The 43,922-nt window shown below is 71.0% G+C and carries 42 protein-coding genes and 1 riboswitch; of the genes, 25 read left to right on the top strand and 17 right to left on the bottom strand.

All coding sequences use genetic code 11. The annotated features are described in order from the left end of the window. The 3 genes from AB0O34_RS22035 to thyX form a co-directional block, all read left to right on the top strand. Nucleotides 1-604 (top strand): ATP-binding cassette domain-containing protein (locus tag AB0O34_RS22035; protein ID WP_363918071.1); only part of this gene is annotated, 604 nt, incomplete at its 5' end. Beyond that, nucleotides 601-1,353 (top strand): ABC transporter permease, encoded by a 753-nt coding sequence (locus AB0O34_RS22030; RefSeq protein ID WP_363918069.1) that lies wholly within the window; start codon nt 601-603, stop codon nt 1,351-1,353. The genes AB0O34_RS22035 and AB0O34_RS22030, both read left to right, overlap by 4 nt. A gap of 52 nt (nt 1,354-1,405) precedes the next feature. Continuing rightward, on the top strand, nt 1,406-3,025 hold the full coding sequence (thyX, locus tag AB0O34_RS22025; protein WP_363918067.1) for an FAD-dependent thymidylate synthase: 1,620 nt from the start codon (nt 1,406-1,408) through the stop codon (nt 3,023-3,025). Nucleotides 3,026-3,084: 59 nt separating this feature from the next. Here thyX and AB0O34_RS22020 read toward each other — a convergent pair whose 3' ends face one another. Continuing rightward, nucleotides 3,085-3,390, bottom strand: a complete 306-nt coding sequence (locus AB0O34_RS22020) for a hypothetical protein (RefSeq protein ID WP_363918065.1) — start codon at nt 3,388-3,390, stop codon at nt 3,085-3,087. Nucleotides 3,391-3,581: 191 nt separating this feature from the next. Beyond that, on the bottom strand, nt 3,582-4,751 hold the full coding sequence (locus AB0O34_RS22015; protein WP_363918063.1) for a globin domain-containing protein: 1,170 nt from the start codon (nt 4,749-4,751) through the stop codon (nt 3,582-3,584). Nucleotides 4,752-5,350: 599 nt separating this feature from the next. Here AB0O34_RS22015 and AB0O34_RS22010 point away from each other — a divergent pair. Beyond that, nucleotides 5,351-6,037 carry a gamma-glutamyl-gamma-aminobutyrate hydrolase family protein gene (locus tag AB0O34_RS22010; protein ID WP_363918061.1) on the top strand — a complete coding sequence of 229 codons (687 nt, stop codon included), beginning with the start codon at nt 5,351-5,353 and terminating at the stop codon, nt 6,035-6,037. 19 nt (nt 6,038-6,056) lie between these two features. On the opposite strand, the gene AB0O34_RS22005 is transcribed toward AB0O34_RS22010, so the two are convergent. Together AB0O34_RS22005 and AB0O34_RS22000 are read right to left on the bottom strand one after the other, a co-directional pair. Further along, complete coding sequence (locus AB0O34_RS22005) at nt 6,057-7,238, bottom strand: acyl-CoA dehydrogenase family protein (protein WP_363918059.1); 1,182 nt, start codon at nt 7,236-7,238, stop codon at nt 6,057-6,059. Between the two features lie 60 nt (nt 7,239-7,298). Next, nucleotides 7,299-7,889 carry a methyltransferase domain-containing protein gene (locus AB0O34_RS22000; RefSeq protein WP_363918057.1) on the bottom strand — a complete coding sequence of 197 codons (591 nt, stop codon included), beginning with the start codon at nt 7,887-7,889 and terminating at the stop codon, nt 7,299-7,301. Nucleotides 7,890-8,143: 254 nt separating this feature from the next. Here AB0O34_RS22000 and AB0O34_RS21995 point away from each other — a divergent pair, with 254 nt between their 5' ends. The 8 genes from AB0O34_RS21995 (at nt 8,144) to AB0O34_RS21960 (ending at nt 18,486) form a co-directional block, all read left to right on the top strand. After that, on the top strand, nt 8,144-8,722 hold the full coding sequence (locus AB0O34_RS21995) for a CDP-alcohol phosphatidyltransferase family protein (RefSeq protein WP_363918055.1): 579 nt from the start codon (nt 8,144-8,146) through the stop codon (nt 8,720-8,722). A 96-nt stretch (nt 8,723-8,818) separates the two neighbouring features. Next, nucleotides 8,819-11,320, top strand: coding sequence for a mannose-1-phosphate guanyltransferase (locus tag AB0O34_RS21990; protein ID WP_363918053.1), 2,502 nt, complete (start codon nt 8,819-8,821; stop codon nt 11,318-11,320). 361 nt (nt 11,321-11,681) lie between these two features. Then, entirely contained in the window at nt 11,682-12,185 is a 504-nt protein-coding gene (locus AB0O34_RS21985; protein WP_363918051.1) for an FHA domain-containing protein, read from the top strand. Between the two features lie 12 nt (nt 12,186-12,197). Continuing rightward, complete coding sequence (locus AB0O34_RS21980; RefSeq protein WP_363918049.1) at nt 12,198-12,869, top strand: MerR family transcriptional regulator; 672 nt, start codon at nt 12,198-12,200, stop codon at nt 12,867-12,869. A 131-nt stretch (nt 12,870-13,000) separates the two neighbouring features. Then, nucleotides 13,001-13,471, top strand: coding sequence for a bifunctional nuclease family protein (locus tag AB0O34_RS21975; RefSeq protein WP_248958545.1), 471 nt, complete (start codon nt 13,001-13,003; stop codon nt 13,469-13,471). Nucleotides 13,472-13,617: 146 nt separating this feature from the next. Then, on the top strand, nt 13,618-14,241 hold the full coding sequence (locus AB0O34_RS21970) for a MerR family transcriptional regulator (protein ID WP_363918047.1): 624 nt from the start codon (nt 13,618-13,620) through the stop codon (nt 14,239-14,241). A 166-nt stretch (nt 14,242-14,407) separates the two neighbouring features. Next, nucleotides 14,408-14,533: riboswitch (glycine riboswitch) on the top strand. A gap of 170 nt (nt 14,534-14,703) precedes the next feature. Then, complete coding sequence (gene gcvP / locus AB0O34_RS21965; protein ID WP_363918045.1) at nt 14,704-17,562, top strand: aminomethyl-transferring glycine dehydrogenase; 2,859 nt, start codon at nt 14,704-14,706, stop codon at nt 17,560-17,562. 105 nt (nt 17,563-17,667) lie between these two features. After that, a complete protein-coding gene (locus tag AB0O34_RS21960; protein ID WP_363918043.1) occupies nt 17,668-18,486 on the top strand; it encodes a hypothetical protein in 819 nt (272 codons plus the stop codon). 49 nt (nt 18,487-18,535) lie between these two features. On the opposite strand, the gene AB0O34_RS21955 is transcribed toward AB0O34_RS21960, so the two are convergent. Next, a complete protein-coding gene (locus tag AB0O34_RS21955) occupies nt 18,536-18,934 on the bottom strand; it encodes a hypothetical protein (RefSeq protein ID WP_363918041.1) in 399 nt (132 codons plus the stop codon). 81 nt (nt 18,935-19,015) lie between these two features. Here AB0O34_RS21955 and AB0O34_RS21950 point away from each other — a divergent pair, with 81 nt between their 5' ends. Beyond that, on the top strand, nt 19,016-19,624 hold the full coding sequence (locus AB0O34_RS21950) for an alpha/beta family hydrolase (RefSeq protein WP_363918039.1): 609 nt from the start codon (nt 19,016-19,018) through the stop codon (nt 19,622-19,624). Here AB0O34_RS21950 and AB0O34_RS21945 read toward each other — a convergent pair. After that, nucleotides 19,611-19,811 (bottom strand): DUF5999 family protein, encoded by a 201-nt coding sequence (locus AB0O34_RS21945; protein ID WP_363918037.1) that lies wholly within the window; start codon nt 19,809-19,811, stop codon nt 19,611-19,613. The genes AB0O34_RS21950 and AB0O34_RS21945 overlap by 14 nt on opposite strands. 324 nt (nt 19,812-20,135) lie before the next feature. Beyond that, the gene (locus tag AB0O34_RS21940; RefSeq protein ID WP_363918035.1) at nt 20,136-20,741 is read right to left on the bottom strand and encodes a TetR/AcrR family transcriptional regulator C-terminal domain-containing protein; all 606 of its coding nucleotides are present in this window, start codon (nt 20,739-20,741) and stop codon (nt 20,136-20,138) included. 139 nt (nt 20,742-20,880) lie between these two features. On the opposite strand from AB0O34_RS21940, the gene AB0O34_RS21935 reads away from it, so the two are divergent. Next, complete coding sequence (locus AB0O34_RS21935) at nt 20,881-21,279, top strand: hypothetical protein (RefSeq protein ID WP_363918033.1); 399 nt, start codon at nt 20,881-20,883, stop codon at nt 21,277-21,279. Nucleotides 21,280-21,368: 89 nt separating this feature from the next. On the opposite strand, the gene AB0O34_RS21930 is transcribed toward AB0O34_RS21935, so the two are convergent. From AB0O34_RS21930 to AB0O34_RS21920, 3 genes are all read right to left on the bottom strand, one after another. Next, complete coding sequence (locus AB0O34_RS21930; RefSeq protein ID WP_363918031.1) at nt 21,369-22,793, bottom strand: RNA polymerase sigma factor; 1,425 nt, start codon at nt 22,791-22,793, stop codon at nt 21,369-21,371. Nucleotides 22,794-23,072: 279 nt separating this feature from the next. Next, entirely contained in the window at nt 23,073-23,423 is a 351-nt protein-coding gene (locus AB0O34_RS21925) for a hypothetical protein (RefSeq protein WP_363918029.1), read from the bottom strand. Nucleotides 23,424-23,515: 92 nt separating this feature from the next. Continuing rightward, complete coding sequence (locus tag AB0O34_RS21920) at nt 23,516-24,634, bottom strand: AMP-binding protein (RefSeq protein WP_363918073.1); 1,119 nt, start codon at nt 24,632-24,634, stop codon at nt 23,516-23,518. Between the two features lie 157 nt (nt 24,635-24,791). Here AB0O34_RS21920 and menB point away from each other — a divergent pair, with 157 nt between their 5' ends. From menB to AB0O34_RS21905, 3 genes are all read left to right on the top strand, one after another. Continuing rightward, nucleotides 24,792-25,619: a 1,4-dihydroxy-2-naphthoyl-CoA synthase gene (menB, locus tag AB0O34_RS21915; RefSeq protein ID WP_363918027.1), complete on the top strand. Its 828-nt coding sequence runs from the start codon at nt 24,792-24,794 to the stop codon at nt 25,617-25,619. Nucleotides 25,620-25,681: 62 nt separating this feature from the next. Beyond that, nucleotides 25,682-27,337, top strand: a complete 1,656-nt coding sequence (gene menD, locus AB0O34_RS21910) for a 2-succinyl-5-enolpyruvyl-6-hydroxy-3-cyclohexene-1-carboxylic-acid synthase (RefSeq protein WP_363918025.1) — start codon at nt 25,682-25,684, stop codon at nt 27,335-27,337. 71 nt (nt 27,338-27,408) lie between these two features. Continuing rightward, on the top strand, nt 27,409-28,068 hold the full coding sequence (locus AB0O34_RS21905; RefSeq protein ID WP_363918023.1) for a DedA family protein: 660 nt from the start codon (nt 27,409-27,411) through the stop codon (nt 28,066-28,068). On the opposite strand, the gene AB0O34_RS21900 is transcribed toward AB0O34_RS21905, so the two are convergent. Continuing rightward, nucleotides 28,035-28,775 carry a GntR family transcriptional regulator gene (locus tag AB0O34_RS21900; RefSeq protein ID WP_363918021.1) on the bottom strand — a complete coding sequence of 247 codons (741 nt, stop codon included), beginning with the start codon at nt 28,773-28,775 and terminating at the stop codon, nt 28,035-28,037. The genes AB0O34_RS21905 and AB0O34_RS21900 overlap by 34 nt on opposite strands. A 225-nt stretch (nt 28,776-29,000) precedes the next feature. Between AB0O34_RS21900 and AB0O34_RS21895 the strand changes: the two genes are divergently transcribed. From AB0O34_RS21895 to AB0O34_RS21880, 4 genes are all read left to right on the top strand, one after another. Continuing rightward, nucleotides 29,001-29,606: a hypothetical protein gene (locus AB0O34_RS21895; RefSeq protein ID WP_363918019.1), complete on the top strand. Its 606-nt coding sequence runs from the start codon at nt 29,001-29,003 to the stop codon at nt 29,604-29,606. A 227-nt stretch (nt 29,607-29,833) separates the two neighbouring features. Continuing rightward, nucleotides 29,834-30,820 carry a sugar ABC transporter substrate-binding protein gene (locus tag AB0O34_RS21890; protein WP_363918017.1) on the top strand — a complete coding sequence of 329 codons (987 nt, stop codon included), beginning with the start codon at nt 29,834-29,836 and terminating at the stop codon, nt 30,818-30,820. After that, a complete protein-coding gene (locus AB0O34_RS21885) occupies nt 30,817-31,851 on the top strand; it encodes an ABC transporter permease (RefSeq protein WP_363918015.1) in 1,035 nt (344 codons plus the stop codon). Before AB0O34_RS21890 ends, AB0O34_RS21885 begins: the two co-directional genes overlap by 4 nt. Beyond that, entirely contained in the window at nt 31,848-32,675 is an 828-nt protein-coding gene (locus AB0O34_RS21880; protein WP_363918013.1) for an ATP-binding cassette domain-containing protein, read from the top strand. The genes AB0O34_RS21885 and AB0O34_RS21880 overlap by 4 nt, the downstream gene beginning before the upstream one ends. Before the next feature lie 29 nt (nt 32,676-32,704). On the opposite strand, the gene AB0O34_RS21875 is transcribed toward AB0O34_RS21880, so the two are convergent. Beyond that, nucleotides 32,705-33,934 (bottom strand): isochorismate synthase, encoded by a 1,230-nt coding sequence (locus tag AB0O34_RS21875; RefSeq protein ID WP_363918011.1) that lies wholly within the window; start codon nt 33,932-33,934, stop codon nt 32,705-32,707. 244 nt (nt 33,935-34,178) lie between these two features. Here AB0O34_RS21875 and AB0O34_RS21870 point away from each other — a divergent pair, with 244 nt between their 5' ends. After that, the gene (locus AB0O34_RS21870) at nt 34,179-35,030 is read left to right on the top strand and encodes a GDSL-type esterase/lipase family protein (RefSeq protein ID WP_363918009.1); all 852 of its coding nucleotides are present in this window, start codon (nt 34,179-34,181) and stop codon (nt 35,028-35,030) included. 215 nt (nt 35,031-35,245) lie between these two features. Here the strand turns inward: AB0O34_RS21870 and AB0O34_RS21865 are convergent, their stop codons facing one another. Next, nucleotides 35,246-35,386: a hypothetical protein gene (locus tag AB0O34_RS21865; protein ID WP_363918007.1), complete on the bottom strand. Its 141-nt coding sequence runs from the start codon at nt 35,384-35,386 to the stop codon at nt 35,246-35,248. A 297-nt stretch (nt 35,387-35,683) separates the two neighbouring features. Between AB0O34_RS21865 and AB0O34_RS21860 the strand changes: the two genes are divergently transcribed. Further along, the gene (locus AB0O34_RS21860; RefSeq protein ID WP_363918005.1) at nt 35,684-36,319 is read left to right on the top strand and encodes a WYL domain-containing protein; all 636 of its coding nucleotides are present in this window, start codon (nt 35,684-35,686) and stop codon (nt 36,317-36,319) included. Between the two features lie 216 nt (nt 36,320-36,535). On the opposite strand, the gene AB0O34_RS21855 is transcribed toward AB0O34_RS21860, so the two are convergent. Next, nucleotides 36,536-37,117 carry a TetR family transcriptional regulator gene (locus AB0O34_RS21855; protein ID WP_363918003.1) on the bottom strand — a complete coding sequence of 194 codons (582 nt, stop codon included), beginning with the start codon at nt 37,115-37,117 and terminating at the stop codon, nt 36,536-36,538. Between the two features lie 55 nt (nt 37,118-37,172). Between AB0O34_RS21855 and AB0O34_RS21850 the strand changes: the two genes are divergently transcribed. Next, the gene (locus AB0O34_RS21850; protein ID WP_363918001.1) at nt 37,173-38,315 is read left to right on the top strand and encodes an FAD-dependent monooxygenase; all 1,143 of its coding nucleotides are present in this window, start codon (nt 37,173-37,175) and stop codon (nt 38,313-38,315) included. Nucleotides 38,316-38,378: 63 nt separating this feature from the next. On the opposite strand, the gene AB0O34_RS21845 is transcribed toward AB0O34_RS21850, so the two are convergent. The 3 genes from AB0O34_RS21845 to AB0O34_RS21835 all read right to left on the bottom strand — a co-directional run bounded on the left by AB0O34_RS21845 (nt 38,379) and on the right by AB0O34_RS21835 (nt 43,348). Continuing rightward, nucleotides 38,379-41,720 carry a PDZ domain-containing protein gene (locus tag AB0O34_RS21845; protein WP_363917999.1) on the bottom strand — a complete coding sequence of 1,114 codons (3,342 nt, stop codon included), beginning with the start codon at nt 41,718-41,720 and terminating at the stop codon, nt 38,379-38,381. Nucleotides 41,721-42,052: 332 nt separating this feature from the next. After that, nucleotides 42,053-42,193: a hypothetical protein gene (locus tag AB0O34_RS21840; RefSeq protein WP_363917997.1), complete on the bottom strand. Its 141-nt coding sequence runs from the start codon at nt 42,191-42,193 to the stop codon at nt 42,053-42,055. A gap of 111 nt (nt 42,194-42,304) precedes the next feature. Beyond that, entirely contained in the window at nt 42,305-43,348 is a 1,044-nt protein-coding gene (locus AB0O34_RS21835) for an Rv2578c family radical SAM protein (protein WP_363917995.1), read from the bottom strand. Nucleotides 43,349-43,436: 88 nt separating this feature from the next. Here AB0O34_RS21835 and AB0O34_RS21830 point away from each other — a divergent pair, with 88 nt between their 5' ends. Beyond that, complete coding sequence (locus tag AB0O34_RS21830; RefSeq protein ID WP_363917992.1) at nt 43,437-43,763, top strand: DUF3040 domain-containing protein; 327 nt, start codon at nt 43,437-43,439, stop codon at nt 43,761-43,763. The last annotated feature ends 159 nt before the right edge of the window (nt 43,764-43,922 follow it).

Raw genomic sequence — 43,922 nt, 5'->3', positions numbered from 1 at the left:
CGAGGCGCTCGGCCAGGTCGGCCTCGCCGACGTGGCGGGCAAGCGGGTGGCCGGCTTCTCCCTCGGCATGCGCCAGCGCCTCGCCCTGGCGACCGCGCTGCTCGGACAGCCCAAGGTCCTCATCCTGGACGAGCCCGCCAACGGCCTGGACCCGGCGGGCATCCAGTGGCTGCGCGGCTTCCTGAGGTTCCTCGCCGACGACCAGGGCTGCGCCGTGCTGGTCTCCAGCCACGTCCTGGCCGAGGTCGAACAGACGGTCGACGACATCGTCATCATCGCCAGGGGCCGCATGATCCGGCAGGGCACGCTGGCCGAGCTGACCTCGGGAGGCGACCGGGGAGTGCGGGTCGCCGGGGCGGAGGTCGAGCGGCTGCGCCCACGGCTGGAGGAGGCGGGCGGCGTGATCGAATCCCCGGCGAGCGGCGTGCTGCTGGTTCGCGGCGTCCCGCCCGAGACGGTGGGCCAGGCGGCGCTGGACGAGCAGGTGGTGCTGTCGGAGCTGGTCAGGCAGCGCTCCGATCTCGAACAAGTCTTCCTCGAACTCACCGGGGAGCCGTCCGCGCCACCGGCCGCCGCCGACGCGATCTCGGGGAGGGTGTCATGATCCGGCTGGTCAGGGCGGAGCTGCTGAAGGTCTTCACCACCCGCATGGTCTGGGGCATGCTCGCGCTCTCGCTGTGCTTCACCGCCATCGGGCTGGCCGCGCTGAGCTTCCTGTCGGGAAGCCCGGGCGCGCCCTCCCTCACCGAACACGACGGGGTGCGCAACCTCTTCAGCCAGGCGGGCTCCGGGCTCGTCTTCGCCTTCGTCGTCGGCACCCTCGTGATCACCGGGGAGTACCGCTTCCAGACGATCACCTACACCTTCCTGGCGACGCCGCGCCGTGAACGGGTGGTGGCCGCCAAGCTCGTCGCCTGCGCGGTCGTGGGCCTGCTGTTCGGCCTCGCCGGGATCGTGCTGTCGTTCGCCGTCGGGGTCCCGGCGCTCGTGATCAAGGGCGGGAGCCTGTCGCTGATCGGCGGCGACGTGGCGCGGGTCTGCGCCGGGGTGGTCGCCGTGATGGCCCTGTACGCGATCCTCGGCCTCGCCCTCGGGTCGCTGCTGCGCAACCAGGTGGCCGCCATCGTCGTCGGCGTCGCCTGGGTCTACGTCCTCGAAAGCCTGCTGGTGGTGTTGCTGCCGAGCGTCGGAAAGTGGCTCCCCGGCGGGGCCGCCCAGGCGGTGTACGGGGTGTCCTCGCCCATCGGCGGCGGCTACCTGCCGGCCTGGGCGGGCGCCGCGCTGCTCGTGGGGTACGCGGCGGTCTTCGCGACCGTGGCGTCGGCCACCACGATCAGGCGCGACATCACTTGAGCGGGCTCGCTCCACTACGATGTGGGCGGCCGAGACGAGGGGGAGCCGAGGCGTGGAATTCTTGAGCGATGTGACGGTGGAGCTGGTCAGGCACAGCGCGGCCGACTCCGACGTGGTCTGGGCCGCCCGGGTGTCCACCGCCGGCGAGCAGTCCCTGGAGGCGGTCGACCAGGATGCCGAGCGCTCCAAGGGCCTGATCAACTACCTCATGCGCGACCGGCACGGCAGCCCGTTCGAGCACAACTCGATGACCTTCTTCATCAGCGCGCCGATCCTGGTCTTCCGCGAGTTCCACCGCCACAGGGTCGGCTGGTGCCTCGCAGGCGATTCGGAGATCACGCTGGTGAGCGAGAAAGGGCATGTTCGCCGTCGCACTATCGCGGAGCTCTACCAGCTCTGGCATCACGGCGTTGAAGACATGTCGCCCCGCTCGGGTGGGGGAGTGTCGTGGCATGAGAGAGCCGGGAAATGGAACGCGCAGGTCAGGCAGGGAAACCGGTCGCACTACCTGGGACCGCATGACACGCGTGAATCCGCTGAGCGGGCAGTGGCCGCGTTCAGGGCGGAGAATCCATCCAGACGATTGAGGAAACTCGATTCGGTCCGCCGTGACCATGTGCGTTGCCACGACGAGACGACTCTGCTGGCCTCACGCGCCAGGATTCTGGATGTCATGGAGTCCGGGGTCAAGCGGCTGGTCCGTCTCAGCACCGCGAGCGGTCGGTCGCTGAGGTGCTCTGTCGACCACGCGGTTCTCACTCCTGAGGGCTGGCGCAAGGCAGGGGAGTTGGAGGCCGGAGACAGGGTCATGATCGGGGGGACCGGTCCACATCCCTCCGAAGCGCTGGTTCCTCCCTCTCTGCTTAGGGGAATCGGCGTCTGGACCTCCATGCAGCGGCTCCGGCTCATCAAGGAGACCGACACGTGTTATCTGTGCTCTGAGCGTTTCCCGCGCGAGGAACTCGCGCTCGATCATGTGATCCCTGTCGCCGCCGATCTGCTGAAGGCCCTCGATGAGAGCAATCTCGCTCCCGCGTGCTTGCCGTGCCACCGACGAAAGAGTGACTCCGAGCAGGCGCCGGCCAAGCGCGGAGGAAAGGTGGCGGTCGCCAAACCCGACTCGATCGTCTCGATCGATGACGGCGGCGAGGAGATGACCTACGATCTGTCGGTCGAGGGCCCATGGCACAACTTCCTTGCCAACGGCATAGTCGTTCACAATTCGTACAACGAGGAGAGCGGGCGTTATCGCGAGCTTCGTCCGGTCTTCTACGTGCCCGGGCGGGAGCGGAAGCTCGTGCAGGAGGGCAAGCCGGGGCGCTACCGGTTCGTCGAGGGCGACGACGAGCAGCACAAGCTGGTGGCCGACACCATGGAGCGGTCCTACCGGCAGTCGTACGAGGCCTACCAGGAGATGCTGGCGGCGGGCGTCGCCCGCGAGGTCGCGCGTGCGGTGCTGCCCGTCGGCCTGTTCTCCTCGATGTACGCCACCTGCAACGCCCGCTCGCTGATGCACTTCCTGTCCCTGCGCACCAAGGACGAGCGCGCGAGCGTGCCGTCGTTCCCGCAGCGCGAGATCGAGATGGTGGCCGAGAAGATGGAGGCGTTCTGGGCCGGGCTGATGCCGATCACCCACGCCGCCTTCAACGCCGCCGGCCGCGTCGCCCCTTAGACGGGGCGGGCCGCCCGCCGGGCCTCCACCCCCGGCGGCGGGCGATCATCGGGGGCTCTCTACAGGGCGGGAAGGACGTAGACCTCCGCGCCCGGGGGTAAGGCGCAGGCCAGGCCGCCGAGGCGGCGGGCGTTCTCCCCGCACACGAACATGCTGATGTGCCGGCGGATCCCGCCGTACTCGTCGCAGAGCCGCTTTTCCAGCATGGGGTGGGTGCGGCGCAGGGTGTGGAGCGCGGCGCCCAGCGTGGGGCGGCTCTCGTCGGAGTCCGCGACGGCGAAGACGCGGACCTCGGTGGCCCCGCTGCCCCAGTGGCCGAGCGCGCTGGGCAGCACGAATGTCACGAGCGTGACCGGTTTGGCCATGGGAGTCAGAGCACCGCCGGGGCGACATGGCAGGCCCGTGCGACGTGGGGGGAGGATCGCCTCGTGCCGGCGGCGAGCGGCGTGCCCTGCATGGTCGCCCTTCCTTTCGCGGTGTCGGGGCCGCATCGCCTGTCCCCCCGGCTCGGCGTGGTCGCCCGGTCGACATGTCGGCCGCTGCGCGCGGATCGGCATCATCGTGTCACGTTGCCCGGGCACCCGCCGGACTCCGCGTGATTTGGGTGATCAGTTCGCCCGGATAGTCCGCTGATATCTGGTTGTTGGTTGGAATCAGGCCACTGCTCGCCCTGAATGGGGTCGCAGTGGATGCGCGCGGGGGGCACGCCGTCGTTCTGGAGCCGCCGCACGGTCTCGTTCACCATGGACGGGGGTCCGCACACGTACACGTCGTGGTCGGCCCAGGAGTGGAAGCGCCGCACGACGTCCGGGAGGGACCCGCGCATGCCGTCGTAGGCGGGCTCGTCGGACACGACCGGCAGCACCCGCAGCCACGGGAAGGAGGACTCCATGCGGATCAGGTCGCCGAGGTCGTACAGCTCGGCGGCGGTGCGGGCGCCGAACAGCAGGTGGATGTTCGGCCGGTGGCCGGAGGCGATGACGTGCTCGATGATGGCCTTGAGCGGCGCGACGCCGGTGCCCCCCGCGACGCAGATGATGTCGCGCATGGGCTCGCCGTCGGGGGGCGCCATGGTCCCGACCGGGGGGCCGAGGAGCAGGGTGTCCCCGATCCGCGTGTGCGAGACCAGGGCGGTGCTGACCCACCCGCCGCTCACGGCGCGCACGTGCAGCCTGATGGTGTTGTCGGCCCGGGGGGCGTTGGCGATGGAGAACGTGCGCCAGACGCGGGGCCAGCGGGCGACCTGCACGTTGACATACTGCCCCGGGACGAAGTCCATCGGCGTGCCGGGCCGCAGGGTGAGGACGGCGATGCCGGGTGCGCGCAGCTCGTGGTCCACGACCTCCGCCAGCCACCAGGCGGGGGAGACCCCGGCGTCGGCCTCGGCCGCCTCGATCATCAGGTTGGCCGCGACCGTGTAGGCGGCGACCCACGCGGCCTCGACCTCGCTGGTCCAGGCGTCGCCCGCGAAGCGCTTGATGGTCGCCAGCAGCGCGTTGCCCACGGAGGTGTAGTGCTCGGCCAGCACGCCGTACTTGCGGTGGTCCCTGCCGAGCTGGCCCAGGTAGGAGCCGAGGCTGTCAGGGCTGTCCAGGCTCCAGACGATGCGGGTGAGCGCGCCGAAGAGCCGGTCGCGCTGGACGTCCATGGCGGGGGGGAACATGCTCCGGAGGTGTGGGCCCTCAGCGAACAGCCGCCCGTAGAAGTACGCGACGGCCTTGCCCATGACGGGCTGGATGGCCGAGAAACTTTCCTTTACCAGACGTGGATTCAACGACATATATCGACGCCACCCTAATTGATCGGATTTGGTATCCGATCACGTTGTGCACCTCCCTGACGGTCCGGGTAACGAGCGTCCGGCGGCCCCGGCTCAACCGATCGCTCGAATTGGAGTCTTCCATTCCCTCATGAGCCTCACAACCGTTTCACCACAAGGTGCCGGGAAAGCGAACTCTTTGTAATTGCTGAGTGATTCTCCGTAATGGATGCAGGGATGGCGTGGAAACTACGTGAAATAGAATCGCATTCGCCTTTTATGGCGATCCACATTTCCTGGGCACGGTGCCCGCGGCGCCTCGGACGTGCCGAATCCGGGTATATCGGCGGACCGTTCCACGTCGCGCCCGGCGGCCGGGAGGAGGCGGGGGCGGGGCCGGGACGGCTGTGAGGTGGGGGGACGGATGTTGCGGAAGTGACGTGACTGATACCCCGGATACGTGACATACCCGAAATGTTGTGCGCCATGATGGGCTTGCCACTGCTGATGGGCTGGGTGCCGCCGTGTGATCGCGGTACGACCTTGCGCGAGCCCCTGGAGACCGTATGTCCCGACCGTTGATCGGTATCACCACCTACTTCGACGCCGCCCGCTGGGGCACGTGGGTCCGCGAGGCCGTGCTCTCGCCGCCCGCCTACGCGAAGGCGGTGGACAAGGCCGGGGGTTCCCCCGTGCTGATCCCCCCGCTGAGCCTGGGAGCGATCGACGGCTACGTCCGTGGCCTGTCGGGGCTCATCCTGGCCGGAGGCGTGGAGGTCGATCCCGGCGCGTACGGCGAGGAGCGGGACGAGAGGGTCGAGGAGCCGCAGCCGCAGCGCGACAGGTTCGAGCTGGGCCTCGTCAGAGCGGCGGTCCAGGCGGGCGTCCCCGTGCTCGGAGTGGCGCGCGGCATGCACATCCTCAACGTCGCGCTGGGCGGCACCCTGATCCGGTGGCTGCCCGAGGCGGTCCACCACGAGCGGCACGCGGCAAGCACGCCGCATGTGATCCAGGTCAGCGTCTCCAGCAAGGTCGGCAAGGCCGTCGGCGACCGCATCGAGGTCGCCGTGCCCCACCACCAGGCCCTCAAGCGGCTCGGCGAGGGACTGCTCGCCGTGGCGTGGGCCGACGACCAGATCGTCGAGGGCGTGGAGCTCCAGGGCCACCGGTTCTGCGTGGGCGTCCAGTGGCACCCGGAGCGCGGGGACGACAACCGTCTCGTGGACGCTCTGGTCGAGGCCGCCATGCCGTGAGGCGCGGCGGCCCCGCGGCTCAGAAGCTCCGGGGTAGGCCGAGCACCTGGGTCGCCAGGTAGTTGAGCAGCAGCTCCTCGGTCACGGGCGCCACCTTGCCGATGCGGGCGTCCGCCAGCAGGCGGGCGACGGGGTACTCCAGCGAGTACGCCATCCCGCCGTGGGTCTGGAAGGCGTGGTCGGCCGCCTCCCAGGCCACCTGCGAGGCCGTGAGCTTGGCGATATTGGCCTCGGTGCCGCACGGCAGGTGCCGGTCGAACAGCCAGGCCGCCTTGTAGAGCATCAGCCTCGCCAGCTCGATCTTCGCCTTGACCTGCGCGAGCGGGAAGGCGATGGCCTGGTTGGCCCCGATCGGGCGGCCGAACACCTCCCGCTCCTTGGCGTAGGAGACCGCGACCCGCAGCGCCACCTCCGCGCCGCCGAGGGCGCTGGCGCCGAGCAGGATGCGCTCGGGGTTGAGGATGTCCCACAGCACCGCCGCCCCCTGGTCCACCTCGCCTAGCACGCTGGTGGCCGGCACCCGCAGGTCGTCGAAGAAGACCATGTTCGACGGGGTGGTGTTGGCGCCCATCTTCGGGATCGGCCGGTAGGACAGCCGTCCGGCGGCCACCGCCTCGGGCACGTTCACCAGGAAGACGGTGAGGCCGTTGGTGCGCGGCCTGGCCTCGGCCGCAGGGATGGTGCGGGTGACCAGCAGCATCCAGGTGGCCCGCTGAACCCCGGTGATCCAGATCTTCTGCCCGTTGATCACGTACTCGCCGCCGTCGCGGCGGGCGGAGGTGGAGATGGCCAGGGAGTTGGACCCGGCGTCGGGCTCGGTGAGCGCGAAGCAGGTCTCGATCTCGCCGGCGGCGAGCCGGGGGAGCAGCGCCGCCTTCTGCTCGGCCGAGCCGTGGCGGGCGATGGTCAGCGCGCCGAAGCCGGGCGTCAGCACGTATGTGAACGCGGACCCGCCGGCCGAGCCCGAGGCCGACAGGGTCTCGGTCGCCACGGTCAGCTCCAGCAGGCCCTGGCCGCCCCCGCCGTACTCCTCGGGCACCGCGAGGCCGAGCCAGCCGCCCTTGGCCAGCTCGGCCCACACCTCCTCGGGCCAGCGCTTCTCCGCCTCGCACCGCTGCCAGTAGTCCATGTCGTAGCGCGAGCAGATGTCCGCGACGCCGCGCTGTACGTCGCGGGCGCTCTCCGGAAGCGTGAAGTCCACCGTGATCACTCCATTCCCGTTGCCGCGCAATGGTAGAGCGAGTTCGGTGGCCGTGCGAGGTCAGCGACGCGGGCGCCTGGCGTGGTAGACGAAGGCCGGTGGCACGTTGGCCCACACGGTCCTGCTCGGCACGACCTCCTCGAACGCCTCCAGCAGGCGGCGGCGGAAGCGCATCGCCGGCGGCAGCGTGCGGGCGTGCACGTAGGCGAAGGTCGTGAGCGTGCCCTCGGGCGTGAGCGTCTCGCGGATCGCCGTCAGCAGCCTGTCCTGGAGCGCGGCGGGGAAGGTGGCCCAGGGCAGCCCGCTGACCACCACGTCGGCCCGTTCGAGCCCGTGGTTGGCGAGGAGCCGTGGCAGGTTCACGGCGTCGCCGACGATCACCTTGGCGCCCGGGTGCCGATCGGCCAGCCCCGCGGCCAGACGGGGGTTGATCTCGATGGCCAGGTGGTGCCCTCGCTTGCCGAGACGCCGCTGGATCTCCCTGGTGAACACGCCCGTCCCCGGGCCGAGCTCGACGATGACGGGGTCCCCGCGCTCGGGCACCGGAGAGGCGACCACCCTCGCCAGGCGCTGAGAGCTGGGGGCGACCGCCCCGGTGGTGCCGGGCGAGCGCATGAACTGCCCGAAGAAGAGGGCTGCGTCATTGGCCATGGCACCGAACCTTAAAGAATAAAAGGGTCTGCTCGCTTCCACCGTTCGGCCGATCTCGTGGCCCTGCGGGAAACGTCTTCTCCACCTTGAGGAGGATGCCGTCTTTGCCGTTGAAAGACCGGTGATGCGCCGGGCGGGGCCGCACGGAGGTTCGTCCTTTCACGATACGGCCCGTGGCGAGGCTCGCCCCCGCCGCCGCCCGGAGCCTCACACCGGCTAGGGTCGGCACCAGGTTCACGAGGGGAGAGTCACGGGTGAGATCGGCGGAGGACCGGATCTGGACGGTTCCGAACATGCTGAGCCTGCTGCGGCTGCTCGGCGTGCCGGTGTTCCTGTGGCTGGTGCTGGGGCCCAAGGCCGACGGGTGGGCGCTCATCCTGCTCATGGCGGCGGGGTTCTCCGACTGGCTCGACGGCAAGCTGGCGCGGGCCTGGAACCAGACCAGCAAGCTCGGCAGGCTGCTCGACCCGCTCGCCGACCGGCTCTACATCCTGGCCACGCTGATCGGGCTGACGTTGCGCGAGGTCATCCCCTGGTGGCTGACCGCCCTGATCGTCGGCAGGGACGTCCTGCTGCTCCTCGGCGTGCCGATCCTTCGCAGACACGGTTTCGGCCCGGCGCTGCCGGTCCACTTCCTCGGCAAGGCGGCGACCGCCAACCTGCTCTACGCCTTCCCGCTGCTTTTCCTCGCGTCCCACGACGGATGGTACGCCGACATAGCCCGGATCTTGGGATGGGCCTTTGCCATCTGGGGAACAGGTCTGTATTGGTGGGCGGGGGCGCTGTACGTGGTTCAGGGGCGCCGGCTCATCGGAGGGGCGAGCCGGGCATGAGCGATCGTGGGGGCCCGTTCCGGCGAGTCCCCGCGGCTCCTGCCCGCGTGAGCGTGACCGTGTGCCCACCGTGACGAAACAGACGGAGGGTGATCTGTGAAGGCCGTCGTGATGGCGGGCGGGGAGGGGACTCGGCTGCGGCCGATGACCGCCAACCAGCCCAAACCCCTACTTCCCGTAGTCAACCGGCCGATCATGGAGCACGTGCTCCGCCTGCTGAAGCGGCACGGCTTCACCGAGACCGTCGTCACCGTTCAGTTCCTGGCCGCCCTGGTGCGCAACTACTTCGGCGACGGCGACGAGCTCGGCATGAGCCTCCACTACGCCACCGAGGAGATCCCGCTCGGCACGGCGGGAAGCGTGAAGAACGCCGCCGACAAGCTGCGCGACGAGCGCTTCCTGGTGATCTCCGGGGACGCGCTGACCGACATCGACCTGACCGACCTCATCCGGTTCCACGAGGAGAACGGCGCCCTCGTCACCATCGGGCTCAAGCGCGTCCCGAACCCGCTGGAGTTCGGGATCATCATCGTCGACGAGCAGGGCAGGGTGCAGCGCTTCCTGGAGAAGCCCACCTGGGGGCAGGTCTTCTCCGACACGGTCAACACCGGCGTGTACGTGATGGAGCCGGAGGTCCTCGACGAGGTCGCCGCCGGCGTGCCGGTCGACTGGTCGGCCGACGTCTTCCCCAAGCTGCTGGCCCAGGGCGCGCCGCTGTACGGCTACATCACCAGCGGGTACTGGGAGGACGTCGGCACCCACGAGAGCTACCTCAAGGCCCAGGCGGACGCCCTGTCGGGGCGGGTGAAGCTGGACGCCGACGGGTTCGAGCTCTCCCCGGGCGTCTGGGTCGCCGAGGGCGCCTCCGTCGACCCCGACGCCATCTTGAAGGGCCCGCTGTACATCGGCGGCTACGCCAAGGTCGAGGCGGGCGCCGAGCTTCGGGAGTACACCGTCATCGGCGACAACGTCGTGGTCAAGGAGGGCGCGTTCCTGCACCGCGCCGTCGTCCACGACAACGTCTACATCGGGCCGAGCGCCCACCTGCGCGGCTGCGTGATCGGCAAGAACACCGACGTGATGACCGGCGCGCGCGTCGAGGAGAACGCCGTCGTCGGCGACGAGTGCGTGATCGAGTCCGAGGCCTACGTCTCCTCCGGCGTCAAGATCTACCCGTTCAAGACGATCGAGGCGGGCGCGGTCGTCAACACCAGCGTGATCTGGGAGTCGCGCGGCCAGCGCAGCCTGTTCGGCCCGCGCGGGGTCTCCGGCCTGGTCAACGTCGAGATCACCCCGGAGCTGTGCGTGCGCCTGGCGAGCGCGTACGCCACCACGCTGAAGAAGGGCGCGTCGGTCATCACCTCGCGCGACTCCTCCCGCGCGGCCCGCGCCCTCAAGCGGGCCGTGATCAGCGCGCTCACCGCGAGCGCGATCAACGTGCTCGACCTGGAGGCCACCCCGCTGCCCGTCGCGCGCTTCCACACCTCCAACGAGACCGCCTCGGGCGGCATCGCGCTGCGCACCACCCCCGGCGACCCTCAGAGCGTCGACATCATCTTCATGGACGAGAACGGCGCCGACCTGTCCCAGGGCGCGCAGCGCAAGCTGGAGCGCGTCTTCTCCCGGCAGGAGTTCCGGCGCGCCTTCCCCGGCGAGATCGCGGAGCTGAGCTTCCCCGCGAGGGCCGTGGAGGACTACACCCGCGAGCTGCTGCGCTGGGTCGACATGTCCGGCGTGCGGGACGCCGAGATGAAGGTCGTCATCGACTGCGCCGGAGGCACGTCCTCCCTGGTGCTCCCGAGCCTGCTCGGCCGGGTCGGGGTCGACGTGCTCACCGTCAACAACCGCTTGGACGACGCCTCGCCGACCGAGACGCTCGCCGAGCGCCGCAGGGACCTCCAGCGCCTGGCGGAGCTCGTGGGGTCCTCCAGGGCCGCTTTCGGCGTACGTTTCGACCCGGTCGGGGAGCGCATCTCCCTGGTCGACGAGATGGGCCAGCTGATCAGCGAGGAGCGGGCGCAACTGGTCGTCCTCGACCTGGTGGCGGCCGAGCGCCGCGGCGGCCGGGTGGCTCTGCCGGTGACCACCACCCGCGTGGCCGAGCAGGTGTGCCGGTTCCACGGCGCCCAGGTGCAGTGGACCTCCACCGCACTGGACGCGCTCACCTCGGCGGCGGCCGACCCTGAGCTGATCTTCGCGGCGGACGGGCGCGGCGGCTTCATCGTCCCGGAGTTCGCGCCCACGATCGACGGCCTGGCCGCCTTCCTGCGCATCCTCGGCCTGGTGGCCCGCACCCGGCTGTCGCTCAGCCAGATCGACGCCCGCATCCCGCAGGCCAAGATGCTCAAACGCACCGTGCCCACCCCGTGGGCGGCCAAGGGGGCGGTCATGCGGTCGGTCGTCGAGGCGGCCGACGGGTACCACCTCGACACCACCGACGGTGTGCGCGTGGTGGAGGAGGACGGAGGCTGGGCCCTGATCCTCCCCGACCCCGCGGAAGCCGTAACCCATATCTGGGCGGAAGGGGACGACCTGGACGTGGCCCAGGGCCTCCTGGAGCGCTGGGCCCGGGTGGTGGAGCACGCCGTCGGCACCTGACGCTCGCCCATGGAAGAGGTGCGTTCTGCCCCGAACCAGCCCTTTCCAGTCACATTTGAACGGCGCGCCGCATGGACCGGAGGGCGGCGCGGGCGGTAGCTTTGGACCGGCGCGGCGAGCCGAGTCGGAAGGAGCGAGGGGTGAGCGCCGTCAGGAGATACGCGAGCCCCCGTAGCGAGGACCGAGCGAGCCCCACCAGCAGCATGTCCGAACCCGCGAGCCTGCCCTCATCTTGACCTTTGCGACTCATCAGCGTAAGTTGCGGCATTCGCAGTCTGAGCAACTATGAGAAGCGAAGAACCGAGGCACGCCGCCCAGAGCACCGTCGCCGCGACTTCGCGGTAGGAGGCCGAGCCGATCGATGCCGAGCGTCTACTGCACGCAGTGCGGTCATGCCAATCCTGACGACGCCCGTTTCTGCTCACGGTGCGGGTCGCCGCTGAGTCGTGTCGAAAACACGCCGGGGGACACCACCTCCACGATCTCACTCAGTGGGATCGAGGCGATGGACGGCGACGCGACGGGACAGACGCTCATCCCCGATCGGGCCTCGGTCGAGCAGCTGCCGGCCGGCACGGCCCTGCTGGTCGTGATGCGCGGGCCCAACGCCGGGAGCCGGTTCCTGCTCGACAGCGAACTCACCACGGCGGGCCGCCACCCCGAGAGCGACATCTTCCTGGACGATGTGACCGTGTCGCGCAGGCACGCGGAGTTCTACCGGCGCGGCGACTACTTCACCGCCAGGGACGTCGGCAGCCTCAACGGCACCTACGTCAACCGGGAGCGCATCGAGGAGCTACCGCTCTCCGGCGGCGACGAAGTCCAGATCGGCAAGTTCCGGCTGGTGTTCCTCACGCGTGGGTGAGGAGGAGCGGTGATGGGCGCGCAGGCCGCCAGGGCGTTCATGAGCATCGGGGAAGTCCTCGAGATCCTGCGGGGAGACTTCCCCGACGTCACCGTCTCCAAGATCCGCTTTCTCGAGGGCGAGGGGCTCATCGAGCCCCAGCGCTCCCCTTCGGGGTACCGCAAGTTCACCCACGCCGACGTCGAGCGGCTGCGCTACATCCTCACCGCCCAGCGTGACCGCTACCTTCCGCTGCGCGTGATCAAGGACCATCTGGACACCGCCGAGCGCGACGGCGTCACCCGGCCCCGCGCCGTCGGGGCCGAGTCGCCCGCGGAGATCCGGCTGAGCCGGGCCGAGCTGCTGGAGGCCGCGGCGCTCGACGAGGAGACCCTCGTGGAGCTGGAGGACTACGGCCTGCTGACCCCGGTCGCGCGGTGGTACGACGCCGAGGCCCTGACGGTCGCCAGGGCCTCCGGGGCGCTCTCCAGGTTCGGCCTGCACCCCCGCCATCTTCGGGTGCTGAGGGCCGCGGCGGAGCGCGAGGCGGGGCTCGTGGAGCAGGCCGTGGCGCCGCTGCTGCGCCGCCGCGCCCCCGGTGCCGTCGATCAGGCCGAGGAGACCGCCAGGGAGCTCTCCGTGCTGCTCCAGGAGCTGCACGCCGCCCTGGTGCGGGGCGGTCTGAGGGGCATTCTGGGCCGCTGACGGAGGCGCCCGGACATTTCGGGGTGCGGGGATGTTACGTTGAATTTTGCGGCGATGGTCACGCCGCGAGCCGAGAGCCGCAAGGGAACGGGCCCGGAGCGGGCCGGCGACCCAATGAGACGGAGCAGCCTGTGTTGCAGATGGAGGTCGTGGGGGTTCGCGTCGAGATGCCCTCCAACCAGCCCATCGTCCTGCTCAAGGAGGCGAAGGGTGAGCGTTATCTGCCGATCTGGATTGGGATGACCGAGGCCACGGCCATCGCTCTGGCACAGGCAGAGGAGCCGCCTCCACGGCCGCTCACCCACGACTTGTTCAAGGACGTGATCGAAGCTCTCGGCGTGCGGCTGCAGACGGTCAACATCGTGGCGCTGCGCGACGGGATCTTCTTCGCTGACCTGGTGTTCTCCAACGGTGTCGAGGTGAGCGCACGCCCATCCGACTCGATCGCGTTGGCTCTTCGCACCGGTGCCAGCATCTTCGCCAGCGAGGATGTGGTGCGCGAGGCCGGCGTCATCATCCCTGATGATCAGGAGGACGAGGTCGAGAAGTTCCGCGAGTTCCTGGACACGATCACACCCGAGGACTTCGGTCGTGCGGGTTAACCATATCGGGCATTTACGCTTCACGACGCGCCGGGCGGGATCGTTGACTGAGGATCGCGCCAGTCCTACGGTGCAAGGGAAACCACGGTTGTAATTCACGAACCCCCAGATCAGACCGTGGGATGAGAGAAAGCCGGAGGTCCGCAGTGGCGGTCAGCAGCGGCGAGGGAAAGACGGCCGGCCAGCATGATCCGGCCCAGCGCCAGTCGGCGCGGGAGCGCGCGGGTGAGCAGGGCCTGTTGTTCGACGAGCGGCCGGCGTCGCTGCCCGCCGACGTGGGTTACCGCGGCCCGACGGCGTGCTCGGCGGCCGGCATCACCTACCGCCAGCTCGACTACTGGGCGAGAACCCAGCTGGTCGAGCCGTCGGTACGGGCCGCGCAGGGCTCGGGGTCGCAACGGCTCTACAGCTTCCGCGACATCCTCGTTCTCAAGGTGGTCAAGCGCCTGCTCGACACCGGGGTGTCGCTCCAGCAGATACGCACCGCGGTGCAGCATCTGCGGGAGCGCGGGGTCAACGACCTGGCGCAGATCACGCTGATGAGCGACGGCGTGAGCGTCTACGAGTGCACCTCGGCCGACGAGGTGATCGATCTGCTCGAGGGCGGCCAGGGCGTGTTCGGCATCGCCTTGGGCGGGGTCTGGCGCGAGGTCGAGGGATCTTTGGCGGAGCTGCCGGGGGAACGCGCGGAGCCGGCCGACCGGGACTCCATGGAGGAGCACCCGGGTGACGAGCTGGCTCGGCGCAGGAAGGCCCGCAAGACCGGATGACCTCGATCATGTCTGCCGCGTGGGGCGGTGGCCAGGTCGGTGGAGATCTCGGTGTGACGGGGCTGGATCTTTGCGAACCCGCAGGTCAGGGGTAAAGTCCGGCACATGGGGACGATAGGGGTAGCCCCTTACTCGGGGCGGGACGGTACGATTGGCGCAAGGCTTATGACCCTGTGCGGGAGAGTCCCTGGCACGGGCCGGTTCCGCGCTCCACGCGGTGCCGGCGTGTGACTCGGGCGCCGAAGGAGCAACCTCCCCGGAATCTCTCAGGCCCACGTACCGCACGGGTGAGGCGACTCTGGAAAGTAGACGTGCCCGCCAGGCGTGTCTCACCGACGGTGCAAATCCGCTTTTATGCGGATGAAGCTCTCAGGTCGCGATGAGAATGTCGCGCTGACAGAGGGGGAGACCCGGCATACGGTGCGCTCCAAGCGCCGGTCTCCACACCCTCAGGAGGGCCCCATGACCGATCGGTCACCGCTTCGCGACCTGTCCGCACCGCCCTTCGCCACCCGGCACATCGGCCCGGCGGACGCCGACCAGGCGCGCATGCTGGAGGCCGTGGGCTACGAGTCGGTCGCCGACCTGATCGCCCTGGCGGTGCCCGGGGTGATCCGTGCCGAGGGCCCGCTCGACCTGCCGGACGCGGCGAGCGAGACCGAGGCCATCGCCGAGCTGCGGGCGCTCGCCTCCCGCAACCAGGTGCTGACCTCGATGATCGGGCTCGGCTACCACGACACGATCACCCCGGCGGTCATCCGGCGCAACCTGCTGGAGAACCCTGGCTGGTACACCGCCTACACGCCCTACCAGCCGGAGATCTCGCAGGGACGCCTCGAGGCCCTTTTGAACTTCCAGACCGTGATCAGCGACCTGGCCGGGCTCGACGTCGCCGGCGCCTCGCTGCTCGACGAGGCCACGGCCGCGGCGGAGGCCATGACGCTGGTCCGCCGCGCCGGCCGTGCCAAGAGCCCGGTGTTCGTCGTGGACGCCGACGCGCTCCCGCAGACCAAGGCGGTGCTGGCCACCCGCGCCGAGCCGCTCGGCATCGAGCTCCTCGAGGCCGACCTCCGCCACGGCCTGCCCGAAGGCGAGCTGTTCGGCGTGCTCGTCCAGTACCCCGGCGCGAGCGGCGAGATCAAGGACTTCCGCGCGGTCGCCGACGAGGCCCACGCCCGCGGCGCGCTGGTCGTCGCCGCCGCCGACCTTCTCGCGCTGACGCTGGTCGAGGCGCCCGGCTCCATGGGCGCCGACATCGCCGTCGGCTCCTCCCAGCGTTTCGGCGTGCCCTTCGGGTTCGGCGGCCCGCACGCCGCGTACATGGCGGTCCGCGAGGGGCTCCAGCGGCAGATGCCCGGCCGCCTGGTCGGGGTGTCGCAGGACGCCGACGGCCGCCCCGCCTACCGGCTGGCCCTGCAGACCCGCGAGCAGCACATCCGCCGGGAGAAGTCCACCAGCAACATCTGCACGGCGCAGGTGCTGCTCGCCGTGATCGCCGGCATGTACGCCGTGTACCACGGTCCCGAGGGGCTCAGGCGCATCGCCCAGCGCACCCACCGGCACGCCGCCGTCCTGGCGGCGGGGCTGCGGGGCGCCGACGTCGAGGTCGTGCACGACGACTTCTTCGACACCGTGCTGGCCCGCGTCCCCGGCCGTGCCGCCGAGATCGTCGCGGCGGCCCGCGACAGGGGCGTCAACCTGCGCCTCGCCGACGCCGACCACGTGGGCGTCTCCTGCGACGAGAAGACCACGGCAGGCGACCTGCGGGCGGTCTGGGAGGCGTTCGGCCTCACCGGCATCGTGCTGGACGACCTGGACACCGCCACCTCCGACGCGCTGCCCGCCGAGCTGCTGCGGAGCACCGATTTCCTCACCCACCCGGTGTTCCACTCCCACCGCTCCGAGACGGCGATGCTCCGCTATCTCCGCAGACTTCAGGACAAGGACATCGCGCTCGACCGGTCGATGATCCCCCTGGGCTCCTGCACGATGAAGCTCAACGCCACGACCGAGATGGAGCCGATCAGCTGGCCCGAGCTCGCCGGGATCCACCCCTACGCCCCCGCCGACCAGGTCGAGGGCTACCTGCGGCTCATCAAGGACCTGGAGGGCTGGCTGGCCGAGGTCACCGGGTACGACGCCGTCTCGCTGCAGCCCAACGCGGGCTCCCAGGGCGAGTTCGCCGGCCTGCTCGCGATCCGCGCCTACCACAGGGCCAACGGCGACAACGAGCGCGACGTGTGCCTCATCCCGTCGTCGGCCCACGGCACCAACGCCGCCAGCGCCGTCATGGCGGGCATGCGGGTCGTCGTGGTCGCCTGCGACGACGAGGGCAACGTCGACGTCCCCGACCTCATCGCCAAGATCGACAAGCACAGCGACCGGCTGGCGGCGATCATGGTGACCTACCCCTCAACGCACGGGGTGTTCGAGGAGACGATCACCGAGATCTGCGACCGCGTCCACCAGGCCGGCGGGCAGGTCTACGTCGACGGCGCCAACCTCAACGCCCTGGTCGGGCTGGCCAAGCCCGGATCGTTCGGCGCGGACGTCTCCCACCTGAACCTCCACAAGACGTTCTGCATCCCGCACGGCGGCGGCGGTCCCGGCGTGGGCCCGGTGGCGGTCCGCTCCCACCTGGCGCCCTACCTGCCCGGCCATCCGCTGGAGGACAGCCCGGTGGGCCCGGTCTCGGCCGCGCCCTTCGGGTCGGCCGGCATCCTGCCGATCTCGTGGGCCTATGTCCGGATGATGGGCGCCGACGGGCTCAAAGCGGCCACCGAGCAGGCGATCCTGTCGGCCAACTACCTGGCGCGGCGGCTCGCCCCGCACTACCCGGTGCTCTACACCGGCCGCGAAGGCCTGGTCGCCCACGAGTGCATCGTCGACCTGCGCCAGATCACCAAGGAGACCGGCGTCACGGTCGACGACGTCGCCAAGCGCCTGGTCGACTACGGCTTCCACGCGCCCACGATGTCGTTCCCTGTGGCGGGCACCCTGATGATCGAGCCGACCGAGAGCGAGGACCTCGCCGAGCTCGACCGGTTCTGCGACGCGATGATCGCGATCCGCGAGGAGATCGCCAAGGTCGCCTCCGGGGCGTACGACAAGGCCGACAACCCGCTGCGCAACGCCCCGCACACGGCCGACTGCCTGGTGGCGGACGACTGGGAGCACCCCTACACCCGCACCGAGGCCGCCTACCCCGTGGCGGCCCTTCGCGAGGCGAAGTACTGGTCGCCGGTCCGGCGCATCGACCAGGCGTACGGCGACCGCAACCTCGTGTGCTCCTGCCCCCCGCTGGAGGCATACGAAGACTAGGCGACCAGCCTCGGGCGCCCGTCCGCATCGGCATAATATGTCGCGCGCGACGGCGCGCCCGCGTCGCGAGGCCCGGGGAACCCCCTATCCGGAGAAGAGGTCCCGATGGCGGCGCACGAGGTGCAGTCCGGGCGGCCGATCGACGACGCGCGGCGGCTGGCCGAGAGCGGTGAGCTCGACGCGGCGGCCGAGATCTTCGCCGAGCTGGTCGCCGACGAGCAGGAGGCCGACCGGGCGCAGGCGGCCGTCGGCCTCGCCGTCGTGCTGGAGCAGCGCGGCGACGTGGCGGGGGCCAGGGCCGCGGCCCGCACGGCCCTCGCCACCGGCCACCCGGAGTACGCCGCCCAGGCGGCCTGCCACCTGGCGCGCGGGTTCGAGAAGGAGAACATGACCGACCAGGCGCGTGCCGCCTGGCAGGCCGTGATCGGCGTCGGCACCCCGGCCTACCTGCCCGCGGCGCACATGGCCCTGGCGCGCATCGCCGCGCGCCAGGGGGACGACAGGGAGGCCGAGGCGTCGCTGCGCGCGGCGCTCGCCACCCGCGACCCCGGCACCGGCTCCCTGGCCGCACAGCGGCTCGCCGAGTACCTCCTGGCCGAGGGCGTGCCGGGGGAGGCCGCCGACGTGCTGATCGAGGCGCTCGACGTGCCGGGCATCGCCGACTCCGGCCGGCTGCGGGTGCTGCTCGGCATCGCCCATCTCGACATGGCCTGCGGGGAGTTCGCCGCCGCCGCCGAGGGCGGCCAGGACACCGACAGCGCCGCGCTGGCCATCGAGCTGCTCGCCCGCGTCCTCCCGCTGCGCGGGCGCGACGCCGACGCCGAGACGGTGTGGACGTACGGCCTGGAGCATCCAGACGAGGGCGTGGCCGAGCAGGTGCGCCTGCGCCTGCACCGCGACGAGGAGCCCGGGGACGGCGACTAGGCACGCGCCGGGGCGAGCGCCGCGCGGCGTGACCGTGGGCGTGCGGGGCTCAGCGGCGGCGGCGGCCGAACGCCGCGGCCATGTTGACCAGGATGATGCCGGTCCAGGCGAGGAACAGTCCCGCGGGGCCCGCCTGCGTGGCGGCGATCGCCGTCAGCGGGACGCCGATGCCGAGCGACCCGAGGGCGATCGGGATCGTGCCGTCGCCCTGCTTGTGCGGCTTGGGCCGGCCGGGAGGAGCGCCGTGCGGCGGGGCGTAGCCGTGGGGGTCGGGGTAGCCCTGGTAGCCGTTCTGGGCGGCGACCTCGGCCCGCACGCGCGCGTCGATCGTGGAGTCGATCTTCTCCAGGAAGGACTCGATCAGCGCGTGCTCGTAGTCGGGGCCGAGGTCACGACGGGCCCCGACGGTCGCGCGAAGCTCGTCGCGGGGGAGTGAGTTGTCCGGCACGCTACCAATCTGGCACAGACACGCCACCGGGGGCATCCCCCGCGAGAAGGAGACCTGTCGTTCCCGGGTACGGTGTCGGCCATGCGCATCGTGACGCCCGCCGGGCCGGCGATCGTGGAGGTGGACGAGGTGCCCGACCCGCGGTTCCTGTTCGTGCTCACGCACGGGTCGGCCGGGGGAGTGGAGGCGCCCGACCTGCTGGCCGTGCGCGACGCGGTGTGCGCGATCGGGGGTACGGTCGCGCGGGTCCTGCAGCCCTTCAGGGTGGCCGGCGCCCGCGCGCCGGGGTCGGCGGTCAGGCAGGACGAGGCGTGGACCGCGCTGGTGGCCGAGATCCGCGAGAGGTTCCCCGGCCTCGCCCTGGTGCAGGGCGGCCGGAGCAACGGGGCCCGGGTGGCCTGCCGCACGGCCCGCGCGGCCGGAGCCGAGGCGGTCGTCGCGCTGGCCTTCCCCCTGCACCCGCCGGGCAGGCCCGAGCGCTCGCGGGCGGGCGAACTGCGCGAGGCGGGCGTCGATGTGCTCGTGGTCAGCGGTGACCGCGACCGTTTCGGCGTGCCGGAAGAGGCGGATACGACACGCCTGATCGTGCTCGCCGGTGAGGGACATGACCTCGGCAAAAACCCCGCCCAGGTGGGCGAGGTCGTGGCGAGCTGGCTCTGCCCCCGTTTTCCTGATCTCAGGCGGCGCTGATGGCCAGGTCGGTGGGACGGTGCGGGGCGATGACCGCGCCGTTGGGCAGGAGCTCCCCGGTGTCCTCGAAAAGCACGATGCCGTTGCACAACAGGCTCCACCCCTGCTCGGGGTGTGCCGCGATCGTGCGGGCGGCTTCGCGGTCCGGCGCGGTGGTGCTCGGACAGGACGGCTCATGCGGGCACATCGGCGTGCCTCCGGTTTTCTCTCTCGATCTGGTGCTCGGCCGGGAGTGCCCGCGCCGGTGTCTGTCTCCGGGCGGATCCCCCACCCCCGTTGGACGGGGACGAGCGCTGTGTGGTTGACGTGTGCGATGCCGCACACCTACAGAGTAAGTGTGCTGCGGGTCACACGCGGGCGACATAGCCCGTTGGGACGGTTTCGATCCTTCGAATAGGGGGTCCGGGGGGGGTCCAAAAGGCTGGTTCGACGCTGTGACCTGCGACACAAGCGTGCCCCACCGAAGATAACGGTCCAAGCACGACTCGCCGCCGAACCGATAAACGGAGGGTTACATCTCCGCAAGGCCCCTGAGCAGGGCGTCCAGGCCGCGCTCGAAGGCGGCCACCGCCTCCTGGTCCGACTCGGGCCGGGAGACCTGCCCTGGCGGGGCGCCGGGTTCTTCGCCGTCGCCGCCCGGGCCGATCGCCCAGCCCGACCTCTGGATCTCCACGGCGACGCTTCCCATCACGTACGACCGCAGGGTGCGCACCGCCTGCGCCGAGTCGCCGAGGCCCGAGGCGGCCAGCTGCTCGGCCTGCTCGCGGATCGCCATGAGCGCGGTGCCCTGGGGCGGTTTGGTCAGTGCGAGCGCGAGCACCCCGGGATGCTCCAGCAGCGCCGCCCGCCCCGCGTGAGCCCAGGTGCGGGCGATGTCCTGCCAGCTCGCGAGGCCGGCGTCCGGAACCGTGACCGTGGTGACGTGCTCGGCGAGCGCGTCCATCAGGGCCTCCTTGCCTCGCGGCAGGTGGTGATATATCGCCATCGCTTCCACCTGCAGGGAGTCGCCGAGGCGCCGCATCGTCAGCCGGCGCAGGCCCTGGCCGTCGGCGATGTGGAGGGCGGCGTCGATGATGCGCTCGCGGGACAGGGGGACGGGAGGTCGCTTCGCTGGCATACGAGGCATGATCCGCATGATGGCTTACTTTGTAAAGGGCGCCACGCCGTCCCGGCGGCCGACCTCCTCCGCGGGCCGCGTACGCTAAGGCCAGCGACCGACGCCGGATCACCGGCGATGTGCTGAGAAAGGGCGAGCGATGGCGTTTTTCCGTCCCAGTGTGAGCCGGGAGGCGGAGGTCAGGCACCACGCCGACCAGGAGGTCGGGAAGAGCTTCGCGGAGTTGCTTGGCAAGGCCCGCGAGGCGGAGAGCGCGCTGCGCCGCACGCAGGCCTCCCATGCCGGCCCCGTGGAGCTGCGGGCGGCGGGGCTCGCCTTCGACCGTGCGCTCACCGACGCTCTGCGCGCGGCCGAGGCGGCCCGGCGGGCGGCCTTCGGCGTGAAGGCGTACGACGACCGCATCCAGCGGCGCAAGGGCGTCGCCACTCCCGACGGTGCCCGGTGGACCGCCGAGGTCAACAGGCTCCGCACGCTCCGCGAGGAGAACCGGCTGACGGGCATCGCGAGGGTGCCGCGCCCCTTCGCGCCCGCGCGCTGAGCCCGCGCGCCCGCGCCGCCTTGGCGCGCCTGAGGACGAAAACGGCTTCCGCCCGCAAGGACGGAAGCCGTTCGTGACCGTCAGCCGGCTCAGCTGGCCCAGTCGAGCAGCGGCCGGGTGTTGCTCGGGTGCCGCAGCTTGGAGAGCGACTCCTTCTCCAGCTGGCGGATCCGCTCGCGGGTCAGCCCCAGGTGCTTGCCGATCTCGTCCAGCGTGTGCGGCTTGCCGTCGACCAGCCCGAAGCGCAGTGCCATGATCTTGGCCTCGCGCGGGGTCAGGTTGCCGAGCACCCCCCGCAGCTCGGCGCCGAGCAGCTGCCGGTCGACGACCTCCGAGGCCTCGGGGGCGTCGACGTCCTCGATCAGGTCGCCTATGGTCGTCTCGCCGTCCTCGCCGATGGTGGCGTTGAGGCTGATCGGCTGGCGGCTGGTGCGCAGCAGCTCCTCGATCTGGTCCGGCGTCTTGTCCAGCTCCACCGCCAGCTCCTCGGGGGTGGGCTCGCGGCCGAACCGCTGGTGCATGTCGCGCTCTATGCGCGACAGCTTCGACAGCAGCTCCAGCACGTGCACGGGAAGCCTGATCGTACGTGCCGAGTCGGCGAAGCCCCGCTGGATCGCCTGGCGGATCCACCACATGGCGTACGTCGAGAACTTGTAGCCCTTGGAGTAGTCGAACTTCTCCACCGCGCGGATCAGCCCGAGGTTGCCCTCCTGGACCACGTCGAGCAGCGCCATGCCGCGGTCGGTGTACTTCTTGGCCACCGAGACGACCAGCCGGAGGTTGGCCTCCAGCATGTGGTCCTTGGCGCGCCTGCCGTCCTCGGCGACCCACTCCAGGTCGGCGCGCCGGGCGGCGGTCAGCGTCTCGGTCTCCAGCTTGTGCTCGGCGTACAGGCCGGCCTCGATGCGCTTGGCCAGATCGACCTCCTCGGCCGCGGTCAGCAGGGTGCGCCGGCCGATCGACTTGAGGTAGGTGTGCACCGAGTCGCCCATGACCGAGGACTGGTCGTCCAGGTCGAACGTCTCGCTCTGGGACTCGCTCTCCTCCGGCTCGTTCCAGCCGTCCTCGGGCTCCTCGTCCTTGGACGGCGAGGACTGCGGCGCGGTGGGGGCGGGAGCCGCCTCGGCCGTCTTGCGCGCGGTCCGGCGAGCGGTGCGCCGGGGGCGCGTCTCGACGGTCCCCTCGGGGGATTCGGCGGTCTCCGCGGTGGTGATCGTGGTGCTTGTCATTGCGCTCTTCGCGGTAGTCTTCATCGTGGTGCTCTTACGGATCTTTCTCGCCGGGCTGCCGGGCCCCAAGGGGGGCTCGTTCTCCGCGGCCAGGCTCACGCCGGCCTCGGTGAGGTCACGCAGGATCGAGCGGCCCTTGGCGGGGCTGATCCGCGCCGACGAGAACGCCTCGCGGAGCTCCGCGAGGGAAAGGTGACCTTGCGCTCGCCCTCGGTCGAGGACCTGAGCGAGAGTCGTCGGGGACGCCTCGCGCTCAGTCGAGGTCGCCACGGCAGTTCGGGGCATGAGCACACCTCCTCCGTCACGGAGTCGTCTTTTAGGTCGATGGAGTGGCGCGGCGTTCGGCGATCGGCGCACCAGTATCAATAACGTCAGACGCCGTGGTTTGTTCCCGCCGGGCGCATGGCCGTTGCCAATCTCCTCCTGATCGTCGGGGTCGTCCTCGCTGGTCGTTCCCCTTCTGCCCGAGATCCGGGCCTCGACACGGGATCGGGCGATCCGCGGCTCGACACGAGGAGAGGCGGGCCGCCTTCCGGCGACCCGCCTCCCGTCAAGCCCGTGCCGTTACTTCGTCTTCTCGGGCGTCAGGACCGGGATGGGGAGCGGCTTGGCGCTCTCCATGCGCTTTTCGGTCCAGAACTCCGCGACCTTCTTCGGGTCGGGGTTGATGTCGTCGTCGGTGACGACGAACTCCTCAGGCGACCTGGTCGGCTCGGCGTTCTGCGGGACGTCGGGGCCGGGGATCTGGCCCGGGGCCTCGCCTGGGCCGTAGGGCGCCGAGCCTTCGCTCTCCTGGCTGACTCCGGCGGTCTTGCCGACCCCTCCCGACGCGGCGGCCGCCGCCACGGAGATACCCCCGGCGAGGACCACGCCCACCACTCCGGCGGAGATCCACAACTTACGGGTTGGGTTCATCAAGGCGTCCTTCCTAGATCCAGCTGTCTGTAAGACGCGCCGGACGCGACTTCCGGTTCCCTTGACGGGACATTGTGGTCAAGAAGCATCCCCTATGCCAACAAACCGGAAATATCTTGGCGTATCGCTACAAGATCATGCTTGCCGTTAGGCAGCAGCGGGAGCCGGGCCCGCAGCGCCAGCGCGCGGGGGGCGGCGTGGCCGGGCAACCGCGTTTTCACCAGGGCGCGCAGCTCATCGAGGGCGGGGGGAGCGGCCGGGTCGGCGGCGACGACCACCGCGACGACCTCCTCGCCCCACTCCGGATCCGGGCGGCCGACCACGACGGTCTCGCGCACGCCCGGATGGTTCGCCAGGATTTCGGCCACCACCCCGGCCACGACCTTCTCGCCGCCGGTGTTGATCACGTCGTCGGCGCGGCCCAGCACCCGCAGCCGTCCCTCGTCGAGCACGCCGACGTCGGAGGTGACGTACCAGCCGCCGTCGAGGGCGGCATCGGTGAGGCCGGGACGCAGCCGGTAACCGGAGAACAGCACCGGCCCGGCCAGGCGGACCCGCCCGTCCGCCCCCACCTTCACATCCACCCCGTCCAGCGGGACGCCGTCGTAGACGCAGCCGCCGCACGTCTCGCTCATGCCGTACGTCGTGACGACCCGCGCCCCGGAGTCCCTGGCCGAGGCGAGCAGGCCGGGCGGCGCGGCGGCGCCGCCGAGCAGGATCGTGCGGAACCGCGACAGATCGGCGCCGGCGTCGATCATGCGCCGGAGCTGGGTGGGGACCAGGGACACGTGCTCGGCGCCGCTGCCCGCCACCGCGGCGGGGGAGAAGCGCTCGTGGATCAGCGGCGCGGACCCGCTCAGCAGGGCCCGGACCAGCACCTGCAGGCCAGAGACGTGGGAGGGGGGCAGGCAGCACAGCCAGCGCTCGCCCGGCCGGGCCGACAGTCGCCTGAGCGAGGCCGACGCCGACGCCCGCAGGGCGGAGGCCGCCAGCTCCACCCCCTTGGGCGTGCCCGTGGAACCGCTGGTCGCGATGATCACGGCCGTGTCGCCGGACGCCGGAACCCCGCCCGGCCATGACCGCGTGCCCCCGGCGGTCACCACGTGGGTCGGACGCAGCTCCTCCAGCGTCGCCCGCAGGACGGGCTCGGCCAGATCGGGCGCGAGGGGAAGCACCGCGGGTCCCCCACCGAGAACCGCCTCGCGAACCATGGCGAACAGGGCGGGACCGGGAGGTAGAACCACCGCGTGCACAGGACGCTCACTCACGGTCGTAAGGTTAGTCCCGTTGAGAGGCGCCCCCCGCCCGTGACCTCGGCCGGGCAACGTGCAGGTGAGTGGGCGCCGAGCAGGCGAGTGAGGAGCGAGTGTGACCGGGAGCACTGTCGACTGGAAGCGGTCGGGTGACTACGAGGACATCATCTACGAGACCGCCGAAGGCATGGCGAAGATCACGATCAACCGCCCCGAGCGGCGCAACGCCTTCCGGCCCACCACGCTTTTCGAGTTGCAGGACGCGTTCAACAACGCCCGTGACGACGGCGACGTCGGTGTGATCATTTTCACCGGTGCCGGCACGGAGGCCTTCTGCTCCGGCGGCGACCAGAAGATCCGCGGCGACGACGGCTACATCGGGCCCGACGGCATCGGCCGGCTCAACGTGCTGGACCTGCAGATCCAGATCCGCCGCCTGCCCAAGCCGATCATCGCCATGGTCGCCGGGTACGCCGTCGGCGGCGGCCACGTGCTGCACGTCTGCTGCGACCTCACCATCGCCGCCGAGAACGCCATGTTCGGCCAGACCGGCCCCAAGGTCGGCTCCTTCGACGGCGGCTACGGCGCCTGGCTGCTCGCCGAGACCGTCGGCCTCAAGAAGGCCCGCGAGATCTGGTACCTGTGCCGGTTCTACAACGCCCAGGAAGCCCTCGACATGGGCCTGGTCAACAAGGTCGTCCCGCTCGAGGAGCTCGAGGCCGAGACCGTCCAGTGGTGCCGCGAGATGCTCGACAAGTCCCCGCTGGCCCTGCGCATGCTCAAGGGCGCGATCAACGCCGTCAGCGACGGGGCCGCCGGCATGCAGCAGTTCGCCGGCGACGCCACCCTCCTGTACTACATGAGCGAGGAGGCGCAGGAGGGCCGCGACGCCTTCAAGGAGAAGCGCAAGCCCGACTTCTCCCGCTTCCCGCGCCGCCCCTAGATGAAGGCTCTCCGCGTTCAGACGAGTACGCGCGCCCGGGAGGGCGCGTCAGAGGGGGGCAGGTGAACCCCGCCACCGCGCTCTCCGGGGTCCTTGTGGACGAGCTGGTGCGCTGCGGCCTCACCGACGTGGTGCTGGCACCCGGCTCCCGGTCGGCGCCGCTGGCCATCGCCGTCCATGGCGACTCCCGGCTGCGCCTGCACGTGCGCGTCGACGAGCGGTCGGCGTCCTTCCTGGCGCTCGGCCTCGCGCGCAGGTCCGAGCGCCCGGTCGCGCTGGTGTGCACCTCGGGCACCGCCGCCGCCAACTTCCACCCCGCGGTGATCGAGGCCCACGAGTCGGGCGTGCCGCTGGTGGTCCTGACCGCCGACCGGCCGCCCGAGCTGCGCGGCACCGGGGCCAGCCAGACGATCGACCAGATCAAGCTGTACGGCTCGTCGGTCCGCTGGTTCACCGAGGTCGGCGCGCCCGAGGAGCGTCCCGGCCAGGTCGCCTACTGGCGCTCGCTCGCCGCCCGCGCCTACCAGCGCGCCCTCGGCCCGGGCGACCCCGGCCCCGTCCACCTCAACCTCGCCTTCCGCGAGCCGCTCATCCCCGACGGCGACTCCTCCTGGTGCGAGTCCCTCGACGGGGACGCCGGCGGCCCCTGGGTACGGGCGCGGGTGGCCCCTCCCTCCGCGGGGCTGCACGTCTCCCCCACCCGGCGCGGCGTGCTGGTGGTCGGCGACGGCGCGGCCAACGTGCGGCGGTACGTCGCCGCCGCCGGCATGGCGGGCTGGCCGGTGCTCTCGGAGCCCACCGGCGGCGCCAGGTACGGCGACCACTCCGTCTCGGCGTACCACTTCCTGCTGGGCACGCCCGAGTTCGCCGACGCCCACCGCCCCGACGTCGTGGTCACCCTGGGCAGGCCGAGCCTTTCCCGGCCGCTGCTGTCGTGGCTCAAACAAGCCGGCGAGCACATCGTCGTCACGCCCGACCTGTCCCGCTGGCCCGACCCCACCCGGTCGGCCACCCAGGTCGCCGAGGCCGTCGAGATCGCCGCCGCGGCCGGGGACGACACCTGGCTGCGCTCCTGGCGGGCGGCCGACTCCGCTGCCCGCGAGGCCGTCGACGCCGTCCTGGACGACTCGGGCATGAGCGAGCCGCGCCTGGCCAGGGATCTCGCCGAGGTGCTCCCCAACAACACCCTGCTGTTCTGCGGCTCCTCCATGCCCATCAGGGATCTCGACCAGGCCATGCGGCCCCGTCGCGGCCTGCGGCTGCTCGCCAACCGGGGCGCGTCCGGCATCGACGGCCTGGTGTCCACCGCCATCGGCGCCGCGCTCGCCCACAACGGCCCCTCCTACGCCCTGATCGGCGACCTCACCCTGCTGCACGACCAGAACGGCCTGATCCTCGGCCCCCGCGAGCCCCGGCCCGACCTGTGCCTGGTCGTGGTCAACAACGACGGCGGCGGCATCTTCTCCCTGCTGCCGCAGGCGGGGCTGCCCGAATCGTTCGAGCGGGTCTTCGGCACCCCGCACGGTGTCGACCTGTCCTACCTCGCCGCCGCCACGGGCACGCCGCACACCCTGCTGTCCTCCATCGACGACCTGCCGAAGGCCATCAGGGGCGAGGGCGTGCGCATCGTGGAGGCCCGCACCGACCGCGAGGCCAACGCCCGCGTGCACGTGGCCATGCGCGAAGCCGCCCAGGAAGCGGTCCGCTCACTCGGCTAGCCGGGCAGGAGCCCGGGGGCGCAGCGCCCTTACGTGAAACCAGGGGCATGCCACGACGTAGGGTGTGAGCCATGCATGTCGAGGAATGGCTTCAGGCGATCCCACCTGTCTGGATCTGCGTGATCGTGGGCATCGTGATCGGCCTGGAGAGCCTGGGCATCCCGCTTCCGGGCGAGGTTGTCCTCGTCAGCGCCGCGCTGCTGTCGGCGCAGCACGTCGTGAACCCTGTGTGGGTCGGGGTCTGCGCGAGCGTGGGCGCCATCGCCGGCGACTCGATCGGGTACCTCATCGGCCGCAAGGGCGGGCAGCCGATGTTCGACCGCCTCGGCAGGCGCTTCCCCAAGCACTTCGGCCCCGCCCACATCGGCAAGGCCAAGAGCGTCTTCGACCGGTGGGGCATGTGGGCGGTCTTCTTCGGCCGCTTCATCGCCCTGCTGCGCATCCTCGCGGGGCCGCTGGCAGGCGCGCTGCACATGCCCTACTGGCGGTTCCTGGTGGCCAACATGCTCGGCGGCATCGTCTGGGCGGGCGGCACCACCGCCGTGATCTACTACCTCGGCGTGGTGGCCGACAAGTGGCTCAAGGGGTTCTCCTGGGTCGGCCTGGTCGTCGCGGTGCTGTTCGGCGTCGGCACGACCCTCTACATCAAGTACCGCGCCTCGAAGATGAAGGAGCCGGAGAGCGGCGGGGAGGCCGGTCAGCGCTCGATGAGCGTGACCTCCAACGAGTAGTGCGAGGCCCGGTAGACGTGGGAGCCGTGCTCCACGGCCCTGCCCTGGTCGTCGTAGGTCGTACGGACCATCGTGAGCAGCGGCGCGCCCCGGCGCTCGTCCAGCAGCCTTGCCTCGGCCGGGGTGGCCGACCGCGCGCCGATGCGCTGGTTCGCCACGCGCATCCGCACGCCGGAGGACCTCAGCAGCTCATACAGGCCGCGTTCCTCAAGGGCCTGCGGCGTCAGCGACCCGAGCCCGGCCGGCAGCCAGTTGTGCAGCAGGGCCAGGGGCTCGCCCGCGGCGTAGCGCACCCGCTCGACGTGGAGCACCTCCGTGCCCGCCGCGACGCCGAGGACCGCGGCGATCTCCTCGTCGGCGCTGACGGGCCGCAGCGACAGCACCCGCGTGGTGGGCTCCTGGCCGGCGCGGCGCAGGTCGTCGTACAGGCTGGTGAGCTCTACCGAGCGCTTGACCTGGCCGTGCACCACCTGGGTGCCGACGCCGCGCTTGCGCACCAGCAGGCCCTTGTCCACCAGATACTGGATGGCCTGGCGGATCGTGGGGCGCGACAGCCCCAGCCGGTCGGCCAGCAGGATCTCGTTGTCTAGCCGGGTACCGGGGGTGAGGTCGCCCCGCCTGATCGCCTCGGCGATCTGCTCGGCCACCTGGAAGTAGAGCGGCACCGGGCTGGAGCGATCGAGGTCGATGTCGAGTCGAGTGCCCAATGCCTTCTCCCGGCTCAGTTGTGATCGCTAAGGGTCCAGGGTAGCGGACGTCAATATGTCCGTACAAAGACCCCCGGCCACCTCGGATCCTTGCCGCCGAGGCGCGCCGCCCGCCGGATGAAACTGTTTCACTTCTCGTGTCGAATGCGCTACTCAGCGTCACCGGAAGCGATACTTTTTCTCCAGGAGGTAATGGAGATGTCAACAACCGATGTTGAAGGGCGTATGACCGAGCTCGAGAACCGGCTCGGCGTGCTGCGCAACCAGACCATCGCGGCGACCTACGTGGCCGGCGAGGCGAAGAAGGAGTCAGAGGCGGGGAAGCTGTTTTACAGGTGCGCGCTCGATGACCTCAAGATCATTCGCTCGCAGCAGGACGTGCACACGATGATCCTCAGCGAGCATTCCCAGCTCCTGGAAGGCCTCACGACGACCGTCGAGGGTCACACGGTGAAGCTGGATGGTCTTGCGGAGACTGTCGAGGGTCATACGGTGAAGCTGGATGGTCTCGCGGAGACTGTCGAGGGTCATACGGTGAAGCTGGACGGTCTCGCGACGACCGTCCAGGATCTCGCGGTCACCGTCGAGGGTCACACGGTGAAACTGGACGCACTCACGACGACCGTCGAGGGTCACACGGTGAAGCTGGACGCACTCACGACGACCGTCCAAGATCTCGCGGTCACGGTCGATGGGCACACGGCGACCCTGGAGCAGCATACGAAGATACTGGGCGATCACTCGAAGAAGTTCGACGAGCACACCGGCATCCTGAACGGTCACACGGTCGCGCTGGACGAGATCCTGCGGATCGTGCGCAAGCTGGATTGAACCCTCACGTCCCCCGAGCCCGGTGAGCACTCTCTTGCCGGGCCTTTTTCGCGTCCAGCCGCAGGTCAGGGTCTGTCCGTCCTGGGCCTAGAGATGTCCTGGCAGATCGCGAGTGAAGTGGCCTGTACATCAGAATGTCACGACAAACAATTGACAGGAAGGTTACCTGAGGTTACAAACCTGGCATGCGGCCGATCTCGTCCCCCGGGACGGTACGGGAGGTATCCATGAGGCGAGTCACACGGTTGGTCACGGCCACGGTGCTGGGAGCGCTGGTGCTGAGCGGATGTTCCGGCGGAGACGGCGCGAAGCCCACGGCGGGCACGTCCGCGGCCCCGGCGGCCGGAGGCCAGGACGGCGGCACCTTCGCCGTCATCACGCACGGCGCGCCAGGAGACTCCTTCTGGGACGTCGTCAAGAACGGCGCCGAGGCGGCCGGCAAGCGGTACGGCGCCAAGGTCACCTACCAGGGCGACGGAGATCCCGCCAAGCAGGCGCAGCTCATCGACCAGGCGGTCAGCGAGAAGGTCGACGGCGTGGCGGTCTCGATGGCCAACCCCGACGCGCTGAAGGAGTCCATCACCAAGGCCGTGGCCGCCGGCATCCCCGTCGTCACCATCAACTCCGGCGCCGACAAGTCCAAGGAATTCGGGGCGATCACCCACGTCGGCCAGTCCGAGGAGGTGGCCGGGCGCGGCGCGGGGGAGAAGCTCAAGGCCGAGGGCGTCACCAAGCTGCTCTGCGTCATCCACGAGGCGGGCAACGTCGGCCTGGACCAGCGGTGCGGCGGCGCCACGGCCACTCTCGGCGGCACGGTGGAGCGGCTGCAGGTGGACGTCAGCAACCTCGCCGACGCGACCTCCAAGATCAAGGCGAAGCTCCAGTCCGACGCCTCGGTCAACGGCGTGCTCACCCTGAACCCGGCGGTCGCCGTCGCGGCCCGCGACGCGATCGCCGACGGAGGCTCCAAGGCCAAGCTCGCCACCTTCGACCTGTCGGGCGACGTCGTCGACGCGATCGAGGCGGGGGAGATCCTGTTCGCGGTCGACCAGCAGCAATACCTCCAGGGATGGCTGCCGATCACGTTCCTTTACCTGTACAAGAGCAACCTCAACACCGTCGGCGGCGGCCTGCCGGTCAACACCGGCCCGGGGTTCGTGACCAAGGAGAACGCCGCGCAGGTGGCCAAGCTCGCGCAGGGTGGCACCCGGTGACCAGCGTCGCCGCCGACGAGCGGATCGCGGGCGCCGGGTGGCCGCGGCGCCTGCTGATTCGCCCCGAGCTCGGCTCGGTGGTCGGCGCCGTCACGGTCTTCGCGTTCTTCTCCTCGCAGTCGGCGGTCTTCCGGTCGGCGGACGGCGTGGCCAACTGGCTGGACCCGGCGTCCACCCTCGGCATCATGGCCGTCGCCATCGCCCTGCTCATGATCGGCGGCGAGTTCGACCTGTCCGCCGGCGTGCTCACCGGCACCACGGGGCTGGTCATGGTCACCCTCGCCACCAAGTACGGGTGGAACGTGTGGGCGGCCATGCTCGCCGGGCTCGTCCTCGCCCTGGCGATCGGCTTCGCCAACGGCCTGCTGGTGGTCAGGACCAAGCTGCCCAGCTTCATCGTCACCCTCGGCACGTTCCTGATGCTGCAAGGGCTGAACCTCGGCGTCACCAAGGCGCTGACCGGCACCGTGCAGGTCAGCGGGCTGCGAAGGGCCGAGGGGTACGAGGGCGCGCGGGCGCTGCTGGCGGGCTCGGTGACCGTGGGCGGGGTGGACATCCGCGTGGCGATCTTCTGGTGGCTCGGGGTGACCGCCCTGGCCACCTGGGTCTTGATGCGGTCGAGGGCCGGGAACTGGATCTTCGCGGTCGGCGGCGACGAGCAGGCGGCACGCGCGGTCGGCGTCCCGGCCGCCCGTACGAAGATCGCGCTGTTCATGACGACGGCCACCGCCGCCTGGCTGGTCGGCTCGATCATGGCGCTGCGCTTCACCTCGGTCCAGGCCAACTCCGGCATCGGGCAGGAGTTCATCTACATCATCGCCGCCGTGATCGGCGGCTGCCTGCTCACCGGCGGGTACGGCTCGGCGATCGGCGCGTCCATCGGCGCGGTGATCTTCGGGATGGCCGACAAGGGCATCGTGTTCGCCGGATGGGACGCCGACTGGTTCAAGTTCTTCCTGGGCGCGATGCTCCTGCTGGCCACCCTCGCCAACCGCCTGGTCCGCCGCTACGCCGAGGAGGTTCGACGATGACCCCGCCGCTTCTCGAGGCCCGCGACGTGGGCAAGGTCTTCGGGAGCGTGATCGCCCTGCGGGGCGTCTCGATGCTCGTACGGCAGGGCGAGGTCACCTGCGTGCTCGGCGACAACGGCGCCGGCAAGTCGACGCTCATCAAGATCCTCGCCGGGGTGCACGTCCAGGACAGCGGCGAGTACCTCCTCGACGGGACCCCGGTGCGGCTCGGCGGCCCGCGCGAGGCCCTCGACCGGGGTATCGCCACGGTGTATCAGGATCTTGCGATGATCCCGCTGATGTCGGTCTGGCGGAACTTCTTCCTCGGGTCGGAGCCGGTCACCGGGCCGTTGCGCCGCTTCGACGTGGCCAGGGCCAAGCGGGTCGCGCGCGAGGAGCTGCGCGCCATGGGCATCGACATCCGCGACGTGGACCAGCCGGTCGGCACGCTGTCGGGCGGCGAGCGCCAGTCGGTGGCCATCGCCCGCGCCGTGTACTTCGGGGCCCGGGTGCTCATCCTGGACGAGCCGACCTCGGCGCTCGGGGTCAGGCAGGCGGGTGTGGTGCTGCGCTACGTCGCCAGGGCGCGCGACCGGGGTCTCGGGGTGGTGTTCATCACCCACAACCCCCACCACGCCTTCCCGGTCGGCGACCGGTTCCTGCTGCTCAACCGGGGCACCAGCCTCGGGCAGTTCGACAAGGCCGACATCACCCGTGATGAGCTGACGTCCCTGATGGCCGGGGGCGCCGAGCTCGACCAGCTGGCCCACGAGCTGGGCCGCGAGATCCCCGCGGGGTCCGCTCCCGAAGATACGGACGGGCCGCCCGTCTCGGGCGTCCCGTAGGGGCGCGCCGGGCGAGGGCCGACCGGCGATCAGCCCTCCAGGGCGTACCTCATGACGCGGAACTTGGCCTGCGCCTCGGCGAGCTCGGCCGCCGGGTCGGAGCCGCCCATGATGCCGCACCCGGCGAACAGCCGGGCCCGCCGCCCCGCGACCTGGGCGCAGCGCAGCGCGATGCCCCACTCGCCGTCGCCGCGGGCGTCGATCCAGCCGACCGGGCCGGCGTAGCCGCCGCGGTCCATGCCCTCCAGCTCGCGGATCACGTCGAGCGCCACCCCGGTGGGCGTGCCGCCGACGGCCGCGGTGGGGTGCATGGCCGCGACCACGTCGAGCACCGACGCGCCGTCGGCCAGCCGGCCCCGGACCCGGCTGGCGAGGTGCTGCACGTTGGGCAGCACCAGCAGCTCGGGCTCATCGGGCACGGTGAGTGAGGCGCACAGCGGCGTCAGTGCCTCGCGCACCGAGGCCACCGCGCAGGCGTGCTCGTGGCGGTCCTTGGCGGAGGCGAACAGGGCCGCCGCCTTGGCCTTGTCGTCGGCCTGGCTGGCCCCGCGATAGGTGGTGCCGGCCAGCACCAGCGACTCGATCGCCGCGCCGGTGTGGCGCACGAGCAACTCGGGCGTGGCGCCGACCAGGCCCGCGCAGGAGAAGGTGTAGCAGTCGGGGTAGGCGCGGGCCAGGCGGTCGAGAAGGACCCGCACGTCGATCTCCCGCTCGGCCCTGGCGACCAGGTCGCGCGCGAGCACGACCTTCTCCAGCCGCCCAGACCTGATCTCGCCCACGGCGCGGCCCACCGCGTGCTGCCACTCGGGCGCGGTCAGCGACCCGTCGCCGTACACGATGCGGCCGGGGGCGGCGGCGGGCGTCATCAGCTCGATGGGCGCGTCGCCCACCGTGGTCAGCCACGCTCGGCCTTTCCTGCGGCCGAGCACCACCCGGGGGACCACCAGCACCGAGCCCGCCGCGTCGGGGTCGAAGGTGAACGAGCCGAACGCGACCGGGCCCGAGCCGGGCACGTGCACGTCGTCGTCGATGTGGGCCTCGCCGAACGCGGTGGCCAGCCACCGCCTGGCCCAGTCGAAGCGCCCCGGCCCCGGGGGGACCGTCACCCGTGCGGCCTCACCCCAGGCCACCAGGCCCTCTCCCTGGTGGACCCAGGCGTAGGGCGGGGCCTGCGGTAGTCGCGCGATCAGGTCTTCGGGGTGATGGATGGGGATGCTGCGAACCAGCGGGGGGCGGGTTATCCCGAGCGCGACACTCACTCTGCCCACCTTATGCGGAAACTGAACGCGTTCGACATCGGGTGGCCTTATCACAACCCCGCCCGCTCAGGGTGATTCGCCGTCATGGGCGTCTACACACGCTCCGTGCCTTGTCAAGCCGCGATAGGAACTTGGTCAACGGTAGCAACGCCTCGCCCGGAGGTAATAGAGCACACTCTCCCCGATCTCTACCTTGGGTTCTCGATCTCCGACCCGGGATCGATCGTCGCAGGTGGAGGTGACCATGGTCAGAAAGATCGCGCTCGTTCTCGCTGCCTCGGCGGTGTGCGTGCCCGCTACGGCCGTCGCGGCGGCGGCCGAGCCGGTGCCCACGGTGATGGCGGCGCTCGGCGACTCGATCAGCGCGGGCTTCAACGCCTGCGGCTGGTACGTCTCCTGCACCTCCCGGTCGTGGTCGGCGGGTGACTCGGCGGACGTCGACAGCCACTACCTTCGCCTGCTCGCCGTCGGCCAGGGCGTCAAGGGGCACAACCTCAACTTCGCCGTGCCGGGGTCGACCAGCGCGGAGCTGGCCGCGCAGGCCGAGAAGGCCGTGGCCGCCAGGGCCTCCTACGTCACGGTCCTGATCGGCGCGCAGGACGCCTGTGTGGCGAGCGAGTCGCGGATGACGCCCGTCGCGACCTACCGCGCCCGCGTCGACCGGGCCTTCGCCGTGCTCGCCTCGGCGGGCGTGAAGATCTTCGCCGCCAGCATCCCCGACCTCAAGCGGCTGTGGCGCATCGGCAGGGAGAGCGCGGTGGCCAGGTCGTTCTGGACGCTCGGCGGCATCTGCCCGACCATGCTGGCCGACGCCCGCTCCAACGCCAAGAAGGACCAGGCCCGCAGAGACCGCGTCAGGCAGCGCGTGCAGGACTACAACGCCGAGATGGCGCAGGCCTGCGCGGCGTACGGCCCGGCGTGCCGCTCCGACGGCGGCGCGGTCTTCTCCTACCCCTACACCCTCGACCACATCAGCAAGTGGGACTTCTTCCACCCGAACGCCGACGGCCAGCGGGCCCTGGCCAAGGTGACGTTCAAGATGGGCTTCCGCTGGGAGCAGCCCCTGACGCCGGAGCCCCTCGCCGTCCCGCAGTGACGGCGCCCCGGCGGGGTCAGAGCCGGCCGTTGTGGCGGGCGAGCGCCGCCGTCTCGATGCGGTTGCGTGTGCCGGTCTTGCCGATCGCCGCCGACAGGTAGTTGCGCACGATGCTCTCCGACTGGTGCGGCGGGCCGGAAAGTACCACCTAATTGATCTACAAAGTAAAGGCGCTGGGCTGGTTCCATCCCCGTCACCCGGAACCGGCCCCGCCTCTACACCGAAGCCAGTAGCCGTGCGGTGTCCTCGGGGCGGGAGAACATCGGCCAGTGGCCGGTCGCCAGCTCGTGCAGCTCCCACTCCGGGCCGCCCAGCCCCGCGAAGTACGGATGCCCCTGCTCGATCAGCTCCCTCACCGGTGCCCCGCAGCGGCTGGGTGAGGGTGCCGTACGGGTGAGGCGTCATCCGCGACAGGATCCGGGCCTTGTCCTTCTCGCCCAGACCGGCGGTGCTCGCCCCGAGCATCTCCTGCCGCTCCCAGGACGGCGGCTCGTACCGCCAGCCATCGGTCAGGTGCGCCTGGATGGACTCCCGGCCCTCCGGCGCGTACAGGTCGAGCTGGGACATCCCTTCGCCGAGCGGGCCGCTGTCCAGGTACACGATCTTGCCGATCCGCTCCGGGATCCGGTTCGCCGCCCCGGTGACCGGAGGCCGTGACCGACATCGTCGGGCACACCTCCCGGGTCGCCGAGGCGCCGCGCCCCGCCGCCGACACGCTGCTGACCCTGGCCTCCGCCGCCCGCCGCAGGAGACGCGTGCGCCTGCGCTACCGCTCATGGCGAGGCGAGGAGACCGATCGCGAGCTGGACCCCTACGGCCTGGTCTTCCACTCGGGCCGATGGTACGTCACCGGCCTGGACCGGCTCAGGCGGCAGATCCGCACCTTCCGCCTGGACCGCGTCGCCTCGGCCGAGACCCTCGCGGAAGGCTTCCCCGGCCCGGAGGAGTTCGACCCGGTGGCGCACGTGATGGACTCGCTCTCCTCGGTGCCGTACCGGCACGAGGTGCGTGTGCTGCTGGAGACCACGCAGGCCGAGGCCCAGCGGCGGCTGCCGCCATCGGTCGCCCGGCTGAGCGAGACCGAGGGCCGGCGTGCTCATGGTGGGCCGCGCGGAGCGCCTGGACGGCATGGCGGCGATGCTCGCCGGGCTCGGGTGGCCGTTCACCGTCCTCGCGCCGGACGCCCTACGGGAGGAGGTCACGGCCCTGGCGGCGCGGCTGGGCGCGTACGGTGCCCGCGACCAGGCCCGGATATCCCGAAGCCATGGCGAGCCGCGAAGTGGCGGTGAGTCATCTCGTGAGGACGCTACGTAGTGGTCGCAAATAGGTGAGATCGCGGGTCGTTCCCCGCTCCCTGATCGTGATCTCGTTCGGTCGGTGATCATGGTCGTCGCAGAGGCGCCGGGGTGCGTGCTGAATGGGAGCTGGATGAGCTGATCGGTGCCTGGTAGGGCAGGCGGGTCAACGCCGGCCGGCCGCGCGAGTACCTCGACTACGACCCCGCGCTAGTCATCCGGTACGGCCGAGCCGTACACCATGGTGTCGACGATGGCCTCGACGGCGGGCCGGGTGACACTGCCGGGAGGCGCGCTGACCAGGGCGAACAGGGCGCTGCCGTAGAGCGCGATGAGCGCGGGGACCTTCTCACGCGCGATCTTCAGCCCCAGCTGGTCGTGATGCCCGGCGGTGAAACGCACCGCGACCTCCTGCAGCCCCGCCAGCGCCGCGGCCAACGCCGGGCGGCGCACCGCCTCCAGCTGTAGCTCGAAGATCGCGAGGTAGCGGTGGCGCAGCGTGGTCGCCGCCCCGAGCAACGACTCGGTCAGCATCTCCACCAGGTTGGCGCCGCCCGCGGGTTGGTGCTCGGCCGCCTGGTCCATGTCGGCCAGGTGGAGCTCGACCACCCGCTCGGCGGCGGCCACCAGCAGCGCCTCGCGGCTGCGGAAGTAGTTGGACGCCGTGCCGACCGGCAGCCCCGCCTCCTTCTCCACCGCACGATGGGTCACCCCGTGCACCCCCGAGGCCGCCAGCAGGTCGATAGCGGCGTCCGTCAGGGCCTGGCGGCGGGCAGGGTTGGTGGGCGGCACCCCGCCATGCTATCAATAACCGTACTAGTACGACCGTAGTGAATGGAGGGGTGCCATGCGTGTCGTCGTGGTCGGTGCCGGGCTGGGCGGGGTGGTGGCCGCGGTGGGCCTGCACCGCCAGGGGCATCAGGTGACCCTCTACGAGCGGGGCGCCGAGCTCCGCGAGGCGGGCACCGGCGTGGTGATCATGCACAACGGGCTCCGGGCGCTGGAGGAGCTCGGCTACGACACGAGGGGACGGTCGACCCCCGCCCGCAGCGCCGGGCTGCGCGACTGGCGCGGGAGGCCGCTGCTGATCACCGACGCCGTGCGGGCACAGCGCGAGGTCGGATCGATGACCGTGGCCGATCGGGCGGAGCTGCACCGCACCCTGCGCGCCCCACTGCCCGCCGAGGCGGTGCGGACCGCGACACCGGTGGAGCGGCTGGAGCCCGGCGTGGACGCAGTGGAGGTGTTCAGCGGAGGCGAGCGCGTCCAGGAGGCGGACGCGGTGATCGTGGCCGACGGGATCGGCAGCAGGCTGCGCGGGCAGCTGTTCCCCGGTCACAGCGGGTTGCGCAGGGTCGGCCGCATGGACCTGCGCGGCACCCTGCCCCGCCCTGCGGGGCTGGACGTGGAGGAGCTGCTGGCCGGCATCCTGATCGACCGGCGCACCGGGGGGATGTTCGGGCTGTTCCCCATCGGCGCGGACGGGCTGTACTGGTTCACCGACTCCGTGCTGCCGGAACCCGTCCCGGGGCCGGAGGAGGCGCGCGAGCAGATGCTGACGCTGATGGCCGACTGGCACCCTGCCGTCCCCGCGCTGCTGGCGGCCACCGTGGCCGACGACGTCTACGTCGACCCGATCGCCTGCCTGGCCGAGCCGCTGCCGGCGTTCGCGACCGGCAGGATCGCGCTGCTCGGCGACGCCGCGCACGCCATGACGCCCGACCTCGGGCAGGGCGCCAGCCAGGCCTTCGAGGACGCCGCCGCGCTCGCCCACCACCTGTCGGGGGCCGGGCCCGCCGAAGTGGCCGAGCGGCTGCTGCGCTACGACGCGCAGCGCCGCCCGCGCGCCAACCGGCTGATGCGGGCCGCGGAGCGGCAGTCGCGGCTGACCTCGCAGACCGGGGCCGCCGCCTGGGCGCGTGACACCCTGCTGCGCGCGATCCCGGCCCGCCTGGCCACCCGGCAGCTCGCCGCCATCTGGAACGCCTAGTGCGGCCCGCGGGCGCCCACGACCCCGCCCGCCCGGCGGGCCGACCACGGCGGACCTGCGCGGTCACCGGCGTGGGGGCAGCAGCGGGGCGCCCAGACGAGGGCGGTCGGCGGGGTTGGGGGTGTGCGCGGGATACTGCGCCAGCCGCTCCAGCGCCAGGTCGATCGCCCGCTCCAGCTGGGTGTCGATCCCCCGCGCGTAGTCCTGCGGGGTGATGTCGACCTCGATGTCAGGATCGGTGCCGTAGTTCTCCACCCGCCACCCCACGTCGTCGAAGGTGAAGGAGAACTCCGGCTGGGTGGTCACCGTGCCGTCGGCCAGCCGGTGGCGCGGCCAGATGCCGATCACCCCGCCCCACGTGCGCTTGCCGATCAGCGGGCCGAGCCCGAGCAGCTTGAAGGTGTGGCTGAAGATGTCGCCGTCGGAACCGGCCCACTCGTTGGTGATCGCCACCAGCGCGCCGCGCGGCGACTCGGCGGGATACGGGTCGGGCACCCCCCAGCGCGGGAAGTCGTAGCCGATCCGCCGCCGGGCGAGCTTCTGCAGCAGCAGCCCCGAGACGTGGCCGCCGCCGTTGAAGCGGACGTCCACCACCAGCCCCTCCCGGTCGTACTCGGCGAGGAACCCCCGGTGGAACTCGGCGTAGCCGTCGGGGCCCATGTCGGGAATGTGGAGGTAGCCGATCTTGCCGCCGGTGCGCTCGTGGGTGCGGGCGCGGTTGGCCTCCACCCAGTCGCGGTAACGGCCGGGCTCCTCGTCCGACAGAGCCTTGACCGTCACCGTCCTGGTCGGCCTGTCGCCGCGCCTGATGGTCAGCTCGACCTCCTGGCCGGCCTGGTTGACCAGGAGCCTGGCCGGGCCGGCGACCGCCCCCGCGGGCTGGCCGTTGATCGCCACCACCGCGTCGCCCGGCCGCACGTCCAGCCCCGGCCGGTTGAGCGGGGAGGTGGCGTCGGGGTCCCAAGGGTCGCCGGCGACGATGCGCGCGATCGTGTGGACGCCGTCGGCGTAGGACCAGTCGACGCCCAGCTTGCCCTGCCAGTAGTGGGGGCGGGTGCGGTACTCGCCGCCGCTCTCGTAGGCGTGGGAGGTGCCGAGCTCGCCCAGCAGCTCCCACAGCAGGTCGGAGAACTCCCCACGGGTGCCCACCCGGTCGACCAGAGGGAGGTAGCGCTCGTAGACGCCGTCCCAGTCGATGCCGGCCATGTCCTGCACCCAGAAGTTCTCCCGCTGGAGCCGCCACGCCTCGCGGAACATCTGCCGCCACTCGGCGGCCGGGCGGACCGAGACCTTCACCCGGTCGAGGTCGATCCACCCCCCGGCCCTGCCGTGAGCCTCCTCCTCGGAGGGCGGCTCGCCCGCCCTGATCACCCGTAGCCGCTGCCCGGACCGGTAGAGCAGCGTCGTGGCGTCCCTGCCCAGGAGGAAGTCGGTGACGTCGCAGACCACGGTCTCGGACTTCTGCTTGACGAAGTCGTACGCCTGCAGGGTGCCGGAGGTGGACTCGGCGAACTCGTCGCCGCGGCTGCCCTCGACCGGGAAGGAGGTGAACAGCACCTTGTCCTTCATGCCGGCGACGCGCTCGTAGCGGCCCTCGGGCACCGGGAAGGCGACGACGCGGCGCTCGATGCCCTCGAACTCGATCTCCAGGCCCTCCCCCTCCCCCTCGGCCTCACCGGGCGCCTGATCTGCGCCGTCACCCGCGCCCTCGGCCTGCTCACCGGGCGTGGCGCTCTCGCCGGTGGCGGAAATCTCGCCCTCCGCCGCGCCGCTGCGGACGCCGTCCTTGCCGGGGGTGGTCCCGTCGGGGGCGTCCTTGGCGGGCGGGTCGTCGCTGGACAGCGGCCTCGGCTCGGGGACGAAGGGCGAGCCGACGTCGGGCCGCAGCGCGATCGCGTACGGCCGGGTGCCGAGCGGGAACCCCAGGTCGAACTGCAGCGAGTCGTACACGGGGTTGAACACGCGCTGCCCGATGAAGTACAGGTATCTGCCCTCGGGGTCGAAGGCGGGCCTGCTGTCGCGCAGCACCGGGCGGGTGGCCAGGTAGGTCTCCCCGGTGGCGACCCTGCACAGCTTGATGGCGGTGGTCTGCGCGGTGTCGGGGAAGGTGTAGGCGAGCCAGTCGCCCTCGGGGGACCAGACGGCGTCCTCGACGCGGCCGAACCTGCTGCTGTCGGCCACCGTCAGCCTCGCCTCGCCCTCGCCGTCACTCGCCTCGGGCAGGGTGATGATGAGGAGCTCGTTGCGGTGGTTGGTCAGCGCGATGCGGTCGGCGCCCGGTGACACCGACAGGGCGATCGCCCGCCCGGTGTCCAGGGCGGACAGGCGCACCGGGGCGGCGCTGCCGTCGGCCGTCAGGATGACCAGGACCTCGCGGTCGCCGTCGTCGCTGGCCGCCGCCACCAGCCGCTCGCCGTCCTTGAGCCAGCTCAGCAGGCGGTAGCGCACGCCGTCCGGCTCGCCGTGCTGGCGGACCGGCCCCTCCCAGTTGCCGAAGGAGTACGCCTTGCCGCGCGTGGTGATCGCCAGGCCGCTGCCGTCGGGGGTGAGGGTGGCGCTGTCGAGGTAGTGCCCGGCGGGGACGAACCGGCGGTTGCGCTGGGTGTGGGAGCTTCCCAGGCGCACCTCGACCGCGCGCCCCTCGCCCTCGGCCGGGTCCAGAATGTACAGCTCGGCCGCCGCGTGGTAGACGAGCCGGTGGCCGTCGCTGGCGAGGTTGCGGGCGTAGTAGTCGTCATGGTCGGTGTGCCGCTGGAGGTCCTCGCCGGCGGGGGTGCACGAGTAGACGTTGCCGATGCCCTCGTGGTCGGACAGGAAGTAGATGCGCTCGCCCACCCAGCAGGGCGAGGCGAGGTTGCCCGCCAGGGAGATCAGCCGGGCGAACTCGCCGCCGCCCTCCCGGTCGACCCACAGGTCGCCCACCGTGCCGCCCCGGTAGCGCTTCCAGCGTGCCGGGTCGGCGGTGTTGCGGCCGAGCACGATCGCCCCGCCGGGACCGTAGGAGATGGAGTTGGCCGGGCCGTAGGGCAGGCGCTGGGAGACGCCGCCGGCGTCGACGCGGTGGAGCCATCTGCGGCGGCCGAAGGGCTGGCCCTCGTCGCTGGCGTAGACGACCGCGCCGCCGGGATCCCATCCGGTGACCGTGCACAGGGCGCCGTCGTAGGTCATGCGCCTTCCGGCGCCGCCCTCGGCGGGCATGACGTAGACCTCCTCGGGCCCCTCCTCCCGGCCGACGAAGGCGATCTTCGTGCCGTCGGGGGAGAAGCGGGGGTAACCGGCCTCGGCGACCCCGGCGGTCAGGCGGAAGGCCCTCCCGCCGTCGGCGGAGACCATCCACAGGTCGTCCTCTGCGGCGAAGACGACGACCTCGCCGAAGATCGTGGGGAAGCGGAGGTAAGCGGGCATCGATCCTCGCGTTCGGCCGGGGGTTTCCATGATCAGGCACCCGGGCCGCCGCGTCGAGACCGTGAACGCCCCCTCTGCGGCGCCGGGGAGAGCCGCATGACCGCCGAGCGGGTCGTGCGGGGGAGGGCCGCACAACCGTCGAACGGGGTCACAGGGCGCGATCGCCGCACATCACGGGTCGGATCTACCTGTCCACGCGGTGGCCGGAGGGGGAGTGCCTGATCATGCTTTACCACAAGGGCCCGAATCGTGCGTTACCAACAAGGGCCCGGATTACGGGCTATGCCGGCCCCGCCGCACGGCTCGCCGGGTTGGTGATGCGACGAGCGGCGTCACCGGGCCTCTTCGCGCTCCGCGGGTCGCTTGTCGTCGTCGTCTTCGCGCTTGGTCTGCTTGGTCTCGCGTGTAGCCTTGATAGCTGCTTTCTTGGCCTTTCCGGTGGCTTTGGTGGATTTCTTGCGTGTTCCCGCCATGATTCCCCCTGCTCATGGGCCGTGCATTGAATGACAATGCACCATATTCGGTGCATCGCAGCGTTAAATACCCAACAGCGGAGTCAATCATCCATATGTGTCTTTCGCGGCTTACAGCAGCGTGAGTTGCTCCGGCCCGCCGCCGCCCGCCGCCGGGAGCGACGGGAACGCGGGGCGGACGCGGCGCGCGGCGGCCGGGGTGGACCTGCCCACGCCGAAGCGGCCCGCCAGCTCCTGGACCTGCCGGGCGACGCGCGCCCGGTAGGCCTTGGGCGCGTAGGCGCCGCGGCCGTACAGCTCCAGGTAGCGGGGGACCAGGCGGGGGTGCTCGCGGCCCAGCCAGCCGAGGAACCACTCGCGCGCCCCGGGCCGCAGGTGCAGCACGATGGGGACGACGTGGGTGGCGCCGGCGTCGGCGATCTGCCGCACGGTGCGGGCCAGCGCCTGTGGCGAGTCGGTGAGGTAGGGCAGGATCGGCGCCATCAGCACCCCGCACGGCAGGCCGTGCTCGGTGAGGGTGGCGCAGACCTCCAGCCGCCTGCCCGGCCGGGGGGTGCCGGGCTCGACCGAGCGCCACAGCTCGTCGTCGACGAAGCCGATCGACAGCGAAACCCCGACGTCGGTGACCTCGGCCGCCTCGGTCAGCAGGTCGAGGTCGCGCAGGATGAGCGAGCCCTTGGTCAGGATGGAGAAGGGATTGCCGGCGTCCCTCAGGGCGGACAGGATGCCCCGCATCAGCCGGTAGCGCCCCTCGGCTCGCTGGTAGCAGTCGACGTTGGTGCCCATGGCGATGTGGTGGCCGCCCCAGCGCGGCGCGGCCAGCTCCTTGCGGGCCAGCTCGGGGGCGTTGACCTTCACGACGATCTTGGAGTCGAAGTCGTGGCCGGAATCGAGGTCGAGATACTCGTGGGTCTTGCGGGCGAAGCAGTATGTGCACGAATGCGTGCATCCCCGGTAGGGGTTGATCGTCCATTGGAAGGGGACCTGGCTTGCCGCCGGAACGCGGTTGACGATCGTGCGGGCGTGGATCTCGTAGAAGGTCATGCCCCGGAACTCCGGGGTGTCGAAGGTCTTGGCCACCGCGCCACGGGCGAACAGCGGCATGGCGGAGGCGCCCTGGCCGGTGTCGGTCAGGCGCAGGTTGTCCCAGCGCATGACCTGATTAGAACAGAGGTTCGAGAAAGATCGCAACAACGAAACTGGCGGTAAAAAGGACGGCATGGTATGGCTAAGGATCTTGGGGGTGGGCAGAAAGTCGGCACACCGCTTGCGTTGCCGGGAGGTCGGCGTGCCTTGGTCCAAGGACGAGGAGCGAATGCTTGCCCAGATCGAGAGTTATCTCATTGATGCCGATCCACGACTCGCCGCCCGGCTTGAGTCGTTCAACGAACGCGTGCAGCGCAAGGCGGCCGGAGAGCAGAAGCGCGCCGCCCGTGAGGCCAGTGGCCGGCGCCGCCTGAGCAGGTCGTCGATCATCATCCTGGTGAGCTGGCTGCTGATCGCCACCTTGGTGGCGACCCTGCTGATCATGGTGTTCCATCACGACGCGGCGGCCGCGCTGCCGATGTGAGGGCGGGGCCGCGCGCCACCGCCCGAGTCTTCCGCCGCTGCCACGGCGGGTCCCCCCCTTGAACGGGCCGGCCCCCGCCGTGCAAGCGCGCGGCAGGTCAGGTCAGGCTCGAGACCACCACACCTTCCGCCAGGGCGCCGAACCGCGCCCTGGCGGAAG

The organism is Sphaerisporangium sp. NPDC088356 (assembly GCF_040685555.1).
In the GTDB taxonomy this organism is placed as follows: Bacteria; Actinomycetota; Actinomycetes; order Streptosporangiales; family Streptosporangiaceae; genus Sphaerisporangium.
The sequence above is the reverse complement of the archived record's forward strand: the minus strand, read 5'-3'. Positions and strand labels throughout refer to the sequence as shown.

Excerpts from the sequence above, each read along its gene's own strand:
- AB0O34_RS22030 (WP_363918069.1), top strand. The coding sequence starts at position 601 with ATGATCCGGCTGGTCAGGGCGGAGCTGCTGAAGGTCTTCACCACCCGC.
- AB0O34_RS22020 (WP_363918065.1), bottom strand. The coding sequence starts at position 3,390 with ATGGCCAAACCGGTCACGCTCGTGACATTCGTGCTGCCCAGCGCGCTC.
- AB0O34_RS22015 (WP_363918063.1), bottom strand. The coding sequence starts at position 4,751 with ATGGGCAAGGCCGTCGCGTACTTCTACGGGCGGCTGTTCGCTGAGGGC.
- AB0O34_RS22010 (WP_363918061.1), top strand. The coding sequence starts at position 5,351 with ATGTCCCGACCGTTGATCGGTATCACCACCTACTTCGACGCCGCCCGC.
- AB0O34_RS22000 (WP_363918057.1), bottom strand. The coding sequence starts at position 7,889 with ATGGCCAATGACGCAGCCCTCTTCTTCGGGCAGTTCATGCGCTCGCCC.
- AB0O34_RS21985 (WP_363918051.1), top strand. The coding sequence starts at position 11,682 with ATGCCGAGCGTCTACTGCACGCAGTGCGGTCATGCCAATCCTGACGAC.
- AB0O34_RS21980 (WP_363918049.1), top strand. The coding sequence starts at position 12,198 with ATGGGCGCGCAGGCCGCCAGGGCGTTCATGAGCATCGGGGAAGTCCTC.
- gcvP (WP_363918045.1), top strand. The coding sequence starts at position 14,704 with ATGACCGATCGGTCACCGCTTCGCGACCTGTCCGCACCGCCCTTCGCC.
- AB0O34_RS21960 (WP_363918043.1), top strand. The coding sequence starts at position 17,668 with ATGGCGGCGCACGAGGTGCAGTCCGGGCGGCCGATCGACGACGCGCGG.
- AB0O34_RS21950 (WP_363918039.1), top strand. The coding sequence starts at position 19,016 with ATGCGCATCGTGACGCCCGCCGGGCCGGCGATCGTGGAGGTGGACGAG.
- AB0O34_RS21945 (WP_363918037.1), bottom strand. The coding sequence starts at position 19,811 with ATGTGCCCGCATGAGCCGTCCTGTCCGAGCACCACCGCGCCGGACCGC.
- AB0O34_RS21940 (WP_363918035.1), bottom strand. The coding sequence starts at position 20,741 with ATGCCAGCGAAGCGACCTCCCGTCCCCCTGTCCCGCGAGCGCATCATC.
- AB0O34_RS21935 (WP_363918033.1), top strand. The coding sequence starts at position 20,881 with ATGGCGTTTTTCCGTCCCAGTGTGAGCCGGGAGGCGGAGGTCAGGCAC.
- AB0O34_RS21930 (WP_363918031.1), bottom strand. The coding sequence starts at position 22,793 with ATGCCCCGAACTGCCGTGGCGACCTCGACTGAGCGCGAGGCGTCCCCG.
- AB0O34_RS21925 (WP_363918029.1), bottom strand. The coding sequence starts at position 23,423 with ATGAACCCAACCCGTAAGTTGTGGATCTCCGCCGGAGTGGTGGGCGTG.
- AB0O34_RS21920 (WP_363918073.1), bottom strand. The coding sequence starts at position 24,634 with ATGGTTCGCGAGGCGGTTCTCGGTGGGGGACCCGCGGTGCTTCCCCTC.
- AB0O34_RS21905 (WP_363918023.1), top strand. The coding sequence starts at position 27,409 with ATGCATGTCGAGGAATGGCTTCAGGCGATCCCACCTGTCTGGATCTGC.
- AB0O34_RS21895 (WP_363918019.1), top strand. The coding sequence starts at position 29,001 with ATGACCGAGCTCGAGAACCGGCTCGGCGTGCTGCGCAACCAGACCATC.
- AB0O34_RS21890 (WP_363918017.1), top strand. The coding sequence starts at position 29,834 with ATGAGGCGAGTCACACGGTTGGTCACGGCCACGGTGCTGGGAGCGCTG.
- AB0O34_RS21880 (WP_363918013.1), top strand. The coding sequence starts at position 31,848 with ATGACCCCGCCGCTTCTCGAGGCCCGCGACGTGGGCAAGGTCTTCGGG.
- AB0O34_RS21870 (WP_363918009.1), top strand. The coding sequence starts at position 34,179 with ATGGTCAGAAAGATCGCGCTCGTTCTCGCTGCCTCGGCGGTGTGCGTG.
- AB0O34_RS21850 (WP_363918001.1), top strand. The coding sequence starts at position 37,173 with ATGCGTGTCGTCGTGGTCGGTGCCGGGCTGGGCGGGGTGGTGGCCGCG.
- AB0O34_RS21845 (WP_363917999.1), bottom strand. The coding sequence starts at position 41,720 with ATGCCCGCTTACCTCCGCTTCCCCACGATCTTCGGCGAGGTCGTCGTC.
- AB0O34_RS21840 (WP_363917997.1), bottom strand. The coding sequence starts at position 42,193 with ATGGCGGGAACACGCAAGAAATCCACCAAAGCCACCGGAAAGGCCAAG.
- AB0O34_RS21835 (WP_363917995.1), bottom strand. The coding sequence starts at position 43,348 with ATGCGCTGGGACAACCTGCGCCTGACCGACACCGGCCAGGGCGCCTCC.